Source organism: Microvirga massiliensis (assembly GCF_001006805.1).
In the GTDB taxonomy this organism is placed as follows: Bacteria; Pseudomonadota; Alphaproteobacteria; order Rhizobiales; family Beijerinckiaceae; genus Microvirga; species Microvirga massiliensis.
Window position 1 is genome coordinate 386,723 of sequence record NZ_LN811353.1, and the last position, 57,671, is coordinate 444,393.

Here is a 57,671-nt window from a genome sequence, read left to right on the forward strand (position 1 = left end):
GACGATCTCATGCGCATCTTTGGTTCGGAGCGCATGGACGGAATGCTCTCGAAGCTCGGCCTGAAGGAGGACGAGGCGATCGTCCATCCGTGGATCAACAAGGCGATCGAGCGGGCGCAGGCGAAAGTCGAGGCGCGCAACTTCGATACGCGCAAGAACATCCTCAAATACGACAACGTCATGAACGACCAGCGCAAGGTCGTGTTCGAGCAGCGCCGCGAGTTCATGGCCGAGGAGACCGTTCGCGATACGATCGACGAGATGCGCCAGGGCGTGATCGACGACATGGTTGCCCGTGCGATTCCCGAGAATGCCTACCCGGAGCAGTGGAACACGGCCGGCCTCAAGGAGGATGTTGCACGCCTCCTGAATCTCGATCTTCCCGTCGACGAATGGGCCCAGGAGGAAGGGATCGCGGACGAGGAGATCCGCGAGCGGCTCCGGAAGGCCGCGGACGAGGCCTATGCACAGCGTATCGAGCGGAACACGCCCGAGGTGATGAACTATGTCGAGAAGCAGGTGCTGCTCCAGAGCCTCGACCATCTCTGGCGCGAGCACCTCGTCACGCTCGACCATCTCCGTCAGGTGATCGGATGGCGCGGCTATGCGCAGCGCGATCCCCTCAACGAGTACAAGTCCGAGGCCTTCGATCTCTTCAACCATCTCGTGGGCCATCTGCGCGAGCAGGTCACTGGGCAGCTCATGCGGATCGAGGTGGTGTTCCAGCAGCCTGAGCCGGAGCTGCCGCCGATGTTCGCGCAGCACCTCGATCCGGCGACCGGTGAGAACGAGTTCGAGAACGCGCAGGGCACCATGTTCGGCGCCGGGCCGGCAGCGAGCTTCGCCGCGGCATCGGACGGTGGAGTTGCCGTCGCGGAGCGGGATCCAGCTGATCCGTCGAGCTGGGGTCGGGTCGGGCGCAACGAGCCCTGCCCCTGCGGCTCCGGCAAGAAATACAAGCACTGCCACGGCCGCCTCGCCTGAGCGCAGGACTGAGGTAAAAAAAGCAATGGGCGCTGCTCCGCGAGCAGCGCCCATTTTCGTGTCAGGACAACAGTGCCGAGCAGCGAGGACCGGGGGCGAAGGTTGCGGCGACGATGCCCAAGGTCATGATGGGGATTCAATCATGGTCTCCGACACGGACCAATGCACCCACATCCGACCTTCCCACGCGACCTGCCCGCATCAGATTCACACGCTGACCCTATACGGTAGCCACGTGCTGGCTGGCCCGAAAGGACATCCTCTTGGAAATCATTCAGTTCCTGCTCGACTTCATCCTGCATGTGGACAAGTACCTAGAAGCCTTCGTCGGAGCCTACGGAGTCTGGGTGTATGCGCTGCTGTTCATCATTGTGTTCGTGGAAACCGGTGTGGTGGTCATGCCGTTCCTGCCGGGGGACTCGCTGCTGTTCATCGTAGGTGCACTCAGCGGCGCAGGCATGATGGACTTTTCGCTGGCCTGCACCGTGCTGCTGGCCGCGGCCGTACTTGGCGACCAGTGCAATTACCGAATCGGGCGTGCGATCGGTCCCAAGGTATTCCAGTGGGAGGATTCGCGCTGGTTCAACCGCCGCGCCTTCGACCAAGCCCATGCGTTCTACGAGCGCTGTGGCGGCATTACCATCGTGGTGGCGCGCTTCATGCCTTTCATCCGCACCTTCGCGCCGTTCGTGGCGGGCGTCGCGCACATGAGCCGCACCAAGTTTACGCTGTTCAATGTGGGCGGAGCCGTTCTGTGGGTGCTGGGCATTGCGACGGCGGGCTTCTTCTTCGGCAATCTTGCCTGGGTACGCGAGCACCTGGACAAGATCATCTGGGGCCTGATCCTGGTGCCGGGGCTGATCGCCATCTTCGGCGCGTGGCGCGCGGGCCAGACTGACCGCGTCCGCTCAGCCGGCTGAGCGAATCCGGCGCGGACCGTGGGGCAGGCAGATGAACTCTGCTCAGTTCCGGGTCGAGGGTGAACTCGACGACCAGAGCGTGGTCAGGCCGGACAGCATCCGCTCATACAGGGGCTTATCCGATTCAGGCGATGCCGACGTAGCTGCAGCAGCCATCTGAGGCGGCGCAGCGAGGGCCGGAGCGTTCGGTGCCACGCGAGGCGATACCGCCCTCGGAGTCTGTGGGATCGGGGAGGCCGCAGGGGCGGGGGCTGCGAAGGCGAGCGCGGAAGAAGGCGGCTCCTTCGGCCGGCCGTTCACATCCAGCACGATTTCATGCGGGCCGGCAGCCAGAGCCTCCGGCCGGCTGACATCGCCCAGGCGGCGGCTCCTGGTCTGGCTGTCGACGGCGAACGCGCCATCCGCAGAGGCAAAGTTCTGGCGGAAGCTCTGATGCTGGCCGCCATCCTGATAGACGAGCTTGATGGGCTCGACTCCCTTGGCCACGAGTGCCGCGACTTCCTGCTCGTCGCGCGTCTGTTTCACCGCGACGGCCGGCTCGAGGGCCGGCGAGCAATTGCCCTGCGCGACGTCGGCTCCGCCGAAGACGTAGCGCTTGCCGCAGACGGCGACCTTCGGCTCCTGGCCGACGGCCTCGAAGTAGTCCGAGCCTTCCTTCAGGTTCTTCCAGAACGGCATGTTCTGGTCGAGCCGGTGCTGCGCGATGTTCTTGGGCGTCATCCGGAACGGATAGGACTGAAACTGGAAGGTGCGCTGGCCTCCGGCGAAAGACTCGCGGGCAATGGCGTAGACTTCGGCGATCACCTCGTCGGTCATCGCAAAGCAGCCGCGCGAAGAGCAGGAACCGTGCACCATGAGATGCGATCCCGTGCGCCCATGCGCACGGTCGAAGGCATTTGGGTAGCCGGTATCGAAGGACAGATAGTAGCTGGAATTCGGGTTCATCTGCGCGGGCGTGATCGCGTAGAAGCCCTCGGGAGCCTGCCGGTCCCCCTCCCGGACCTTCGGTCCGAGCTGGCCGGACCAGCGGCAGATCGGGTAGGTCTTCAACAGGGCGAAGCGGCCGTCCGAGCCCCGCTTCCAGACCTCGAGCTCCGACTCCTTCTTGTAGGAGCGAATCACGATCGGATCGTTTTTTGACATCCCCTTGCTCGCCATGAGGGCAAGGGTCGACGGCGGAATGGGCGAGAGGTGACGCGAACTGCGCTGAAAGCCGTCGTCCTGGCAGGCCGCCAACGCAAGCACGAGCGCGGCAGCCGCTCCGAAACGCTTCATCATGGGGAACCCCGCGAACCTGACGAGCCGGGCTTGAACGCCCGATCTCTCCCCAACTGCCTAATTGGTTAGCCTTAACTTGCTGTTACCGCAAGCGCACAAGGTTCGCGTCTCCCTTGTCTTCCACCGTCTGGTTAACTCAACGTAAACCCAGGCGCCCGCCTCGCGAGGATCAGAGCTGCCGCCCGATGGCCAGGAATTTCGCGGCGCGGTGATCGCGCAGCTCGGAAGGCCCCATGTTGCCGAGCTCCGTCAGGGCGCTCTCGATGGCTTCGCCGGCCGCCTGAATGGCCGCTTCGGGTGAACGATGCGCGCCGCCGGTCGGCTCCGCGATGATCCCGTCGATCACGCCGAGCCGCAGAAGATCCTGGGCGGTGATCTTCATGTTGGTGGCGGCGTCCTGTGCCCGGGAGGGATCGCGCCAGAGGATAGAGGCGGCGCCCTCGGGAGAGATTACGCTGTAGATCGCGTGCTCCAGCATGAGCACCTTGTTCGCCGTTGCGATCGCGATAGCGCCCCCGGAGCCGCCCTCGCCGATGACCACGGATACGTTGGGAACTCCCAGGGACAGTTGCATCTCGGTCGAGCGGGCGATGGCCTCGGCCTGGCCGCGCTCTTCGGCCTCGATTCCGGGATAGGCGCCTGCCGTGTCCACAAAGGCGATGACTGGCAGCCCGAAGCGGTCCGCGAGCTCCATGAGGCGCACCGCCTTGCGATAGCCCTCCGGCCGCGCCATGCCGAAATTGTGGCGTATGCGCGTTTCCGTGGTCGAGCCCTTTTCCTGGCCGATGACGCAGACCGGCTGGCCCCGGAAACGCCCGAAGCCGCCGACCACCGCCTCGTCCTCGGCGAACTTGCGGTCCCCGGCCAGGGGCGTGAACTCGGTGATCAAGCCCCCGCAATAGTCCAGAAAATGAGGGCGTTGCGGATGTCGCGCGACGAGCGTCTTCTGCCACGGCGTGAGCGCGGCATAGAGATCCTTCAGGGCTCCGGCGGCCTTTGCTTCGAGGCGCGCGATATCGTCCGTAATCGAGACGGCATCGCCCTTCTCGCCGAGAGCCTTGAGTTCTTCGACCTTGGCCTCGAGTTCGGCCACGGGCTTTTCGAAGTCGAGATAGCTGCGCATCAGGTTCCGGTTGGAGACGCCAGCGGGCCGGCCGCCGGAAAGCGGCGGACACTGGCCATTCGCTGCGGCCAAGTCAAGGCAAGGCGGATTTGCCGTTCCCCTGAGCTTTTCCCTGAGAGGCACGGGATATCCTCGCTCTGCTTCGTCACGAGCAGGGCGTCCTGACCGCTCTGCGGCGCGTGCGATTTTTCGGTTCAGCCTTGTGCGTCGCGCCGTGCTGCGGCAGCTGGGGTGAAGACCGGCGACAGGCGATAAACGCGCCGCACGGGACGAACGGTGATCGCCCGATAGAGCTGCTTCGTCGCCTCGACGACATGAAGGCCGGCAAAGGGCAGGGAGAAGCCCGACCCGACGCGCTCCCAGATCTGGGCCGTCCGGAGCAGGAAGCGGCTGCGCAAGGGTGGAACGTACAGAGTCTCGGCCCACCGCTCCGGCGAAAAGAGGGTCTGGCGCATCAGGGCCTTCAACTGCGTCCGGCTGTAAGGCTGCCCATAACCGAACGGCGTCGTGTCCATCCGGGCCCACAGACCCCGGCGGTTCGGTGCCACCAGGATCAGGCGGCCGCCCGGCGTCAGGACACGCCAGATTTCATGAAGGAGCTCGTTCGGGTTCTCGACGATCTCCAAACCGTGTACGACGAGAACCCGGTCGATCGAGGCATCGGGAAGCGGCATCATCGTGAGATCGACGAGAGCCGTTGCGGAGGCGCCGCTGGCCGGCCAGTTCACGACGCCCTGGCTCGCAGGCATGAAAGCGAGCGTCCGCTCGGCATCCGACCGCACCGGCACGAGATACGGGACGGCATAGCCGAGACCCAGTACGCGAAGGCCGACGAGCGGCCCCCAGAACTGGCCGATCGAACGGCCGACGAGGCGCTGGGTCACGCGCCCCAGCGCACTCCCGTAGAACGCTCGCAGATCGGTGACGTCGACGCCCATACCGCAATGCCCCACCCGAAGCCTTCATGGGGGCTTCGGGAGGCCCATGCAAGCACAGAGCCGTAGGCTGGGAAGATCGGCTCGATCTTTCGCTGGGGAGTGCGCCATGGACCTGTTCTTGGAGTGCCGGCGTTCCATGATAGACAACACGAAAGACGGGAGAGATCATGCCAGCCGAAATCCATGTTTTCAGATGCCTCGAGGACAATATCGGGGTGCTGGTTCGGGATGCCACGACGGGCGCATGCGCGTCGATCGATGTGCCCGAGGCGCGCGCCGTGTTGCGCGCCCTCGAAGAGCACAATTGGCGGCTTACGGATATCCTGGTGACGCATCGGCACGGCGACCACGTCCAGGGCATACCCGAGGTCAAGAGCAAGACCGGCTGCCGGGTGGTGGGCCCCGCCAAGGCTGCAGGACAGGTCCGGACGCTCGATGAGACCGTGCGGGAAGGCGACAGAGTTGCGGTCGGCGACCTCACGCTGGAAGTCTGGGAGACCCCCGGACATTGCGCGGATCACGTCTCCTACTGGTGTCCCTCGGAATCCGTGCTCTTCTGCGGCGACACCCTGTTCACGATGGGCTGCGGGCGGGTGTTGGAAGGGAGTCCGGCGGATCTCTGGAAATCCCTCGAGCGGATCGCAAGCCTGCCTGCCGACACGACCATTTATTGCGGGCACGATTACACGCTGTCGAATGCGCGTTTCGCCCGGGCGGCGGACCCGAACAATCCCGAAGTGGCGCGGCGCCTCGAGGAGGCCGAGGAGGCCCGCCGGACCGGGCGCCTGCTCGTTCCGACGACTCTCGCGGCAGAACAGGCGACCAATCCATTCCTGCGCGCACGAGAGCCGGCCCTCGCCCGCGCCGTGGGGCTCGAGGAAGCCGAGCCCGTCGAGGTGTTCCGGGCACTTCGGGAGTGGAAGAACCGGTTCTAGAGCCGTTTCCCTGCCGGGGATTCGGCACACGGTCCGTGATCTCACGCGTTTCTGTGCGGATGGGAGTCGCGTCGCAGGAACGTTCGAAGGGAACGCAGGATGGCGATCGACGAATTGAGTCAGGATGAGGTCATCCGGCTCCTCGGTCTCGAGCCGCACCCCGAGGGCGGCTATTTCCGCGAGACGTTTCGCGACGCTTCCATGGCATCGTCGGGGCGTGCCGCCTCGACTGCGATCTATTATCTCCTCGGCCTCGGTGACGTGTCGGAATGGCACCGCGTCGATGCCGCGGAGGTCTGGCACCATTATGCTGGCGCCCCGCTCGTCATCACCGTTTCGGAGAATGGCCATGATGCTTCAGCGCATCGCGTCGGGCCCAATCTCTTGCAGGGAGAGCGCCCGCAATTCGTGGTGCCGGCAGGCTGGTGGCAGACGGCGACCAGCCTCGGCGCGTGGACGCTCGTAGGATGCACCGTTGCGCCCGGATTCGATTTTGCAGGATTCGAACTTGCACCGCCCGGATGGAAGCCAATCCCGCGAACGCTCGATCGGAGCTGACATGAGCAACGACGACCTCATCCTTGCTCTGGAATGCCGCCTGATCAACGCCTGGCCTTCCTTCGATTACCAGCTCTACGACGGCTGGCTGCTGCGGCTTGCGAAGGGCTACTCGAAGCGGGCCAACTCGGCGACGCCGCTCAGCCGCGGGGCCAGCCTGGATGAAGGGCTCCTCGCCCACATGATCGAGCACTTTCTCGCAGAAAACGTGCGGCCGACCTTCCGCCTGAACTCTCTCGAGGACGATGGCGTCGATGCATTCCTCGCCGGGCAGGGATTCCAGGTCATCGAGCCGACCAGCGTGCTGGCGCGCGTCCTCCCCGACGATTGCATGCTCGATCCGGCGATGACCATCGAGCCCCAGGCAACCCTGCGCTGGGTTCGCGAAACGGCGCGAGCCTATGGCGGAGACAAGGCGAACGACGAGATCCTCTGGAAGATCGTGATGCGGATCCGCCAGAAGGCGGCCTTCGCGACTCTCAATCTCGACGAGCGGCCGGTTGCCTGGGGACTCGCCGTTCTCGAGCGAGGCTGGGTCGGCCTCTATGATATCGTCGTCGAGCCGGAACTGCGCGGCATCGGGCTCGGCCGCCGGATGGTGTCGAGCCTGTTGGCGTGGGGGGCGGAGCAGGGCGCCTCGCACGTGTACCTGCAGGTGCGGGACGACAATTCCGTTGCGCAGGGCCTCTATCGCTCCCTCGACCTCGAACGGGTCTACGGCTACACGCACCGGGTGATGAGCGGGCCGTAATTGGTCTTTGCACCCGTCGTCATTGTGAGCCGCAGGCGAAGCAGCCCATTCCGAGGCCGTGACCTCTGGATCGCCTCGCCCAAATCACGATAGTACAGAGGGGCGGGTTCAGGCGCGTACTCTGCGCCCCGCAGCGGTGGCAAGGAGGGCGCCTGACACGATGAGGGTGCAGGCGAGGGCGAGTGAGGCCGTGGGCTCGGCATATCCGGCGAGGACGAGCACGAGCGTCGACAGGACAGGCGCTGCGTAGGACGCGACGCCGAGCAGGCGAATGTCGCCGCGCTTCATCCCGATATCCCATGCATAGAAGGCGGCGCCGACCGGGCCGATTCCGAGGGCCAGGATGGCGAGCCATTCCGTGCTTCGAGATGGCCAGAGCGTCGTCTCGAAGAGCAGATGACAGACGAAACTGAGAAGGCTCGTCGCGAGGCAGAAGCCGGCCACGGCGTCCGTGGGGACCTGGCCGAAGCGGCGTGAGAGCACGGAATAGCCAGCCCACACGAAAGCGGCCGCACCGGCGCAGAGATAACCGAACGCGTATTCCGCTCTGATGTCGATCGCTCCACGCCCGGAGACCAGCACGATGACGCCGAGGAAGCCGAGAATTGCCCCCGCCACCGTCAGGCCATGGAGGCGTTCGCCCGGGAGGAGGCTCGAGAAGAGCACGATGAGGAGCGGCCACAGATAGCAGATGAGACCCGCGTCGGCAGGAGGCGCCATCCGGAGCGCGGCGAAGTAGAGCGCGTGATAGCCGAAGAGCCCTCCGACACCGAGTAACCACACCACAGCGGGCTGGCTCAGGACGCCGGCGCGCGTTCCTCTCACGAGGAGCACCGCGGTACCACACAATCCTCCGATCAGAAATGTGATCGCGGCGAGCTGGAATGGCGGCATGAGGCCCGATGCCGCCGTGAACAGCGCGAGCAGCGACCAGAGGAGAATGGCGGTGAACCCAATGGTGTTGGCGGAGCGCGAAGTCATACGCCGCGATAGCCGAAACCTTTCGCCGGCGCGAGTGACCGATGCCGCGCCTTTCAAGGAGCGCATCGCGCAAATGGACAACCGCTTGGCCGAAAAATGCAAGCGGGACTCCGATACAGGAATCCCGCTCGGGACCGTCGCGTCGACCCTGCCTTCGCGGGCCGAAAGAGCAGGCGGGGCTCGTTCACCGGAGCCCCGCGGCCGTAGTATCAGGCCATGTACTGGCCGCCGTTGACGCTCAGGGTCGAGCCGGTGATGAAACCGCCCTCGTCCGCAGCCAGGAACAGGACCGTCCGCGCGATTTCCTCGGCCTCGCCGAGCCGGCCGACGGGGATCAGGGGAAGGATTTTGGTCTTGAGGACTTCCTCGGGGACGGCCTGCACCATCTCGGTTGCAATGTAGCCCGGTGCGATCACGTTGACCGTGACGCCCTTATTGGCATTTTCCTGCGCGAGCGCCTTCGCGAAGCCGATCACTCCCGCTTTTGCGGCAGAGTAGTTCGCCTGACCCATCTGGCCTTTCTGGCCGTTGATCGACGAGATGATGATGACGCGGCCGAAGCCGCGATTGCGCATTCCGTCGATGACCGGGCGCGTGCAGGTGAACATCGAGTCGAGGTTGGTCCGGATCACGGCGGACCACTGGTCGTAGGTCATGCGGTGAAACATGCCATCCCGGGTAATGCCCGCATTGTTCACGAGGATTTCGACCGGGCCGAGTTCCGATTCCACCGCGCGGATGCCCGACTCGCACGCTGCCGGATCGGAGACATCGAACTTGTGGACCGGGATGCCCGTCTCGGCCTTGAATTTCTGCGCGGCTTCGTCGTTGCCGCCGTAATTCGCAGCGACCTTGTATCCGGCGTCTTTCAACGCCTTCGAGATTGCGGCCCCGATACCCCGGGTTCCGCCGGTGACCAATGCGACTCGCGCCATGTGATGCTCCCTTGCTGGCATTCCGTCCCGAGTGGATCTCTCGAGGATCCACTCAATACTCCCGAGCGTCTTCGGGCATCAGGAACGATGCCCGAAGACGCTGCAGGAGTCGTCTCATTCTCGCGAGGGCTTTCGACCTTCAGACGAAGGTCGAAAGCCTGCCGAACGCGCTCGACCGATACTCGTGTGAAAACTCTGACCGCGGAAGTGCCGCATCCTGGCGATGCGGCCGGACTCGCCCGTCGACTGACGCACACGTCGAGAAATAGAGGCCGGTTTCCGGAGGCCAATCCTGACGCAACATTCGAGGGCGGGAGCAATCCGATGCGAATGCTCCCGCTCATCGCACAGATTCGAGCCTCAGCGCTCCAGGCACATGGCGATGCCCATGCCGCCGCCGATGCAGAGCGTGGCGAGGCCCTTCTTGGCTCCCCGCTTCTGCATCTCGTAGAGCAGCGTGCTGAGAACCCGGGCCCCGGAGGCGCCGATCGGATGTCCGATCGCAATCGCGCCGCCGTTCACGTTCACGATCTCGGGGTTCCAGCCCATGTCCTTGTTCACCGCCAGCGCCTGGGCCGCGAACGCCTCGTTCGCCTCGACGAGCTCGAGGTCCTGGACCTTCCAGCCTGCCTTCTCGAGGGCCTTGCGGGAGGCCGGGATCGGGCCGGTGCCCATGATGGCCGGGTCGACGCCCGCGGTTGCCCAGGACGCGATCCGGGCCAGCGGCGTCAGCCCACGTCGCTCGGCCTCCGCGGCGGTCATCAGCACGGCAGCTGCCGCGCCGTCATTGATGCCCGATGCGTTTCCGGCCGTGACAGTCCCCTCCTTCGAGAAGGCCGGCCGCAGCTTCGCGACGGCATCCATCGTCGTTCCCGGGCGGATGTATTCGTCCTGGTCGACGACGGTGTCGCCCTTGCGACCCTTGATCGTCACCGGGACGATCTCGTCCTTGAACCGGCCGGCCTTCTGCGCAGCCTCGGCCTTGTTCTGCGAGGAGACCGCGAACTGATCCTGCTCCTCGCGGGTGAGCTGCCAGCGCTGGGCGACGTTCTCGGCCGTGTTGCCCATATGGTAGCCGTGGAACGCATCCATCAGTCCGTCGCGCAGCATGGTGTCGACGAGCTTGAAGTCGCCCATCTTGGTGCCGGCGCGCATATGCGCGGCATGCGGCGCCTGGGACATGGATTCCTGACCGCCTGCCACGATGATCGACGCATCGCCGTTGGCGATCTGCTGCATTCCGATGGCGACGGCGCGCAGCCCTGACCCGCATAGCTGGTTCAGGCCCCAGGCTGTCTTTTCCTGCGGGATGCCGGCTGCCATGGCGGCCTGCCGGGCGGGATTCTGGCCCTGACCTGCCGTGAGGATCTGTCCGAGAATGACCTCGTCGACCTCCGAGGCGTCGACCTTCGCACGTTCGAGCGCAGACTTGATCGCTATGGCGCCGAGGTCGTGAGCCGGGGTGTTTGCAAAGGCTCCATTGAACGACCCGACAGGCGTGCGCGCTGCGCCAACGATGACGATGTCTGCTGTGGCCATGTGCTTCTCCTATTGTGCAGGCGGGTCCTGCGGACCGACGCCGTCTCGTCGATGAAAAGCCCGGGCAGTGGGAAGTCAAGGCTGCTCGGGCGAGGGTCAGGCGTGCATTTTACACACCTCCTGAGCGACATCCGTTTGCGATGGGAACGGAAATGCCTAAAGTCTCCTCTCAGCGGCCTCCGATCCTGCCACCGGAGGATCCGGGTCGCCACGGTGAACGGTACAGCATGGCGACGGAAAAGCAGCCTACGGTCATCAAGAAATACGCCAACCGGCGCCTCTATCACACGGGAACCTCCGCCTACGTGACCCTCGAGGACCTCGCGAAGATGGTCCGCAATGGCGAGGATTTCGTGGTCTATGACGCGAAATCCGGAGAGGACATCACGCGGTCGGTCCTGACGCAGATCATCTTCGAGCAGGAGAGCAAGGAAGGTCAGAGCCTCCTGCCCGTGACGGTGCTGCGCCAGCTGATCGGCTTTTACGGGGACAGTCTCCAGGCCCTCGTTCCGCGCTATCTCGAGCTCTCGATGGAAAACCTCTCCCGGGAGCAGCAGAAGCTTCGGGAACAGATGGCTCACGCATTCGGGCCCGGCGCCTTCCAGGCCATGGAAGACCAAGTGCGCTCGAACATGAAGTTCTTCACGGAAGCGATGCGGATCTTCTCACCCTTCCCGAAGCGCGCGGACGAAGCCAAGGATGGCGCCGCCCCAGCGGACGACATCGAGGCCCTCAGGCGTCAGATGAAGGAGATGCAGGAGAAGCTCGATTCCCTGACGCACAAGTAATGCGCTGGCTGTCGGCCGTTGCGGGCCGACGACAGGAGATCAGCCGCGGGCGGTGAGCCTCTGACGGCCTTCCATCGGCGATACTGCGGGGAAGAGCGGACCCTCGAGATAATCGATGCCCGCAAGGGTGAGCGCCCGGGCCAGGGAAGGATCATCCACCCACTCGGCGCAGGTCGCGCCGCCGAGCCGCTGGGCCTGTTCGATCGGACGTCTCACCCTTTCGCCGTCCTCAGGCGACCGTCGGAAGGACTGGGCGAGCCTGCCGTCGATGGCGAGGATATCGACCGACAGAGTGCGCAGGGCACGCTCGGAAACGGACGTCGGCCCGATTCCGACTCCGCGGAGCACCGTTCCGACACCCAGAGCCTTCAGGGCCGCGAGCCGGCCCCCGATGGTGCGGTGACGCGAGAGGCCTCGCACCGAGGTCTCGATTAGAAGGCGCGATCCGATCCCGGGTCTTGCCCCGATGTGAGCCGCGACGATCGTGAGCCACTCGCGATTGGCGAGTGTCGACGCGGCGACCGGCAATGCGATGCGCAGGCCCGGATTGGCGATGAGGATGTCCGCGACGAGCTCGAGGAGGCGGGACTCGAGAAGCAAGGAGAGTCCCGCCTGTTCGGCGGCCTGCCGGATCTCGGGAGCCGCACGCGGGCCGGCTTGGGACGGGAGGGCCGCAACCGCGACATGAAAGGTTGCCTGCCGGTTCGCCGCGTCGACCACAGGCCGAAGCAGAAGGTTGAGCGACCGGCCGTTCAGGGCGTCCAGAACGTTCGCGGCAGGATTCGCCTCGAGAACTGCCGCCAGATGCGCGGGTCTCAGCTCTCGCTCGAGGGCCCTGAGGGTCTGACCCGGATCGAGGGCCCCACCGGTGAGGTCGCCCGCCGCGAGCCGGAAGGACGGTTCTCCGGAACATCCATCGCGCAGGAGGTGCTCCAGCCGGACGAGAGCCGCCGGTGCCTCCTCGCTCGGACAGGAGGGAAGGAGCAGCACGAAGGAATTTTCGCCGAGCGGCATCAGGCGGTCGCCCTGGCGCAGAAGGGACCGCGCAAGACGCGCCGCACGGGAAAATCCTCCTTCCGGATCGGCAGTGTCGGGCTCGATCGTGCCGACGACGAGCGTTCCGGTGCGATTCGATCGTCCGGCCCGGCTCGCGGCCTCGGCGATCGCCGTCAGTGCCGCGAAGCGGTCTCCGGACGGGCTGCCCGCCTGTCCCGGAGCCGCATTGTCCTCGAGACGGAGCATGGACTCGGCCCGGAAAGGGCGTCCGTCGGCCATCAGGAAACAGCGCCCGGTCTCCTCGACGGTGATGAGGCGATTGCGCGACAGCCAGAGAGAGTATCGGCCCCGAAAGGGAGCGCTGCCGGGCTCGTCCTGCACGGCGTGCAGGATCATGTCGCGGCGATCCGTGTCGCCTCGAGCATCGACGAGATCGGCGAAGTCGGTGCCGGTCACGACCGCGGATCCGTGCGGCGACTCGAGCGTGAGCCGGTCGCTCGTGAGATCCCAGGTCATGGCGACGGAGGCCCCGACGGCGAGAATGGCCGAGATGCTGCCGGCCGGTTCACCCGGTGCATTCCACCCGATAGCCGCCCGGAGTCTCCCGATCCGGCTTCGCCGCGCCATGACGTGATCCTTCCGCAATCCGGGATAGGCGAATGACAATGGGCTGCCGGTTCGCGGCAAAGACCAGCCTTGCACCAGCAGCACGGGTGGGGGCGGAAACCATGAAAGGAAAACCGGCCGCATCGGCCGGTGGAACCCTGGATTCCACCTCGTCAAGATGCAAATGTCGAGCTTAACGGCAGGTAAATACGAGCCCGGAATGGCGCGAGCCGAACGCGTCCGGGCAGACGGAGAGACCGGGAAGATGCGAGCCTCGGAGATCCGGGCGAAGCCCGCCCTTGACGACCAATCCGTGCCGTCACCGGAGGCGCCTGCCGGTTCCGTCTCCGAGACGGATCCACGGGACCAGGGACGTTCGCTTACCAGGCTCGATGGCGACGAGACGAGGCGGGCACCGGTCGCACGGCCGGACGTGGGTTTCCTGACGCAGCTCCTGGCCTGTCGCGAAGGAGTGCCCCAGATGCGCGCTCGCCGCCGCGCGGGACCGGGACAGGCCGTGCGCTCCTATCGGGGACCGGCTGCGGATAGCCTGGGGCGTTTGTCGAAGCGAGTCTGATACAGGGTGCGGGGCACTCCTGTGGCGCAGACCTCCCGGCATGAAAAAGGCCGGCGCTCGGGCCGGCCTCTTCGGAACGTGATGCGGAGGCGATCAGGCCTCGGTCTTCACCTTCAGGATCTGGCGACCGCGATACATGCCGGTCTTCAGATCGATGTGGTGCGGGCGACGCAGTTCGCCCGAATCCTTGTCCTCGACATAGGTCGGGGCCTTGAGGGCATCGGCAGAGCGACGCATACCGCGCCGCGACGGCGATGTTTTCCGCTTCGGAACGGCCATCGGAATCTCCAGTCAACAACGAGCCGCCCGGTGAGACGGGTCACGCTCGCACACGAATATCGGTGAGGTCGCGCCTTATACAGAGGTCGCTGCGGTTTGACCAGCGCAAAAACCGGAAAACCGGCCGCCGCCCAGCTCGACCTCATGCACGCGGGGCTCGTAGACCAGATCCCGGCGAAAGGCAATCGGCCGGCGTTCCGTTCATGCGCTGGAGCACCCGCGCGGCAAGCGCCCGATGTTGGGCGCTCGGCCGCGCCGGGTTGCGGGCCAGTGGATTCGGGAGCGCGGTCGCGAGGAGGGCCGCCTCGCGGCGGGTCAGCTGCGTGGCGCTCTTTCTGAAGTAGGTCCGGGCCGCGGCCTCGGCGCCGAAAATACCCTCTCCCCACTCGGCGATGTTCAGATAGACCTCGATGACCCGCTGCTTCGGCCAGACGAGGTCGAGGTACAGGGCGATGGGGAGCTCGAGCCCTTTCCGGACATAGGATCGGCTCGGCCACAGGAAGAGGTTCTTGGCGGTCTGCATCGCGATCGTCGAGGCGCCGCGGGAAGGGCCATTCCCGTCCGCGGCCTCGATGACGGACCACAGGGCATCCCAGTCGACGCCCTCGTGCAGGCAGAAGCGGCCGTCTTCGGAAGCGATCACGGCGAGCGGCAGCTGGCGTGAAATGCCCTTCAGGTCGGTCCAGTCGCGCCTCACCTCGGCCCCGGTGAGCCACCGGCCGGCCATCAGGGTCGAGACCGGGGGAACGACGCGATAGGCGAGGCCTAGCAAAAGAACCGCAAGGCCCCATAAGAGGGCGATCCCCAGGATCAGGCGGACGACCCGGCGAAGGATTCGAGCGAAGCTCATCGGCTGCCTGCCACCGACACCCGCGCCGGCCGGCGCCTGTTCCGTTTCCGCGACGGCCTGGAGGGCCGCGCCATTTCGTGGACCGACTCCGAACATGTCACAGTTTCCTGCCACCTCCACGAGCCAGACCTTCCGGGATCGCCTTGCCGCGACGGCCGGCGAGGTCGAAGCGATTCTCGAAGAGCTTCTGTCGGACGACATCAGGGGCGGCGAGATCGCGCGTCCGGAACGGCTCACGGCCGCGATGCGGCATGCGGTGCTGGCAGGCGGAAAGCGGCTGCGGCCATGCCTCGTCGTCGAGGTGGCCCGAATTTTCGGCGTCGAAACCAAGGCGGCGCTTCGTGCCGCATCCGGAATCGAGCTTCTGCACTGCTACTCCCTCGTGCACGACGATCTCCCCGCGATGGACGACGATGACCTCCGGCGGGGCCGGCCGACCGTCCACAAAGCCTATGACGAGGCCACGGCGATCCTCGTCGGAGATGCCCTCCAGACCCTTGCCTTCGAAATCCTGGCGGATCCCCGAACCGATCCTGATCCCGAGATTCGCGCAACCCTCGTGCTGGGGCTCGCGCGTGCTGCCGGCCTTGGCGGCATGGTGGGCGGGCAGATGCTCGATCTCGCCGCGGAAGGCCGTTATGGCGAGGCCGCCCTCGATCTCGAACAGGTGCGTCGCCTGCAAGCCATGAAGACCGGTGCGCTCCTCGCCTTCAGCGCCGAGGCGGGGGCAATCCTGGGCCGCGCCGAGCCCCGGCAGCGAGAGGCGCTGAAGCGCTTCGGCACAGCGCTCGGCGCGGCCTTCCAGGTCGCCGACGACATTCTCGACCGGGAGGCCACGGCCGAGTCGCTCGGCAAGCGGACCGGAAAGGATCGCGACCGCGGGAAGGCCACCCTCGTCGATCTTCTCGGCCTCGACGCAGCGCGGGCCGAATGCCGGCGCCTCGTCGAGGAGGCGCACCGGTCCCTGCAGGATTTCGGGCCGGAGGCCGACATTCTCCGGGACGCGGCGCGGTTTGCCGCCGAACGGCGCGTCTGAGCCGAATCCAGGGAACTCGACCCGAAGACCGTTCGGTTCCCCACGATAGGGCGCGGAGATCGGATCGTCGTGGTGCCGCCCCGGATGCAGCGGAGGCCGGCTCAGACGGTCACCTGCGTGCCGACCTCGACCACCCGACCGGTCGGGATCTGGAAGAAGTCTGTCGCGTCGCTCGCCGATTTCGCCAGCCCGATGAAGAGCTTGTCCTGCCAGAGCGGCATCCCGGATTGTGCTGCGGGACGGATCGACCGGCGGCTGAGGAAGAACGAGGTCGCCATGATGTCGAACTTGAACCCCTGCTTGCGCAGGATCGCGAGAGCGCGAGGGATGTTCGGCGTTTCCACGTAGCCATAGGTCATCTCGACCTTCCAGAACGAGTCGCCGAGGTGCTCGACCCTGACCCGGTCCTCGTCCTCGACACGGGGAATGTCGAGGGTCCGGACGGTGAGGATGACGTTCTTCTCGTGCAGGACCTTGTTGTGCTTCAGATTATGCAGGAGCGCAGCCGGCGAGGTGTCAGGATCGCTCGTGAGGAACACCGCAGTCCCCTTGACTCGATGGGGCGGGCTCTTCTGCAGCATGCCGATCAGTTCCTGGAGCGGGACATCCGTCCGCCGTGTCTTCTCGAACAGGATCCCCGTGCCCTTCACCCAGGTCCACATGACCAGGATGAGCGCTCCGGCCAGGAACACCGGCACGTAGCCTCCCGTGAGGACTTTCGTCAGGTTCGCTCCGAAGAAGGCGAAGTCGATCACGAGGAACGGCAGCATGATCAGGAGAGAGAGCCAGAGCGAGAAGCGCCACCCTTTCCAGATCACGATCACCGCGAGAATGGCGTCGATCGACATCGCGCCGAACACCGAAAGTCCGTACGCGTGCGCGAGGTTGCTCGATGTCTGGAAGGCGAGGACGAGAACGATCACGCCGACGAGGAGCAGCGAGTTCACCCGCGGAAGATAGATCTGCCCCTGGTGGGATTCGGACGTGAAGCGGATCTCGAGCCGCGGCAGGAGGCCGAGCTGCACGGCCTGGCGCGTCAGCGAGAACGCGCCGGTGATGACGGCCTGGCTCGCGATGATCGTCGCGACCGTCGCTAGGAACACCATCGGCAGAAGCCCCCATTCCGGCACGAGGCGGTAGAGCGGATGCTCCGCCGCCGCGGGGTCCGAGAGGACGAGGGCGCCTTGGCCGAAATAATTGATCACGAGGGCCGGGAACACGAAGCCGAGCCATGCGGCGCGGATCGGCCCGCGTCCGAAATGCCCAAGATCGGCATAGAGCGCTTCCGCTCCCGAGACCGACAGGCAGGCCGTGCCGAGCACGGCCAGTGAAATTCCCGGATGCTCATAGAAGAAGATGAAGCTGTTGAACGGGTTGATGGCGCGCAGGACGGTCGGATCGTCCGCGATGTGAATAGCCCCGGTCACCGCGAGAGTCGCGAACCAGAGCACCATGATGGGGCCGAAAAGGGCTGCGACGCGTCCCGTTCCATGGCTCTGTACCGCAAAAAGGGCGACCAGGATCGCAAGGGTGATCGGAACCACATAGGCTTCGAGACCGGGCGTGGCGAGCTTCAATCCTTCCACGGCCGACAGCACCGAGATCGCCGGCGCGATGACCGCGTCGCCATAGAACAGGCCGGCCCCCGTAATGCCGAGCAACAGGATCGCGATTCGACGTCCGCCGAGGGCGCGCTGGGCCAGGGCCACGAGAGTCAGCGTCCCGCCTTCTCCCTTGTTGTCGGCCCGCAGGAGGATCAGGACGTATTTGATCGTCACGACCAGGATGAGGGACCACAGGATGATCGAGAGGACGCCGATGACGATATCCTCGGTCGCGCTGGTGCCCTGGGACGCGGCAGCGATCGATTCCCGAAACGCATAGAGTGGGCTCGTTCCGATGTCGCCGTAAACGACGCCGAGCGATCCGAGCGTCAGCGTCCAGAAGCTGGCCTGCGAGTGACCTTCAGCGGCACCGTGAGAAGGCTCGCGCTGCACGTCGGGAGGCGCGGAAGCGGCGGCTTGGATGTCGGGCATGAATGATCTGCTGGCTGCGAGCCGCATTGGCGACCCTGGAGGGGGTTCCATCCCCTGGCGGCCATTCCTTTCCGGACATGGCAGCCGTCTCCTCGAAGAGGCGGCTCTCTAGCATAGCCTTCACGACGGCAAAACAGCCATTCCAGAGTGGCGCCCATAACCTCGAATCCCCTGCGGAGAATGCAGCCGCAGGTGCCGAGTTCCTGTGATCCGAAGAAGATGGTCCGACGGGGAGCGGCCGGACCGAGCCGGCCCAGGCGGGTAATCCCCTGCTATTCGGCTGCGACCGAGCCCTTCCGGGTGCCGAAGCGCTTCTCGATATAGTCCCGGACGATTTCCTGGAAATCGCGCGCAAGGGTTGGGCCGCGCAGCGTCACGGCCTTGCGGCCGTCGATGAAGACCGGCGCAGTGGGCTGCTCTCCCGTGCCCGGAAGCGAAATCCCGATATGGGCATGCTTCGACTCGCCGGGCCCGTTCACGATGCAGCCCATGACCGCCACATTAAGGGCCTCGACGCCTGGATACTGGCGGCGCCACTCCGGCATCGACTCGGAAATCCAAGTCTGGATATCCCGCGCCAGCTCCTGGAACACGGTCGAAGTCGTGCGGCCGCAGCCCGGACAGGCCGCCACGAGCGGCACGAAGCTCCGGAAGCCCATCGTCTGCAGAAGCTCCTGGGTGGCCTTCACCTCGAGCGTGCGATCGCCGCCCGGCTCCGGTGTCAGGGAATAGCGGATCGTGTCCCCGATCCCCTCCTGGAGGAGGATGCCCATGGCGGCGGACGAGGCGACGAGGCCTTTCGATCCCATCCCGGCCTCGGTCAGGCCGAGATGGATCGCGTAGTCGGACCGTTGCGCGAGATCCCGATAGACGGCGATCAGGTCCTGGACCGCGGACACCTTGGCGGAGAGGATGATGCGATTGCGCGGAAGACCGATCTCCTCCGCCCTGGCGGCGGACAAGAGCGCCGACTGCACCATGGCTTCGCGGGTGATTGCGCGCGCGCTGACCGGGCGTTCCGCCTTGGCGTTCGCGTCCATCAGGCTGGTCAGGAGTTCCTGGTCCAGCGAGCCCCAGTTCGCTCCGATGCGGATGGCCTTTCCGTGCCGGAGGGCCGTCTCGACGATGGCGCCGAACTGGCGCTCCTTCTTCTCCTTGAAGCCGACATTGCCGGGATTGATCCGGTATTTGTCGAGAGCCTCCGCGGCTGCGGGGTGATCCTCCAGGAGCTTGTGACCGATGTAATGGAAGTCGCCCACGAGGGGGACGCCGACGCCAAGCCGATCCAGACGCTCACGGATCTTCGGAACTGCGGTGGCGGCCTCGTCCCGATCGACCGTGATGCGGACGATCTCGGACCCTGCCCGGGCGAGGGCTGCCACCTGGGCGACCGTCGCGTCGACATCCGCCGTGTCGGTGTTCGTCATGGATTGCACGACGATCGGGGCGCCGCCGCCGACCGTGACCGAACCGACCTGGACGGCAACCGTCCGGTGCCGGGCAGCCGGTCCTGCTTCCGGCGGAGTATCGATGTGGGCAGCACGCGCGGCGGGAGAAAGCGGCATCGGTAATCCGGTTCCGTGTGTGGAGCATATCCGGGCCGGAGAGGTCTCACCGGTCCCGGCCGCGATTCGAACCAGGAGGCTTGGCGCTCGGTTGCCGACCGGATCGCTCCGACCCTAGCTGATGCGTCATAGCGGTTCAGTCAAGCATCGCGGGAAGGCTGCCTCGTCGCACGAGAGCGCAGCCGACTCCTGGCAAGCCTTCGGGTCGTGACGGTGCGTGTCAGAACCCGTTAGACAAGTCGCTGATTGTCCCCGTTAGAGATGTCACCTTCAAGGCTTTCACCCGAGATATCAGCGGCGCGGGAGGCCTTGGCGCCGAGCAGCGCGGCGGAGCTGATCAAGTTGCGCAGCCGCGCTGCGGTCGATCTCCAGACGACGCATCGCGATCACCGTCATAGGACCCGAGCTCCCCGTTATCCGCACTCGGGGAGGTGACATCTCTAACGAGCAGCCGGGTGACGTCTCTAACGGTGCTCTACAGTGCGCGTGCCGCTTCGGAGCGCGTCAGAGCGATCGTGCAACGGCGCTGCCGTCGCCACAATGCGCGCAGGCGCCGGTGATTTCGATGGTCGTCGTGCGGGACTGGAAACCCTCGCCGGACAGGAGCTCCGAGAGCGCCTCTGCGAGCGCCGGCTGCTCGATCTCGTCGACGCCGCCGCAGGCCTCGCAGATCAGGAAGGCGACCGGCTTGCCGTCGCTATGCGCATGAGGGCAGGCCACATAGGCATTCAGGCTGACCAGCCGGTGAACGAGGTGCTGTTCGATCAAGAAATCGAGCGCGCGGTAAACGGTGATCGGAGCGAGGCGCCGTCCCTTAGGGGCGAGCTGCTCCGCGAGGTCGTAAGCCCCAAGGGGGCGATGCGTTCCGTAGAGGGTTGCGAGGACCTGGCGCCGGATGGGCGTGAGGCGCACGCCCTGCGCGTGGCACTTGGCCTCTGCTGCGGCGAGGGCCGCTTCGGCCCGCGTAGATTGCTCGATCGCATGCGCGCAGGAGGCGGCGGTCGTTCCCGGGAGTGCGGATGCTGATAAATCCGACACAGCTCCTCCGGCTGACCCATTCCCCGGCGACACATTAATCTCTTGTTCATGTGAAATCCACTGGGCGCCCTCGGATCGACTCCGGTCGCCGGGATGAAATCTGCTGCGGATTTGGGCGCCTGAGCTACGATGACTGGCTCGCAGGGTGACTTTTGCACTGCACCATTCTACCTCAGGCCCAGGCTTACTGGAGACCGGCCATGTTCCTGAAATCGAAAGCTGCTGTCGTCACGGGGTCCACGAGCGGGATCGGACTCGCGATCGCCCGAGCGCTCGCGAAGGAGGGCGCGGATGTTGTCCTCAACGGCTTCGGCGCGCCGGAGGAGATCGAGAGGGCGCGGGCCGGCATCGAGGCCGAGTTCGAGGTCAGGGCGATTTATTCGCCTGGCGATATGTTGAAGCCCGACGAGATCACCGCGATGATCCTGAAGGCGGAGAAGGAGTTCGGGGCCGTCGACATCCTCGTGAACAATGCCGGAATCCAGCATGTCTCCCCGATCGAGGAGTTCCCGGTCGACAAGTGGGATGCGATCATCGCGATCAATCTCTCCTCGGCCTTTCATGCCATCCGCGCGGTGGTGCCCGGCATGAAGCAGCGCGGCTGGGGGCGCATCATCAACACGGCCTCCGCGCATTCCCTCGTCGCCTCTCCCTTCAAGTCCGCCTATGTGGCCGCCAAGCACGGCATCGCCGGTCTCACGAAGACCGTCGCTCTCGAGCTCGCGACCCATAAGATCACGGTGAACTGCATCAGCCCCGGCTATGTCTGGACCCCGCTCGTCGAGCGCCAGATTCCCGACACCATGAAGGCGCGCAATCTCACCAAGGAGCAGGTGATCAACGACGTGCTGCTGCAGGCGCAACCTACGAAGCAGTTCGTCACGGTCGAGCAGGTCGCTGCGATGGCCGTCTTCCTGACCTCGGATGCCGCGAGTCAGATCACGGGCGCCAATATCTCCATGGACGGCGGCTGGACCGCGCAATGACGGCCGCGGCGCGGCGCGCGCCGTACGCCGATCCGGCATTCGCGGACCCGGCGCCGAGAAGACCGTATCGCTCGCGCTTCAGGGCGGCGGCGCCCACGGCGCCTTCACCTGGGGCGTACTGGACGCACTCCTGGAGGACGGGCGGCTCGCCTTCGAGGCCTTCACGGGCGCAAGCGCAGGCGCGATGAATGCGATCGTGCTCATCGAAGGCTGGCACGAGGGCGGCGTCGACGGCGCGAGAGCGCAACTCGAGCAGTTCTGGCGGCGGGTAAGCTACACCGGACGGCTTTCGGGGCTTCAGCAAGATCTCTTCGGCCGCCTCTTCGCGGCCTGGAGCCCGCACAATTGGGGCCACTTCGTCGCGCCGAGCCTCAGCCCCTACGAATTCAATCCGCTCGACATCAATCCGCTGCGGGACGCCATCGCCGAATTGATCGATTTCGATCGCGTTCGTGATTGCCGTGAGGTGTCGGTGTTCGTTTCGGCGACGAATGTCTGGACCGGCAAGATCAAGGTGTTCAGCCGCGAGGAGCTCACCGCCGACCACCTCATGGCCTCGGCCTGCCTGCCGACCGTGTTCCGTGCCGTCGAGATCGACGGCGTTCCCTATTGGGACGGCGGCTATATGGGCAATCCGGCGCTCTTCCCGCTCTTCTACGACACTTGGTCGGACGATGTTCTCCTCGTGCAGATCAATCCGGTCGAGCGACGCGAGACGCCGCGGACCGCGAGCGAGATCCAGAATCGTCTCAACGAGATCACCTTCAACGGCAATCTTCTGCGCGAACTCCGCGCCATCGAATTCGTCACGCGGCTCATCGATGACGGAAAGCTCTCGCGGAAGGACTACAAACGCGTTCTCATGCACCGCATCGACGGCAGCGGGGTGCTCGACGATCACGAGGCGTCGTCACGCATGAATGCAGATTGGTCGTTCTTTCTGGAATTGAAGGAGGCTGGCCGCGCGGTGGCACAGAGGTGGCTCGCGAAGAATTACGACGCGATTGGCCGCCGCGGAACGCTCGATCTAAAAGAAGTCGTATCCTGACCAGCGGCGCTGGCTGCCCGAAAGCGACTCAATCGGGAAGAAATTGCCAGACCGAGCTGCGCTTGATCTCGCTGTCCTCGAGCGCACGGGTCACGGGGACCTCGTAGGTCGCGATTGTCGTCAGCTGCGTGCGCGGCAGGTAGCTGCGTCCGGGATCGCCGATCAGCACGTTCGCGCCGCGACGCGCGAGCGCATGGAGCCATTTCGTCACCGCTTCGGCGAGATCACGCTCGTAGCAGATGTCGCCGGCCAGGACGACGTCCCAGCCTTCGTCGCGCCCTAGGACGCTCTCCGCGCGCACGCGGATCGCAACATTGTTGGCTTCCGCATTGAGCCGCATCGCCTCCACGGCAAAGGGATCGATATCGCTGGCTTCGACCGACTCGGCGCCGCTCATCGCTGCGGCGATCGCGACCAGCCCGGATCCGGATGCGAAGTCGAGAACGTGCCGACCACGCGTGATGGACGGATGGTCGAGGATGTAGCGGGCGAGCGCCTGACCTCCGGCCCAGGCGAAGGCCCAGAAGGGCGGCGGCAGGCCCAGCGCGCCGAGTTCCTCCTCCGTCTTCAGCCAGAGTTCCGTCGCCTCGTCGGCCACGTGGAGGCTGATCTCGGGCGCGTGCGGGACGGGGCGCAGCCGCGTCTGCGAGCGGATGAGCGCGGCCCGTTCTCCGATCATGTCGTGAGGATCCGCCTGTAGAGATCCTGTACCGAATTCATGACGGCCCGTTCCGTGAAGCCGTCGAGCACTCTGCTACGCGCATGGGCACCCAGCCGGCGAACGGCGTCGGGGTCGCGGGCCAGCTCGACGAGGATGGCTGCGAGGCGACCGGCATCGTTCGGCGGAAAGAGCCGGCCCTCGCAGCCGTCCCGGACGAAGGCGCGGCATCCCGGGACGTCGCTCGTCAGGATGCCGCGGCCGCAGGCGGCCGCTTCCAGAATGGTCCTCGGAAGACCCTCGCCGCCACGCGACGGCAGGCAGGCGAGATGATGGTCCCGCCAGACGCCCGCAACGTCTCGGGTGCGGCCCTTCCAGCGGATTCCCTCCTCCTCGCTCCAGGCGCGCAGGGTCGCTTCCGGGATTGCCCGCCGGTTCGACGGGTCCGGCGCGCCGTAGAGCGAGAGTTCCACGGGGGCTCCCATCGCGCGGGCCTGCCGCACGGCCTCGACCGCGATGTCAACTCCCTTCGACCACAGCATCCGGGCGACGACCGCAAGGCGCAGAGGAGGCTGGTCCGGCATCGGCTGCGGCGCGTAGAAATCCGGATCGACCCCCGCTCCGCCAACGATCGTGACGCGCGGATCGGTGGCGGAGAGTCCGAGGCGTTCGGGATCGTCGGGGTTCTCGACGAGGAGATGGCTCTGCGGGGTGAGGAGGGCCCGGATCACGGTGCGCAGGAAACCGCCGGCGAGCCGTCCGACCGGATCACGGCGTGCGCCGAGGAGGCCGAGGCCCGTCAACGCGAAAACCCGGCGCGGAATCCCCGCGAGGACGGCCGCAAACCCTCCGACGAGGATTCCCCGAAGGGCGATGCAATGCACGATCTCCGCGCGCTCTGCCTTGAGGATGGCTGCGAGCTGCCCGGCGGCATAGCCGGCGGCCATCGGATTGAGGCTACTGCGTTCGGATTCGAGCGCGACGACCCGGGCTCCCGTTGCCTCGATGACATCCTTGTGCTCGCGGACCCGGGTTACGACCTTGACGGAAAGGCCGAGTTCCCGTGCCGCGCGCGCCATCGGGAGAAAGTGGGATGCGAAAAACCAGTCCTCCGTGACCACGAAGACGAGTTTTCGGCCGGCAAGCGGAGGAGTGGAATCGAGCATCTGACCTTTGGGACGACTGCGCCGATCGGGCGCGACGTCCTTCTAGTCGCCTCCTGCCCGGCATGGAACCTCATCCGGAATGCGCTGTTGCCACGTGGCCTTTCGCATCAGACCGAGGTGCCGCGTTGGAGAACATGCTGCCCACGCTTCTCGGAACCGCCGCCGGAATCCTGTCCACGGCGAGCTTCGTGCCGCAGGTGATCAAGGCCTGGCGGGAGGGAAAGACCGAGGCGATCTCGAAGCGTATGTATCTCGTGACCGTCTCCGCCTTCTCGTTGTGGATCGTCTACGGTTTCCTGCTGGGAAGCCTTCCTCTGATCGTCTTTAATTCCCTCAGCCTCATCCTGAGCGGGACGATCCTGGTGCTCAAGCTTCGCCAGCCGAGGCGCCGCGAGCCCGAACCGCAGCCGCAGCCCGCCCGCCCGGGATGAGACCTCGTCCTTTGAAGGCGTGCATCGTCCGGCGCTGCGACCTCGAGGGCCCGGAACTCGATCTCCCGTGACCCTGTTGACGTCCTGCTCTGCCGGACTGGAACGGTCATGCTGCTCGATACAGGTTCAACAGAAGACTCGGTCGTCGATCCTCGCGATGCCGCGCATTCCGCGGGTTTGCGCTATGTCTCGGACGAGGAGCCCGGAATTCGCCGCCGGAAAGCCGGCAAGGGATTTTCCTATCAAGGGCCGGGCGGAACGCGCGTCGAGGAGAAGGATACTCTGGCGCGGATTCGGGCGCTCGCCATTCCCCCGGCCTGGACCGATGTGTGGATCTGCCCGCGCGCGGACGGCCACATCCAGGCTACGGGACGGGACGCCAAGGGGCGCAAGCAGTACCGCTACCACTCGGCCTTCAGGGAGATTCGCGAGAGCACCAAGTACGAGCACATGGTGGCCTTCGCGAAGGCGCTGCCCGCTCTGCGCGAGACCATACGGCAGCACATGGCGCTGCCCGGCCTGCCGCGGGAGAAGGTCCTCGCGACCATCGTGCATCTCCTCGAGACGACCCTGATCCGCGTCGGCAATTCGGATTACGCCAAGCAGAACGGCAGTTACGGCCTGACGACCCTGAAGGATCCGCATGTCGCCGTCGGCCGATCGGAGCTGAAGTTCCGATTCAAGGGCAAGAGCGGGCGCATCTGGCAGCTCCAGGTCAAGGACCGGCGCGTCGCGAAAATCGTGAAGGCCTGTCAGGATCTGCCGGGCCAACATCTCTTCCAGTATCTCGACGAGGCCGGCGAACAGCAGACCGTGACATCCTCCGACGTCAACGCCTACCTGAAGGAGATCACCGGCAGCGAGATCACGGCCAAGGATTTTCGCACCTGGGCGGGAACGGTGCTCGCCGCGATGGCGCTGTCGGCGTTCGAGCAGTTCGACAGCCAGGCGCACGCCAAGAAGAACGTGCGCGCGGCGATCGAGCAGGTCGCAGCCCGGCTCGGGAACACACCCACCATCTGCCGCAAATGCTACATCCATCCCGAGGTGCTGAACGGCTATCTGCAGGGTGACCTGCTCCTCGAAATCCGTGACCAAGTCGAGGCCGAGCTGCGCGACAGCCTTGCGGAGTTGAAGCCCGAGGAGGCGGCAGTACTGACCTTTCTCGAAGCCCGGCTCACCAGTGCAGCCGGGGCCGGGACCAAGAAGAAGCGCAAGCGCACACGCACGGCGCACCGGCCGGAATCTCACGAAGCGCGGGCCTGATCCGCGACTCTGGATCGGCTGCGGGATCCGGATCCCGCGGCGGACGTTGCCCCGGAACCGAGGCGATCGGACCGCGCTGATCAGCTCTCGGCACGATCATCCAGTTCGGAGTGCCCGACATGCATGTCCATCATCTCAATTGTGGTTGCATGTGTCCATGGGGAGGTCGTCTTTGGGATGGTGCGAGCTCCGGTCTGATGGGGCGGCTCATCTGCCATTGCCTGCTCGTCGAGACGAACCAAGGTCTTGTTCTGATCGACACGGGCTTCGGGACTCGCGATGTTGCAGCCCCCTACGAGCGCCTGAGCCCGCTTTTCGTGCACATGAATCGGATCCAGCTCGATTGGCGATTCACGGCTCTCGCGGAAGTCGAGGCCAGAGGATTCTCGGCGCGCGACATTCGCCATATCGTGCTCACACATCTCGATTTCGACCATGCCGGCGGGCTCGAGGATTTTCCCGAGGCCACGATCCATGTCATGCAGAACGAGGTGGATGCCGCTCGCTCACGGGACGGTTTCATCGCCCGCCGCCGTTACCGGCCGGAGCAATGGGATGATGTCCGTCACTGGCATTTTCATTCGGCCGGTGGGGAACGCTGGTTCGGTTTCGAGGCCGTCCGGGATCTCCCGGGACTTCCGCCGGAAATTCTGATGATTCCGCTGCCCGGACATACGGCAGGACATGCGGGCGTCGCGATCGAGACACCGCAGGGCTGGCTTCTCAATGCCGGCGACGCCTATTTCCACCGGTACGAGATGAATCGCCACCCGCATTGCACACCCGGCCTCGCCGCCTATCAGCGCCTGATGGAGGTCGACCGGGAGGAACGGCTGTACAACCAGGACCGGCTGCGCGAGCTTGCCAACCGGCGACGCGGCGTACGGATCTTCTGCAGCCATGATCCGATCGAATACGAAGCCCTCGTGCAACTGAGTGCGCCGGCTCGGGAGGAGTCGGCGGCAGTGCCTGCCTCACGCAGGCACGAGGCAGGATATGCGGCGCACGTTTCGTGAGACGAGGTTCCTGTAGGACTTATCCTGCTCTGATTCCCTCCTCGTCATTGCGAACGAAGTGAAGCAATCCAGACGGCGCCGCGGTTGAAGGGCTGGATGGATTCGCCTGCGGCTCGCCATGACAGGTATGGCGTCGTCTCAGGTCGGATGACTGCGGCGCTCTATGACGGAGTGAGTGCGGCAGATTACCTGTCCAATCCTGCACAGCTCTCTGGGTCAGTACGGCTCAGCCATATTTCCGAAGCCGGACCAACTCGAACCGTAAGGGAAGAAGTAGCGTTGTGAAGGTGCGACGCCTGAGCTGATCCGATGCTCGACCCTGTTGAACACCTCCCACGACCGGTGGAGCCCCCGCCTGTTCGGGGCACGATCAGCTCTCCGCGGCTCGAGATCGCAACACAGATCCTCGCCGGGCTGACTCTGCTGGCGGTCTTGCATTTTGGCCTGCTCTCGTCGTTGCTCGCCGGACTACTGGTCTATGAGCTTGTGCATATGCTTGCGCCGAGTCCCGCCAGCACCTTCGTCCATCGCCGCACGGGAAAGTTCATCATCGTGGCCCTCCTGGCCACCATCGTCATTATCGCAATCGGAGCCGGAATCCTCGGCATCATCTCTCTGTTGTCCAGCGGATCCGAGAACTTGCCCGGCCTGCTTCAGAAAATGGCTGAGGTGATCGAGACCGCTCGTTCCCATCTCCCTGTCTGGGCGCTCGATTCCTTCCCGGCAGACCCGAGTGAGCTCAAGAGTGCGGCTGCAGCCTGGCTGCGCGAGCATGCAGGGCAGTTACGCACACTTGGCGAGGATGTCTGGCGGGCTCTGATTCACATCCTGTTCGGCCTAGTGATCGGCGGCATGATCGCCGTGAGCCGTGAGATCGCGGACACCGATCCTGCTCCCCTGGTTCGCGCGCTGACCGACAGGGCGCGCCTGCTCGGGAAGGCCTTTCGCAGCGTGGTGTTCGCACAGGTTCGGATTTCGGCGCTGAACACCGTTCTGACGGGCTTCTATCTGCTCATGATCGTGTCCTGGATGGGCATCCAGCTCCCTCTCGCAAAGACCATGGTGGTCGTGACCTTCATCACCGGGCTTCTCCCCGTCATCGGCAATCTGATCTCGAATACCGTGATCGTAATCATGAGCCTGAGCGTCTCGCCCATGCTGGCGGCCAGCTCCCTGCTCTTTCTCGTTCTCATTCACAAGCTGGAGTATTTCGTGAACGCGCGCGTCATGGGAGGTCAGATCCGTGCAGGAGCGTGGGAAATTCTGCTCGCGATGCTCGTCATGGACGCGATCTTCGGCATCCCCGGCGTGATCGCTGCCCCGATCTACTACGCGTATCTCAAGAACGAGCTCTCGATCTGGAAGCTGATCTGATAAGGCTCCGTCCAGGCATGACGAGTGCGAGCTGCAAGGGTCGTATATTGGAGTCCGTTTCCGATTCCGGCAATGCTCTTCCCGCACCTCCGCCGTCGTTGCGAGCCGGAGGCGAGGCGAACCACCCGTCGACGGGTAGATTGCTTCACTGCGTTCGCAATGACGAAGTGGGTTTGAGGGAGGGAGGAGCAGGGCCGGAACCGGAGTAGCGCCGGACCCACTGCCGTCATTGTGGTCTGGCGTCGTCAGCCTGCCGCGAACCCACTGCTGTCATTGCGCGCCGCAGGCCGTACGCACAACCCATCCCACCGCACTTCGTCCTTGCGAGCCGGAGGCGAAGCAATCTACCCGTCGACGGATGCGCTCCTGGATCACTTCAGTCTGTTCGCAATGACGGTTAAGCGACGCGACGGACTGCGCGTTGAGCCTACGGCTCGCAACGATGATGTAGATGCAACGATAGACCCTTCCTGATCCGAAACCACTCTCGGGATCGGCGCGCGCCGCTCTACGAGCGGCATGCGGTAATGTCGACTGCCAGCGCCATGTCGTTGCAAGAGCGCTCCGGCCTCTCGATCCACCGCACATGTTCGCGTATGCAACGCAGCCCGGCTCAGGGCAGGGACGGTTACTTCGGCGGGATCGGATCCGGCACCTTATTCTTCACGGCGGGAATCTGTCGGAGATAGGCGAAGACGGCCTTCAGGTCGTCATCGGTCATCTTTCCTATCCATGGCCACGGCATCGGTGGGAGAATTCGCCGCCCCTGACCTTGGTGTCGGCCCGTGCGCATTGTCTGAATGAACTGCTGTTCGGTGAAGTCGCGCAGAACGCCCGTTTCCGGATCGGGGGTGAGATTGGCCGTGAAACTCACGCCCCACGGCCCCGACCAGGTCGTCAGGGTTGGTGACATGGCACCCGTCCACGGCTCGGGCACGATAGCCGGGGCCTTGACCACGATCTCTTGCGGATGGCCCGACAGCGCCCGCTTCATGTCGGGTGCCGGACCATCAGGACCTTGGATCAGGGGGGTGTGACAGTCATGGCAGAGGCCTGTCGTGACGAGATATTCGCCACGCTTCACTTGCGCGCTGGTCGTGGTGTCTTGAGCGAGAGTCGTGGCGGGTGCCAACAGGGCAGCGGCCAACATGAACGAGAATGCATGGTTCATTTCTGTCCTCCTTTCTCTTGCAATCGGGCCCCTCGGCGGAACACGTCCGTCTCTGCGATCCAGCGCCGGAGTAGTTCTGCCGCCTCGCCATCCACCACTTCGGTTCCGAGCGGCGGCATCTGCAGCGCGGGGTAGCGCGAGGCGACGCGCTGCAGGAGCCCGCTTTGATCCGGATGCCCTGGTTCGATGCGCAGCACGGCATCGGGAGATTGACCGGGCGCTGGTGTCTTAACGGGCTGGCCGATGGTGCTTGCGAGCGCGGGTTGGTCGTTGGCCTCCGAGACGTGCCGCAGGAAGAGCCCCAGGTTCTTCAAGGACCCCTGCTCGTTGTGGCAGTGCCCGCAATTGCCGTGCAGGTAACCGAGCGCGGCCCGTTCCGTGGCGGATCCCGCCGCGATGCGTGGCGGGTTTTCCTGCAGTGACCTCGGGAGCCCGACGAGGAGCCCCTTCTCGACGAGCGAGTTGAGGTCGACGCCCGGATCGGGGCGAGCCTCGGTATGCAGCGCACCGGGATCTCGCTCCGGTGACAACTGGAGAGCGCTGAATCCCAGAACCTCGCTGCGGCCACCCTGATGACACACCTTGCAGTCGCTGACGCCCGGGATGGCGTGCGATCGCCCTCCTGCTAGAGGATAGGCAGCGCTCCTGCCTCGTTCAGAAACCAGCTGCGCCTCACGACCATCGGAACTCCATGCATAGGCGGCATAGAGCCACTGCCCATCAGCCTGACGTTCCAGATAGCGTGTTTCGATGCGTTGACCGTTGAAGGAGAACTCCTTCCAAAGCCGCGTGCCGACCGGAAAATTCCAGGCGTCCGGATCGGACCCGTCGATCGCAGTGCCCGGTGGCAGCGAAATCCAGCGGCGCTTGATGGCCCCATCGGTCCAGAGCGGGTATTGCGGCGCGAATGCAAGGTGCTTCGGGTCGACCCGAAGGCTCTCGAAGTCCGCATAGAGCCCCGTGTCCTGTAGATTTTGCGGCGGCCTCGCCGGAGCCGTCTGCGGAATTGCCTCCGCGCTCTTGAGGAGCGCAAGAGCGAGGATCAGCATTGCTCCAGTGCCGGCCAAGCGACGCCGCCGGGCGGCTCGGAAACCTTTTGTGGTCGCGATACTCCTCATGAGATCGCCTTTCCCGCCTGGGCGGAAGGTGTTCCGCGCGGTGGCCTCTTTGGCTCAGCGTGCAGGTACGTCGAGCACTTTCAATGATCCGCCTCTAGCCTCTGCGCTGCTGAGAACCGTCAATTCGTCCCCACAGCGATGGCACCGTCCGAGCGCCGGGGTCCCGATCATCTGCGCCACGCGGCAAGCCCGGCAGCCGCACAGCGCGGGAACGAGCGTTCCATAGCCTTGTCGCGCGGTCAGTTGCATGGCCTGGCTGACATTGACAGCGTGCTCGAACATTTCCCTACACCTCGCTGAGGTACATTCCGGTGGAAGGCAGGGCTGACGTTAGAACTGTCATGTTCCTGGAAGATTGCGCCGAGTGTTTCGTCCTATGGCTGTTGATTACATGGATTCCTTTGTATGCAGGACGTCCACTCTCCAGAAATGACGATAGGCCGGTGATCACCCGCAATCCGTTTGCTTTCGCATTTTCTTCTCGACTAGGACTTGTGCCTGCAGATCACCATCGTGACGGCTAGTTCCTCCATCGAGATGTTGTCTGCAGCTCTTTCTCGGTTTCGCCGAGCGGCTTTCCGGAGATACGACTTCCGGAGAGGAGGAGCGGTGAGGATTCATCAGGTGTCGTCGACGCGAACGATGAAGAGCTGTCTCGCGCCGGGAGAGCATCGCGCGAGTGATCGGGAGAGTGGGCAAAACCGGTCTCGAGGCCAGCAGATTTGTCGCGTTTGGAGGTTGTGATGCCTTCTAAACCACGTCGATGTTCACAATCGTCGGGGCACCCGATGAGCAGCGAGTCGCGCGTCCTCCCGTGCGCGACGCGGATTACCCTTGAGTCTTGCGATAACGTTCCGGCGGCTGCGGGTTGTTTGCGGGGTTCGTATCATGCCGTGACAAGCGCGTGATCGATTGACCGTCCACCAAGGGCTGCAGATCCGCCTCGAGGGCGTCCGCCTCCTCCTTCGAATAGACCTCTCTCCCTTTGACGTGGAGAGCGAAAGATCTGATGTGCTTTGCCTTCTTCACGGGGTCTTCGATCGTGGCTTTGGTCCATGCATAAAGCGGATAGCCATCGACCCCGTGCCCTTCAGCTTCCGCAACATAGTCGGCGAAGGCGTCGAATTGACACTTCATGGTGGCGCCATGCTTCTCAAGGACACCTGGAAGTGCTCCGAGCGCCGGGTCGCTTGGATTGCGCCGTGCGATTTCAGAAAGCTCATCAGTGAAATAGAGCCGCACTTGGTATTGCCACTGATTTCCCATGCTTCAGCTCCCTATGGCCCTTCGGATCAACCGCAATGGAGCGGTTTCCGGAGAGGATAGTGCATGCCATGGATCTCGACTGTCTACGCGACGACATGCTCCGAGAACGCATTCTCGCCCAAAAGGATCTCCCGCAGCTTCGGAGGACTGCCAGAAAACGCGGCGGTCTCGGCAGGCCTGGGAACACAGGACCGCCATCGTGCTCGAAGTGCGGTGCCTTTCACGACGACCGGAGCCCAGTGAGCTCCGGCACACGACCAGCGATCTGGAGGTCAGAGGCGGTCGAGCGAGGGATTTTCCCCACCGAACCAGTTCTTCTTCACGAGCGCCTTCGCTTCCTCGGCAGCCTGTGCATCGCCGCGCGCTTTGGCGGCTTCAAGCAGACCGGCGGCGGCCCAGCCATTATTCGGAGACCGTTGAAGCGCAGTGCGGAAGGCCGCCTCGGCCTCGTCGGCTTTTCCTTGCTGCAGCAATGCGGCGCCGAGCGACTGGTGCACCGGGTAATACCAGAAGGGCGGCTCCATATAGGGCAGCCGGTCCTGGATCTCCGTGGCCTGTGCGAACTGCACGGCAGCCTGCGCGTGGTCGCCCTTGGCCTGTGCGATCCGCGCCTCAATCACCTTTGCGGCGATGGCGAGCACGTCCGGGCCCGGCACGCCGGCATCGGGCAATGCGCTGATCTCGGGTGTTCGCACCAGGGCCTCAATGGCTGAAACCTCGGCCCGTGCCTCGTCGTCTCGCCCGAGCCGCGCCAGCGCAACTCCGCGGGCGTAGTGCCATGCGGCGCTCACAAAAGGGAAGCTCGCGTCCGGTGCAGGCAGGGCCAACACTTTGTCCGGTGCGGAGAATCGCGCATGGGTCGTGTAGGCCGCCGCTGCGATGGGCTGCGTCCAGGGGACCTCGCGCTTGGTGCGATCCGAGACAATCCCGGCGAGCTTCTCGGCTGCCGCGATGGCGGTCTCCCCATCCCCGCCCATGAGGGCCGAAGCCATCACGAAGTGGACGTTGTGAGCATAGTAGCCTTCCGAGTAGAGCAGGCTCGCTCCCCCTTGCTTGAGCAGCGTCTCGTCAACGACGGTGGCCTGCACGTTTGCGTCCAGGCTCTCGCGCCAACGGCCGAGGCGATACCAGATGTGGCTCGGCATATGGACCAGATGCCCGGCTCCGGGCATCAGGGCGGCCAGTCGGGCCGCATGCGCTGCCGCACGCTCCGGCCGGTCCGAGGACTCGACGGCATGGATGTAGAGGTGAATCGCCCCCGGGTGATCCGGGTTGGCCTCGAGTGAGCCTACCTTCCGGTCACCGAGCACGCCCTCGATGAGCTCGATCATCCGTGCAGTTTTGCCCTTCGGGGTTCGTCCTTCATCCGCCCAGTAATCCCAGGGGCTGAGATTCATGAGAGCGTCGGCGGTCAGGAGGGCAACGTGCGGATTCTCCGGAAAGCGCGCCTGCACGGCTTCCATGGCGTCCGCGTAAGCCTGATCCAGCGCCTTGCGGTCCGCCTTCGGATCCGGAGAATGCCGCCGCGAGAGTGCGTCGATGAGAGCAGCCTGCAACTCACCGGCAGGAGCAAGACGCCTGGCCTGTTCGAGCACGACGAGCGCACGGGCATTCGCATCCGCGTCCATCGGGTAGTTGATGTGCGGTCCGAGCACCCATGCCTCACCCCACAGGCACATGGCGCAGCTCGGGTCGAGTTCCTGTGCCGCCCGGAATGCGCGAGCCGCTTCGGCGTGGTTGAAGCCCCAGCCGAGGCGATAACCCTGATCGAAATAGGCGCGTGCATCTGGTTTGGCAGGGCCTATGGCGGCCCACGTGAACTGACCGAGGTTGTCGTAGATCGGCGGACGATCTTCCGCTCTCGGGGCCGCGGCCCCTTTCGGCAGATCGCGGCTGTAGGCGCCGAGCTCATTGCGGGCCGGCGGCTGAGAATGAGACTGGTGCTGTGCCTGCGCGGTCTTCACATGCTTGGTTACGTCAGGTTGCGTGGCCTGCGTCAGCCGGTGAAGAAGTTGCACTCTCGGGCTGTCGTGACTGCCGAGAGGACAGGCCGCAGCGGGAGTCGCAATGGCAAGGGCCGTGGCTGCCGTAGCCATGAAACGGATGCGCACAAAGGAGCGCGAACGCTGCGCGGTTTGGGTCGTCATGAGAAGCCTCTCAGGTTCGGCTGATCGGAGGGCAGGCAAGGCGATCCGAAAGCCTGCGGGAGTCCATCGTTGTCACTCGCCGTCGTCTCCTGGTCGGCGCGGGATTCTCGGCCTCCCTTGTGGCGACCAGCTCCACGAGTAATTCAGCACAGGGCTGATCGGCGAAGCACCGCGAACCAGCCGCTGGTACAGGCGGAGGTTCGCCACGTTCGTCACGAAACTTCCCCTGCTGGAGAATGGCTTCAACGTGACCTCGCAGCAAACGAGTGTCTGTGACCTTTGTCACAGTTTCAGAGTGTTCCGGGGCAAGCGCATCGGAGCGGTAGCGCGGGAGTCGACTGGGCGATGTTCTCTGACGGAATGTCCGGTTCGAGTCTTGGCCTTGTCAAAGGCGCTTTGACGGGGAAGGCACAGTTCGTCGCGAGATGAAGCATTAAGCGTCATCATTGGGCGCCGCTTTGGCACGTTTCGCGAACTGCTCATCAAGCCGGACCTGATCCGGGTTCGGCGGCCACCCCGTCCTAACGAGAGCGCTGTAACCATGCTCGGTGGCCCGAAGCCTTCCCTGGCCGGGTATTCACCCTAGGTCAGGGCAAGGCATCGCCGACAGGGGAGACCGCGATGGAATTCGATGCGCTGCTTCTGTCCCGCATCCAGTTCGCGTTCACGATGTCCTTCCACATCATTTTCCCGGCCTTCACGATCGGCCTCGCGAGCTGGCTCGTGGCGCTCGAGTTCCAGTGGCTGCGCACGGACAACCCCCTCTACCGAAACCTCTTCCTGTTCTGGTCGAAGGTCTTCGCGGTGTCGTTCGGACTCGGGGTCGTGTCCGGAATCGTGATGAGCTTCCAGCTCGGCACCAACTGGTCGCGCTATGCCGAATTCGGCGGGAACATTCTCGGTCCGCTCATCCAGTACGAGGTCATCACGGCTTTTTTCCTTGAGGCCGCGTTCCTGGGCATCATGCTGTTTGGCTGGGATCGCGTCGGGAACCAGCTCCACTTCTTTGCAACCTGCATGGTGGCGCTCGGCACGCTCATCTCGGCGTTCTGGATTCTGTCCGCGAATTCCTGGATGCAGACGCCCGCCGGCTTCCGCGTCGAAAACGGCGTCGCGGTTCCTGAAGACTGGTTCGCGATCATCTTCAATCCGTCGTTCCCGTTCCGATACGCCCACATGGTCATGGGCTGTTATCTCACGACGGCTTTCGCGGTCTCGGGCATGTCGGCCTGGATGATCCTGCGCCGCCGGGAGGAGCCGGCGGAGAAGCTGCGCGGCGCCCAGCGCTCGATGTCCATGGCTTTGTGGTTCGCCGCGATCTGTGCGCCGATCCAGATCGTGATCGGAGATCTCCACGGCCTCGGGGTCCTGGAATATCAGCCGACCAAGCTCGCGGCGATCGAGGGTAACTGGGAGCGCCAAGGCCACATGCCGCTGCGCCTTTTCGCCATTCCGGACGAGGAGGCGGAGATGAACCACTACGAGATTGGGATTCCCGAGATCGGGAGCTGGATCCTAACCCACGCCTATCACGGCGTGGTCCCGGGTCTGAAGGATGTGCCCCGCGAGGAGCGTCCGCCCGTCTGGCCGGTGTTCTTCGCCTTCCGCGGCATGGTCGCGATCGGCTTCGCGATGCTGGCTCTGGGGATCTGGAGCCTCGTCATGCGCTGGAAGGGGACATTGTTCACGAATCCCTGGTTCCTGCGCGCCACCGTCCTGATGACGCCCGCGGGCTTCGGCGCCGTTCTGTTGGGGTGGTTCACTGCAGAGATCGGTCGGCAGCCCTACATCATCTACGGGCACCTCAAGACCGCGGATGCGGTATCGCCCGTGACGGCCGGCGCGGTCACGACCTCGCTAACGGCCTTCGTGATCGTCTACACGTTCCTCTTCGGCTTCGGGAGCTACTACCTCGCAAAAATCCTCAGGAGGGGGCCGGAACCAGTCGAGGAGGCGCTTCGCGGCGGCGATGCGGAGCGCCCGGATCGCATGCCGAAGCGTCCTCTTTCGGGTTCCAACGAAGCCCTCGAGGGGCAGCCGGGCCAGCGGGCCCATCCAGCAATGTGAGGGGAGCCATGGCTGATTTCATCGCCACTTTCGCACCGGCTGGACTCGAGGGGCAGGCCTTGTGGCTGCCCCTGATCTGGGCGGTGCTCCTAGCCGTCGCGGTCGTGATGTATGTCGTGGCCGACGGATTCGATCTCGGAATCGGGATCTTGTTCAAGGCCGCGGCGAACGAGAACTGGCGCGATCGGATGATGCTGTCGGTGGCGCCGATCTGGGACGGCAACGAGACTTGGCTCATTCTCGGCGGAGGCGGATTGTTCGCCGTTTTTTATCTTGCCTACGCGATCCTCCTTCCGGCCCTCTATCTGCCGCTCTTCACCATGCTGATCGCGCTGATCTTTCGGGGCGTGGCATTCGAGTTCCGGTTCAAGGCCGACACGTCGAAGCGGGTCTGGGACAACGCGTTCCATTACGGCTCGCTGGTGGCCACCTTCGCGCAGGGCGTCGTGCTCGGGGCATTCGTGCAGGGCTTCGAGACCAATGGCCGGCAGTTCACAGGCGGCATGTTCGACTGGCTCACCCCGTTCAGCATCGCCACCGGCCTCGGCCTCGTCGCGGGCTATGCGCTGCTCGGCGCGACTTGGTGCGTGATGAAGACCACGGGTGAGCTGGAGATCTGGGCCCGCCGCATGGCGGTGCGCGCTCTCGTCGCGACGATCGTCATGATGGCCATCATCAGCGCCTGGGTGCCCTTTCTCGGAGTAGAGATCGAGCAACGCTGGTTCACCTGGCCCAACATTCTTCTCCTCGCCCCGGTCCCGCTCCTCACCGCTTTCACGAGCTATCGTCTGTGGCGCGCCCTCGAGGACGGCCATCACGTGCAGCCATTCATCCTCGCGATCGTATTATTCCTCCTGGGTTTCCTCGGATTGATCGTGAGCCTCTTCCCCTATGCCGTGCCGCCGCGCCTCACGATCTGGAACGTCGCGAATGCGCCCGCGACGCAATTGTTTGCGCTCGTCGGCTATGCCGTCGTGATGCCGCTCACATTCATCTACACGGCTTATGCCTATTATGTGTTCCGTGGAAAAGTTGCGCTGGACGTCCAGGAGAGCGGATACCATTGAGCGCGGAGCCGCCGCGCCGAAGCTCGCGTCTGTCGCGGCTCGGCTGGTTCATCCTGATCTACGTCGCGAGCGCAGCGGTGTTCGCGGCCTTCGTCTATGGCCTGCGCGCGCTGATCCCGCGGTAACCGCGGGATCTCATGCGAAGAGGGTTGGGCGGATCGACATCCGATCCGCCCGCTTCGTAACGACGATCCGGTCAGCGTGCGGTCGTGATCAGGCCGCGGTTGGTGACGACGACCCAGCGCTTGGCGCGCCGCTCGATTGCCTCGACCCGCCCGGCGCCGGGAATGACGTCGCCACGCCCGACCTCGAAGAGCTGGCCGCGCCGACCCTCGATGAGCGCGAGCCCGCCATAGACCTCGTGCAGCAGCCAGCCCTCGATCGGAGCATCGCGATCGGCCGGCTTCGACGCTGGGACCGAATCGGCCGGTTTCGGGGCTGGGATCGACGCAGTCTGCAAGGGCTCTGGTGCAGCCGCGGGCGCCGTTTTCACATCGGACGACGCGGCGAGCGTTTTTTCGAGCCGATCGAAGCGCTCCCTCAGCAAGCGGGCGGTCTCGTCGGGCTGTAGCGCCGCCTTCTCGATGCCCGCCTCGATCCGCTGCATCTGTTCGGTCAACCGAGCGAACTGGGCACCGAGATCGCGCGCTCCTTGTTCCGCGCGCTCCAGGAGGCGGGCCTGTGTCGCCGTGCTTTCGCCGCGCGTCGTCTCGAGGTTCTCTCGCAATGCCTCGACGGCCATCTTCAGCGTCCTGACCTCGCCGCCGAGGCGCAGGATATCCTCCTGACCGCGGCGAAGATCATCGGTCACGGTGGCGAGCGGCGCCAGCGCGGCGGCCGTCTCTCCGCGCGAGACCATGTGCGCGCCGAACCATCCGGAGCCTGCAACGAGCGCCACGATGGCGACCTGTGCGAGGCGGGATGCCAGGGCCCTGCGTGTGGCACCGGTCGAGGGCCGGGTCTCCGCGGAATCCCGGGCGGATGCCGCGCCCTCGGCCTTTTCGAGCATTGCCTTGCCGTCGGCGGCCGCGAGGGTCGCGCCGGCATCGGGTCCGGGCTGGGCGACGCCTTTGTCCGCCTCGGAGTCCGTTTCTCCGGTTTCCGGTCGGATGGCGGGTGTCTTCTCTTCGGTCATGGTGGCGATCCCCGTGGTGAGAGATCACCAGACCTTAACCATGATTGTTTACCAGCTGGTTACTCGCCGGCCGGGCGCCTCGCCGAGGTCGCCCCTGGAGCGGGCCGGCGATTTTCGGAGGAGGCGCATCTCGTGACTGCCATCCATGCGTCCGCGCATCGAGGATTCCTCCATAGTAACCCGGATGTAACCATGCCTTTTCGTTGACATATTTAGTCCCGATAGGACTAGATCAGGGTCGCCGAAACGTATTTCGAAGGCGCGATCCGCTTTGGGGCAGTCACCTCCCGTGCAAAGATATGGCCTGCTGCATTTGCGGCGGTTCCCTTGCGCGTGCGCGTGCCCTATTGCCGGTCATCCGGCGTCCAGATGTTCGGCACTGCCGGGCGACCCGAATTGTAAAGGCGAACGGGATCGACCGTTCCGCCGATGGGACGGATCATGAAGCGCACTGCGTCGGCGAACGCTCAGAGCCCCGAATTGAAAGAGGCCCTCGCGGCCTGCCGCCCCGCCTTCATGGGGGTGGCCGTGTTCTCGGCCTTCATCAATGTTCTGATGCTGACCGGCTCCGTCTACATGCTCCAGATCTACGATCGGGTGCTGGCGAGTCGGAGCGTGTCGACGCTGATCGGCCTCTCGCTCATCGTGCTCGCCGCCTATCTCCTGCAAGGCGGGCTCGATTCGATCCGGTCCAAGATGCTGGCGCGGATCGGCGCCCGCTTCGACGAGATGCTGTCCGGGCGGATCTTCGACCTCGTCGCAAGCCTGCCGCTCCGGGGGGCGAGGCAGGCGGATAGTCTTCAGCCCATTCACGACCTCGACAAGATTCGGGGCTTCCTGTCGGGCCTTGGGCCAACAGCCCTGTTCGACATGCCCTTCATGCCGATATTTTTCCTCGGCTGTTTTATCATCCATCCCTGGCTCGGCATCTTGGCCGTCCTGGGCGGCCTCGTGATCGTGTCGCTCACGCTCCTGACCGACAGGCGAAGCCGCGGCCCGATGGCCGATCTCACGAAGAGCATGGGTGAGCGTCAGGGCCTGGCGGAAACCAGCCGCCGCAATGCGGAGGCGGTCCGCGCGCTCGGGATGCACGGCTTCCTTTCGGAACGCTTCGCGACGGCCAACGAGCGGCACGTTCAGGACGCGCTCCGGGCCAGCGACGCAGCGGCCGGGATTGGCGCCTTTGCGAAGATTTTCCGCATGATTCTGCAATCGGGGGCGCTCGGCCTCGGCGCCTTTCTCGTGATCCGCAATGAGATGTCGGCGGGCGCCATGATCGCCGCTTCGATCCTTCTGTCGCGCGCGCTCGCGCCGATCGAGATCGCCGTTGCGAACTGGCGCGGCTTCGTGGCGGCCCGCCAGGGCTTTGCCCGGCTTCAGAACATTCTCGCCCTCGTGCCCAAGCAGGCCGAGCGGCACGCCTTGCCGGCACCGCACAGGACCCTGACCGTCCAGGACCTCTTCGTGGGCCCGCCGGGCTCGACATCTCCGGTCGTGCAGGCGGCCACGTTCCAGCTGAAGGCCGGCCAGGGGCTCGGCCTCATCGGCCCCTCCGCTTCGGGAAAGTCCACCCTCGCGCGCGGGATCGTCGGAGTATGGTCGTCGCTCCGGGGAGAGGTTCGGCTCGACGGCGCGACACTCGACCAGTGGGAGCCCGATTCCCTCGGCGAGCACACCGGATACCTTCCGCAGGACGTGGAGCTGTTTGCCGGCACCATTGCTGAGAACATCGCGCGATTCCGCCCGAATGCGCCACCCGAGGCCGTGATCGCTGCGGCCGAAACGGCCGGCGCTCACGAAATGATCCTGCAGCTCCCGGACGGCTACAATACGCAGATCGGGGAGGGTGGCACGGCTCTCTCGGGAGGTCAGCGCCAGCGCATCGCGCTCGCCCGGGCTCTCTACGGTGAACCCTTCCTTGTCGTCCTGGATGAGCCGAATTCGAGCCTCGACGGGGCCGGTGACGAAGCCCTCAACCGGGCGATCCTGTCGGTTCGCCAGCGCGGCGGCGTCGTGGTCGTGATTACCCACCGTCCTGCCGCCCTCGGCAATGTCGATCTCGTCGCGATCATGGAAGGCGGGCGCATTAGGCAGTTCGGGGCACGGGACGAAGTATTGCAATCCGTTATGAAGCGGCCTGTCCCCGGGCCGGTCGCGGCGCCGGCCCGGCCTGCAGCCGTGAGCGGCCCCGCGGGCGCGGCGCCGACGAATCTGAGGGAGGTCGGATAAATGACCGGACCAACAACATCCCGCCATCAGCGGGCGCTCCGTCGCTCCGCCCTGACCGGGTTTTCGCTCATCGCGTTATTTGGTGGCACGATCGGCCTCTGGGCCGCGACGTCCACGCTCTCCGGAGCGGTCGTCGCCGGCGGGCAGTTCGTCGTCGACACGAACGTCAAGAAGGTGCAGCACCCCACGGGGGGCATCGTAGGCGAGCTGCATGTCCGCGATGGCGACAAGGTCCAGGAAGGCGAGCTGCTGATCCGGCTCGACGAAACGATCACGCGCGCCAATCTCCAGATCGTCCTGGGCCAGATCGACGAGCTCGTCGCGCGCCAGGCGCGGCTCGAGGCGGAGCGGGATGGGGCGAGCGATCTGACCGTGCCGGCAAGCCTGCAGAGCCGCATGAGCGATCCAGCGGTTGCGAAGCTGATCGGCTCCGAGCGCACCCTGTTCGAGGCGCGGCGCAGCGCGCGCGAGGGCCAGAAAAGCCAGCTCCAGCGCCGCATTGCGCAGCTGCACGACGAGATCACCGGTCTCAAGGCCCAGCAGAATGCCAAGGTCCGCGAGGCGGAACTCATTGCGAACGAGCTCAGCGGCGTTCGGGAGCTCTACCAAAAGAACCTGATTCAGCTCACGAGGCTCATTTCTCTCGAACGGGAAGCCGCGAGCCTCGAAGGCCAGCGTGGTCAGCTCATCGCCGGCGTGGCGCAGGCCGAAGGCAAGATTGCGGAGACGTCGCTCCAGATCATCCAGGTCGACGAGGAGATGCGCGCCGAGGTCATGCGGGAAATGCGTGAGCTTCAGGGAAAGCTCTCGGAACTCTCCGAACGGCGAGTCGCCGCCGAGGACCAGTTGAAGCGTGTCGAGATCCGCGCCCCCAGCTCCGGATTCGTGCACCAGCTTGCGGTGCATACGGTGGGTGGCGTCATCTCCCCGGCGGAGCCTGCCATGCTGATCGTTCCGGTCGACGAGAATCTCGGGCTCGAAGCCCGCGTGATGCCGCACGACATCGACCAGGTGGTGCCTGGCCACACGGCGACCATTCGGGTCAGTGCCTCCAACCAGCGCACGACGCCCGAGATCTTCGGGACTGTGACGCGCGTTTCAGCAGACGTTTCGAAGGATCAGCAGACGGGTGTTCCCTTCTATACCATCCGCGTTGGCGTCACGCCTGATGAACTCGCCCGTCTCGGTAATCTGCGCATCGTCGCCGGCATGCAGGCGGAGGTCTTCATCCAGACGAACGAGCGCACGCCGCTGCAGTATTTCATCAAGCCGCTGAAGGACCAGTTCGCGCGGGCCTTTAGGGAAAGCTGAGGCACTTCTCTCGGCTTGAAGGGGGGATCACTTTCACCGTCAGTCTGAACCACGGACGAAGCAATTCATCCTGAGATGGGTAGATTGCTTCACTTCGTTCGCAATGACGATGAGGGTCTGAGGGCGGGAGGTGCAGGGCCGGAACCGGAGCAGCGCCGGACCCACTGCCGTCATGGCGAGCCGAAGGCGTGATGCTCTGCCCTTTACACCGCACTGCCGTCCTGCGAGCCGCCGCAGTCATCCAGCCCGTCACGGATCCACACCCGTCATTGCGAGCCGGAGGCGAAGCAATCTACCCCTCGACGGATGCGCCGCTGGCTTGTTTCACACGACCCGAAAAGCGGTGCAGCCAGCACCGACAGTGAGCAACCAAATGCCGGCCAGCGGGTTCTCGGCTTGAGCACGGACACGTGGGCGACTACGCCTGCATTTGTTCAAGCAGTCGAGCCGGGATGACCAAGCAGCATGATGCGGGCGGCACGCCCATACACCTTCCGGAAACGATCGCTCTGTTTCTGGATTTCGACGGCACGCTCGTCGACATTGCAGAGCGACCCGAATCTATCGTGGTAGAGCCGATGGTCCCGGGTGCTCTGGCGCGCTTGCGTGATCGACTCGAGGGCGCACTTGCCGTGATCAGCGGCCGTCCGCTCGCCTTTCTCGATGAGCGGCTCGGGCCGCAGCACTTCGATGCTGCCGGGATGCACGGGCTCGAATATCGCCTGCGCGGAGAGGCCAGGCCGTGTCGGCCCGAGGAGTACCCGGCCTTGCGCCGTGCCGTGGGCGATCTTGAGAAAGCGATCCAGCCGATCGGCGCTCTTCTCGAAGACAAGGGCTGCTCCGTTGCCGTCCATTGGCGGCTCGTCCCGGAGCGTGCGGACGAAGCCAGGCGCATCGCGCAAGCGGTGGCGACCGAGCTCGGCCCGGATTATCGCATCCAGTGGGGCAAGGCGGTCGCCGAAATTCTCCCGGCTGCTGCCGGGAAAGGGCGCGTGATCGAACGCTTTCTCGAAGAGCCGCCGTTCCGCGGGCGCATGCCGGTTTTCGTGGGAGATGACCTCACCGACGAGGATGGATTCCGGACCGTGAATGCCCGAGGCGGGGTCTCGGTGCGGGTCGGGGAGGGGGCGACAGTCGCTCGGGCTCGGATCGGAACGCCTGCGCGGCTGAGGCATTGCCTGTCAGCCTGGGCGGACGGCGCCCCGTTCTCTCTGGACCGGACCACGACCGGATGAGTTCGTTTCGCCCGATTCGTCAGTGAGAGGAGACTGTCTGAGCGCTCATGTTCCCGTTCCCCGTCCTCATCGGTGACATCGGCGGCACCAACGCCCGCTTCGCGGTGCTCGCGGAGCCGGATGGCCCGATCGAACTCCTCCCCCGTGCGCGGACGGCCGCGGCTCCCGATCCCGCCGAGGCGATCCGCACGGCGCTCGCAAGCTCGCGCTGCGCGCCACCGAGGGCCGCGATGATCGCCGTGGCGACGCGTGTGGACAGCCTCGCCATCCGGATGACGAACGCGCCCTGGATCATCGACGCCGCCGCGATCGGAACCGCTCTCGGATTGTCGCGGGTCGATCTCGTGAATGATTACACGCCCGTCGCCGCGAGCCTCATCGCCCTCGATGCCGAACGTGGCGATCTCGTGCCGCTTGGCGGTACCCCGCAGCAGGACGGCGCGCGGCTCGCGCTCGGGCCCGGAACGGGCTTTGGGGGATCGGTTCTCGTGCCGGTCGAGGACCGGTTCGCGATCCTCGCCACGGAGGCAGGGCACATGGAGTTCGGTCCCGCCTACCCGGACGAGTGGGCGATCTGGCCTCATCTCGAGCAGGTCCTCGGGCGCGTGACCGCCGAAGCCGTGATGTCGGGCCCTGGGCTGCTTCGCCTGGCCAGCGCTCTCGCTGCGAGCCGGGGGCAGAAGACGCCGTTCTCGAGGCCGAACGAGATCCTCGAAGCGGATCGGTCCGGAGATCCGCTCGCCCGCGAGGTGCTTCGTCTCTTTGCCCGGGCGCTCGGCCGCTTCGCCGGCGACCTTGCTCTCGCCTTCGATGCGGAAGGCGGTGTCTTCATCGCCGGGGGCATTGCGCCCCGCATGATCGACATTCTCCAGGAAGGCTCGTGCCGGGCGGCGTTCGACCACAAGGCGCCGCAGGATACCTGGACACAGAGGGTGCCGTTCTTCGTCATCACGCATCCGGAGCCGGCCCTGCTCGGACTTTCGGTTCTCGTCGCGCGGCCGGAGCGCTTCGTGTACCGCTCACAATCCTGGCGCCGCTGAGGCGCTTTATGCAGGCCGGACATGCGAACGGCCGCCCAAGGGCGACCGTTCCATTGTCAGCGGGGTCCTGAAGCTGGACCTGCGGCGATCAGGCGCCGCTCCTCTCGCGAGAGGCGAGATTCCAGGTCTTGCAGCCCGCAGGCCCTGCGAAACGACAATGAGACACTGGATCACCTCCTTTCGGTTGTTGACGACGACACCATATCTGGTGTGTGTGACCCGTATTGAACAGGGTTCGTGCTGCGACCCCTCGTCCACTTCGGTCTGATTTCTCCAAATTCGATCCTGTCCATGACGCCACTCCCGGATGCCGTCGAGCGCCGCCGCACTTTTGCGATCATTTCACACCCCGACGCGGGAAAGACCACGCTGACCGAGAAGCTTCTCCTGTTCGGGGGAGCGATTCAGCTCGCCGGCGAGGTTAAGGCCAAGCGCAACCGGATCTCGACCCGCTCCGACTGGATGGGGATCGAGAAGGAACGCGGGATCTCGGTCGTCACCTCCGTGATGACGTTCGAATACGGGGGCTGTGTCTTCAATCTCCTCGACACGCCGGGGCACGAGGACTTCTCTGAGGACACCTATCGCACGCTCACGGCGGTAGATTCCGCCGTGATGGTGATCGACGCCGCGAAGGGCATCGAGGCGCGCACCCGCAAGCTCTTCGAGGTATGCCGCCTGCGCGATATCCCGATCGTCACCTTCATCAACAAGCTCGACCGCGAGACGCGCGATCCGTTCGAGCTTCTCGACGAGATCGAGAAAACCCTTGCCCTCGATACGGCTCCCATCAACTGGCCGATCGGACGCGGCCGGAGCTTCGCGGGAACTTATGATCTCGCGAAGAACCACGTGCGCCGCATCGACACCGACGAGGCGCCGGTCGCGGTCTCGGGGCCGGATGACCCGATGCTCGCGGACCTGCTGCCGGATGGAGAACTCTCGACCTGGCAGGACGAGGTGGAGTTGGCACGCGAAGGCTGCCGCCCCTTCGATCTCGAGGCCTTCCGGGAAGGGCATCTGACGCCGGTCTTCTTCGGCAGCGCTCTGCGCAATTTCGGCGTACGCGACCTGATCGACGCGCTGGCATCCTACGCGCCGCCGCCGCGCGGGCAGGAGGCGGATCGCCGGACCGTCGAGGCAGGCGAGCCCAAGATGACCGGCTTCGTATTCAAGATCCAAGCGAACATGGATCCGAACCATCGCGACCGGATGGCCTTCATGCGGATCTGCTCGGGGCGGCTCGCCCGCGGCATGAAGGCGAAGCTCGTGCGCACCGGCAAGCCGATCAGTCTGTCGGCGCCGCAATTCTTCTTCGCCCAGGATCGCTCGATCGCCGACGAAGCCTATGCGGGTGACGTCGTCGGCATCCCGAATCACGGAACGCTGCGCATCGGCGACACGCTCACCGAGGGCGAAGACATCGTCTTCCGGGGAGTTCCGAGCTTCGCACCGGAACTCCTGCGCCGGATCAAGCTCACGGATGCCATGAAGGCCAAGAAGCTCCGGGAGGCCCTGCAGCAGATGGCCGAGGAGGGCGTCGTCCAGCTGTTCCTGCCGATGGACGGTTCGGGCGCCATCGTCGGCGTCGTCGGCGCGCTGCAGCTCGACGTTCTGAAGGAGCGTCTCCAGGTGGAGTACGGGTTGCCGATCGACTACGAGACGACGCGATTCACGCTCTGCCGCTGGATTTCCGCGGACAGCTCCGTGGAACTCGACCGGTTCATCGAGGCGCATCTGTCCGGCATGGCCAGCGACCTCGACGGCGCGCCGGTTTTCCTGGCGTCGAACGCGTTCTCGCTTCAATATGAGCAGGATCGCTGGAAGGCCGTGCGCTTCACGGACGTGAAGGACTATCAGCGCCAGGCGGAAGCGGCCTGATCGTTCAATAGGTCATCCGGCCGGGATGATGGGTAGCGAGCCGGCGCATCGAGAGATGCCCGGCTTTTCACGTCATGGGGAATGGCTTGCGAACTCCGCTTCGATCTGGACCGGCGGTTTACCGATCAATCCGCGATTAAATTAACTTTTCGTAAAAAAGTTATTTGGCTATGTCGAATGGCCGATTGCGATCCAAACATGTCTGCACCAAATTGCCGGCTAATTGCCTCGATTTTGATCGTCTGTTTGGGGAGACAGAATGGCGAAAGCAGCAATTGCGCTTGTAAATCAGCAGCCACTTCTTCTGAGAGGAGTATCGGCGTTTTTCGACACGAGGGAAGATTTCACGATTGTCGCGAATAGCATGTCTATTGCTGATGCGGTAACAATAACGGCGAAATACAACCCCAATGTAATCCTCTTCGACCTGGATGGCTCCGGCAAGGCCATCAAGGCGATATCCGAAATCGCGCAGCAAGGCCGGACCAGAATCGTCATCTTTACTCCGGTCACGAATGTCGAAGCCGCCGTTCGAGCCTTGGAGGCGGGCGCGGCGGCTTACGTATCGTCCTGGAACGCGCCCGACGAGCTGATGAGTGCCATCGAATGTGTCCTGAGAGGACAGACGTTCATTAGTCCGGCCATCGCTTCGAAGGTGATTGCCTCGCTGCGGGCGGCGTCACAAAAGAAATCTGCCATGAACTCGAAACGGCTTACCGTTCGCGAGGACCAGATCATATCCCTGCTGCTGAAGGGCAAGACCAACAGGGAAATCGCATCCCAACTCGGGTTGAGCGAGAGGACCATAAAGCACTACATGGGCCTGCTCATGCAGAAGCTCGACGCAAGAAACAGGCTCGAGCTCGCCCTCGCCGCAAAGACCTTCCAACCACAACACGCGCCCGTGTTCAATTAGGGGGGCCGGTCTGCCTCCAAATGGATGAGCCAGACCAGGATTGTGAGCCGTTTTCACGAGAGTGAAAACGGCTCTGAAGTTTTGCAGGGTCGCGACAGGATATGATCCCGTTGAGAGTTTCGTTGTCTCGTACCTATTGACATTCCAGCGTTTCCTCTCGTTGACCGATTTCCCAGAGCGGTTACGCGGCAGACCCACACCGTTGTTGCGAGCCGCAGGCGAGGAGAACCATCCTGAGACGGGTAGATTGCTTCACTTCGTTCGCAATGACGGAGTGGGCGTGAATACGCGAGGTGCACAGCCGGGAATGGAAATGGACGCCGGACCCACTGTGCAGTCTTTGCGAGCCGTCGGCACAGTGCACGCACAGCCCTTTCCGCCGCCTCCACCGTCATTGCGAACGAAGTGAAGCAATCTACCCATCGCCGCACGCGCTCCTGGATGGCTTCACTGCGTTAAAAATGAAAGGCAAAGTGGAAAAGGCATTCGCCGCATCCGCAGTGCTGTCACCTCGGGATAGGTGTTATCTCCGGTGACAGCGCATTCGATATCAGGAACGGCGCTGGGTCGAGCAGACCGAGGCGGCCTATACACGGTTCGTGGCGGGCTGGACGCCACGCGGCCACCGATCCGGACAGGTGCGCACGGGTGCTCCAACGGAGGAGCGACGATAGAGGCTGCGCGGCAGGAATTGCACCTCAAGCCCTGCTCTTTGCCATGGAGTCACCCGCGCGCCAGAGAAGAATACACCCGCTTCACGCAAAAAGCTCTTGTCAATTCACATCGGTCGTGAACCCGTGATCAACGGTGTGCCCATGGCGCACGCGGTCGAAAGCATGGCCTCTGATCCGAGGCCGACCTGTTGCTCATCGCGTCCATTCCGCCGGAAGCCCGGCTGCCATTAGCAGGCCTTCCGGGATCACTCCTCCCGGAAGGCCTTGGCGAACTGATCGGTCAGAGGCTTCGTCAGGTAGGTGATCGCGGTCCGCTCCCGCGTCGTCACGAACACCTCGACCGGCATGCCCGGCCTGAGCGGCTGCTCGCCAAGCTTCTCGAGCTCGTCCGGGGCAACCTGGAGGTCGGCCAGGTAGTGGACCGTGTTCGTCGCCGGATCGCGCGTGGTCGCGGCCGAGATATACACGACCTCGCCCTTCAGTTCGGGCGTGGTGCGCTGGTTGAACGCCGAGAACCGGAGCCTGGCGGGCTGGCCGACGTGGACCTGATCCACGTCCACCGGCGAGAGCTTCGCCTCGATCTTGAGCCTGGCCTTCTCCGGCACGATGGTTGCGAGGGTCTCCGCGGGGGTGATGACGCCGCCGACGGTGTGGACTGACAGCTCGTTCACGGTCCCGGAGATGGGCGCCCGGATGTCCGTCCGCGAGAGCCGGTCCTCGAGCGCGGTGCGGCGGTCGTTGAGCTCGGAGATCCGGGTTCCCACCGCGCTGAGTTCCTTCTGAGCCTCGGTCCGGGCATTCTCGTCGATCGAGATGATCTGCAATTTGACGCTGCTCGTCCGGGCACGGGCGCGGGCGATGCTTGCCTCGATCTCGCCGACCTTGCCCGTGAGACGGGCGAGGTCGCGGGTGATTCCGTAGAGCCGGGATGTCTCGATCAGCCGCTTCTCGGCGAGGCCCTTGAGCTTGTCGTGCTCCGCCCGGACCAAGTCGCGCTCGAGACCCTTCGCGGACTGCTGGGCCTGAAGGCCTTTGATCTCCTGCTCGAGCTGGAGGATCTCGGAGCGGAGTTGCTCCTTCTGGCTCTCGCGGTGCGTCCGGTTGCCCTCGAACAGCCTCGCCTCCCCATAGGCGACGAGATCGGCCTGCGTCACCGGGATGGCCTCGGCCGGCGACAGCGAAATGGCATCGAGCCCGTCGCGCTCCGCGACCAGCCTTGCCCGCCTGGCGGCGAGCTCGGAAAGCTGGGAGCGGACGATCGAGAGCTCGGCCCGGGTCTGCACGTCGTCGAGGCGCAGCATCACCTGCCCGGCCTCGACGAAGTCTCCTTCCCGGACCGCGATCTCGCTGACGATGCCCCCGTCCCGGTGCTGCACCAGCTTCAGGTTCCGGTCGACCTTGACGGTTCCCTGGGCAATCACTGAGCCGTTGATCTGGGCGATCGCCGCCCAGCCGCCGCACCCGACGACCAGCATTGCCCCCAGAAGGATTCCCGCGGTGACCCGGCCCCCCAGGCGAAAATCATCGCTGCCGTCCTCTTCGCGCCTGCTCATGTCCTCAACTCCCCAAATACCGTGGATTGCGGCAACAGGTGTTGCCGCGCCTATGCGTGCTCGACGATCACCAGGGCCTGCCGCCCTTCCAGGTGGATCGAGATCTCGTAGATGCCGTCGCGGTCGAGGTCGGCCTCGATCACCGTCCGGTCGATCGCCTCGGACTTCTCGTGCCGGAAGCGGATCCGTGCATCGTCCTCGTCGACCTTCTTGCCGTAGACGGCCTCGAACTGGTTCTCGAGCTTGTCGAAGACCTTCTCGAAGATGTCGAACTTCGACATCCTGATCCGGTCGCCGGCCTTGAAGTCGACGATCTCGTGGATGACCGGCGCGGGCGCACTCGCCTGGGGCGGGGTGGTGAACTCGAACAGGTCGTCACCCTCGCCGCCTTCGAGCACCACCGCGTCGGACCCGACGATGAAGTGATCGTCGCCCGATCCGCCGATCACGGTCTCGAAGCCGCTGATCGTGTCGTTGCCGATGTCGATGCCGCTGGCCGTCCCGGCGGCCAGGTCGACGACGATCCCCGCCTCGAAGGCCGAGTAGTCGAGGGTGTCGCAACCCTCGCCCCCGTCGTAGACGTCGTCTTCGCCGTCAGCCGCGGCACGGACGATGTCGTTCCCGGCCCCTCCCGACACGACGTCCTGCCCGGCGCCGTCATGCAGGCAATCGTCCCCGGCCCCGCCGTCCAGCGTGTCGTCGCCCGCGCCGCCGTCCAGCGAGTCGTTCCCACTCCCTCCGTCCAGCAGGTCATCGCCGCCGCGGCCGAGAATCCAGTCGTCGCCTGCGCTGCCCAGAAGGGTCTCGCTCCCTTCGCTCCCGGCGATCGTGTCGTCGCCCGATCCGCCGATCACCCGCTCGAAGCCCTCGATCGTGTCGTTGCCGATCTCGATCCCGCTCGCCGTCCCGGCCACGAGATCCACCTCGGCCCCGCACTCCGTGGCCGACAGGTCGAGCGTGTCGGTCCCGGCGCCGCCGTCGAAGACGTCGTCCTCCCGATCGAGGGTGACGACGACGTGGTCGTCCCCCTCGCCGCCCGAGACCGTGTCCCGTCCGGCTCCGTCGACGAGCACGTCCGCCCCGGCCCCGCCGTCGATCAGGTCGTTGCCGTCGCCGCCGATGATCAGGTCGTCGCCGTCGCCGCCGTACAGGACGTCATTGCCCTCGTTGCCCTCGATCAGGTCGTCGCCGGCATCGCCGTGGATGACGTCGTCGCCCGCCCCGCCGAACAGGCTGTCGTTCCCGTTGCCGCCGTGGATCTGGTCGTTGCCGGCGTCCCCGAAGATGACGTCGTCGCCGTCGTCCCCGAACAGCCGGTCGTCGCCGTTCCCGCCGGAGATCCAATCGTTCCCGGCCCCGCCGATAATGATGTCGTTGCCGTCCCCGCCGTGCAGGACATCGTCGCCCGCCCCGCCGACGATGTGATCGTCGCCGGCCCCGCCGTCGATCAGGTCGTTCCCGCCACGCCCGTAGATCAGGTCGTCCCCGGCCCCTCCCGCGATCTCGTCGGCGCATTCGGTCCCGACGAGGATATCATCGCCCTCCGTCCCGGCGATCGGTGGGTTCGCGACCACCGAGAAGTAGGCGTGCTGAACGACCGAGGCCTTCCCGTCCGTGACCTCGTAGGTGACGGTGACCGGGCCGAGGCCGTTCGGATCGAAGAGCCAGCCCGTTTCGCCCCAGGTGATGCTGCCGGACGAGACCGTCAGGTTGCGGACCGACAGGGCATCCCCGTCGGGATCCCAGGCATTCGCCAGGAGGTCCGAAAGGCCGATGAGCACGACCGCGCAGCCGAACGCATCGTGGAGATAGACGGGGCCGCTCGTCCGCGGCGCCCGGTTGACGGGATGCCGGGGATCCCCGTCGTCTCCGTCGTCTTCGCCGGGAGTGCCGTCCCCCGGGACTCCCCCGTCCTCGTCCGGGCGGGCATCAACGGGGTCTCCCGTGTCACGACCGGGATGGCCGTCAGACGGCTGTCCACCCGCCGGCCCCAGCCCCCCGGCTCCCGCATGGCCGCCCCGTCCGCCCCCTCCCGGGGCCACGTTGTCGTTCGCCACCGCCAGCGTGCCCAGGAACCGCGCGAGCCCGCTCACGTCGATGGGCTGGGAGAATCCCCGGGTGAAAGGCTCAGGGATATGGAGCGGCGGCGAGTCCACCAGCATGAACTCCGCCGACGGGAGGCGCTCGTCGAAGAACGTGCTGGAGCCGATCCGGCGCGGCTGACCCTCCGCGCCCGACAGGGCGGCGGTCCGGTTGACCGGGTCCGGCGCCGCCATGGCCATCCCGGTGTCGATGAGCCTCAGGCGCGGCGCCCCGTCCTCCTCCGGCTGGCCGGGCGCCGGATCCTCGGGGGGAACCCGGGTCCAGCCCGGAAGCGCGCTCTTCAGGTAGGCCGCGAGGCCGAACAGCAGGGCGCCGACCGCCAGGGGCGTCCGCGAGGGCTTGTCCTCCTTGAGCAGGTAACGCTCGCGGGAGGCGACCTCGCCCTTGCCGTCGTCGGTTCTCGTTCCCTTGACGTCGATAATCATGCCGGAACCCTCTCGGTTGCGATCGGCCTCGCACGGGGCACGGAGGCCGACGCGACCTCACCCGGCGGCGCGCGCCGCACGGTGCCCCCGATGATCTCCTCCTTCGACCCGAAGGCCGTCATGCGCCCGTTCTGGATCACCGCGACGAGATCGACCGCCACCAGGGCGCTCGGGCGATGCGCGATGACGAGGGCGATGCCGCCCCGGGCCCGGATGGCCTGGATGGCCTCCGTCAGCGCGGTCTCGCCCTCGGCGTCGAGGTTGGAGTTGGGCTCGTCCATGACCACCAGGAACGGATCCCGGTAGAGCGCGCGCGCGAGGCCGATGCGCTGCCGCTGCCCGGCCGAGAGCGCAGCCCCCTGCGGGCCGAGGCGGGTCCGGTAGCCTTCCGGCAGGCGCACGATCATCTCGTGGATGCCGGCGGCCTGCGCCGCCGCCACGATCGCCCGGGGATCGGCCGATGGGTCGAAGCGGGAGATGTTCTCCTCGACCGTCCCGTTGAGGAGCGACACGTCCTGCGGCAGGTAGCCGACGTGGCCCCCGAGCTCCTCCTCGTCCCACTGGGTGAGTTCGGCCCCATCCAGGCGGACGCTGCCCCGGAGCACCGGCCAGATCCCGATGAGCGCCCGCACCAGGGTGGTCTTGCCGCCGCCGCTCGGGCCGATGATGCCGAGCGCCTGCCCGGCCCTGAGGTCGAAGCCGACCTCACTGAGCAGCACCCGGCCGGAATCCGGGGCCGCGACCGTGATGCCCTCGACCTTGAGCGAGCGGTGCGGGGCGGGCAGCGGCATGGGCCGCTCGAGATCCGCGAGGGCGATCACCGTCTCCTTGAGGCGCCGGAACGAGTCGCGCGCGGCGACCGTGGCCTTCCAGTTGCCGATCGCGAGGTCCACGGGCGCAAGGGCCCGGGCGGAGGCCACGGAGGCCGCGATGATCGCGCCCGCCGAGAGCTCGCCCTGGATCGTCAGGTAAGCGCCGAGGCCGAGCACTGCCGATTGCAGGATCATCCGCAGCACGCGCGAGATCGCCCCGAAGCTGCCGCTGATATCGTTAGTGCGCGTCTGGAGCTTCAGGTGCTCGGCATTGGCGCGGTCGAACCGCCCGACGGCGCGGCGCGCCATGCCCATGGCCTTGAGGATCTCGGCGTTGCGGGCGTTCGAATCCGCGATCGCGTTGCGCTCGATCACCGCCTGGTGGGTCGCTCCGCTCCACCGCCGGGTCATGATCTCGGTGGTGATCGTGAGCAGCGTTAGGACGAAGGCGCCCCCGAGGGTCAGGGCGCCGAGCAGCGGGTGCAGGAGGTAGACGAAGACGAGGTAGAGGGGCATCCAGGGCAGGTCGAACAGGGCCACCGGGCCCTGGCTGCCGAGAAAGCCCCGCACCGTGTCGACGTCGCGGCCGCGCTCGAGGGCTTCGGCAGTCGAGAAGCCGAAGCGCGGCATGTCGATCGCGACCTGGTGGGCGAGCGGCGCGAGGCGCTTGTCGAGCCGCGCCCCGACCCGCACGAGCACCTGGGAGCGGATCACGTCGAACAGGCCCTGGAACAGGTAGAGGCCGATCGCCAGGGCCGAGAGGGCGACCAGCGTCGGGATGCTGCCGCTCGACAGCGCCCGGTCGTAGATCTGGAGCATGTAGAACGAGCCGGTCAGCGCCAGGACGTTGACGATGCCCGAGACCGAGAACAGGAAGACGACGATGCCCCGCAGGCCCTGCGTCATCCTCTCGGCCGCCTTCCGCTTCTGGGCCGACGTGAAGTTGCTGCCGCGCATCCGATCCCCCGTGCCGCCGTTCCGTGTGTCGATTGGTATTGGTGTTGAAGTTGGTGGCGGACGGGCCGGGTGGCCCGTCCGCGGTGGCGCCTCGGCGAGGCGCGGGTCTTACGAGAGGACGAAGTCGGACGTCTGGAGGTCGTGGTTGCCCTTGATGCTGATCCGGAACTCGGCCGCATCGGGTCCGCCCGTGTTGCCGCTCACGACCGTGTAGTCGCCGTCCGCCCGGCTCTCGTGGGTGATCGCGAGCTGGGCCGGGCCGGAGGCCGCGCCGTTCACTAGCGTGAAGGACTGCTTGCCGGCCGCGCAGCCATTGGCATCGATCGCGCTGAGGTCGATCCGGTCGCCCGGCTGGAAGCCGAGGATCGTATCGCCGTCGGCATCGGCCGCCGAGAGGAACCGGAAGGTGTCGTTGCCGGCCCCGCCGTCGATCACGTTGACGGCCCGGCTGGCCGTGATCACGTCGTCGCCGGATCCGGTGACGATGTTCTCGATCCCCCAGAGCGTGTCGGAGCCGGTCTGGGCGCTCGTCACCGTGCCCCGGCCCAGGAAGCCGGTGCCGAGATCGGCCGTGATGGCGGCGGTGATCGCCGCCATGTCGAGCGTGTCGATCCCGGTGCCGCCGTCCAGGTCATCGCCGTAGTAGGTGTCGTTGCCGTCGCCCACCGCGGCCACGAAGACGTCATCGCCCGCCCCGCCGTAGACCGTGTCGTTGCCCCACCCGGCATCGATCAGGTCGTTGCCGTCGCCCCCGAAGATACGGTCGTGGCCCGCATCGCCGTAGAGCATGTCGGCCCCGTCCCCGCCGAGGATGTCGTCGTTGCCATCCCCGCCGAAGATGATGTCCCGGCCACCCTCGCCGCTCAGGAAGTCGTTGCCGCCGCCGCCGTGGATGACGTCCGCGCCGTCGCCGCCGATCACGCTGTCGTTGCCGTCGAGGGCCAGGATCGTCCCGCCTCGCGCGGTGGCGACCAGCACGTCATGGCCGTTCGTTCCGACGATCGTGCCGCCGGCGGAGGAACCGGGCTGCGGTGCGGGCGTGCCCGTCCCGTCGCCATCGCCGCACGAAGCATCGTCATCCCCCGAGCCGACATCGTCATCGTCGTCATCGCCGGAGCCGACATCATCGTCATCGTCGTCATCGCCCGGCTCCGCGATGTCGTCGTCATCGTTGCCGCCGATCACGTCGTCATCACCGTCCGAGCCGCCGATCCCACCATCCTCGTCGTGCACCTTGAAGATGTGCTCCGGCAGGTTGGTGAGGCCGTTGTTGCGCGCGACGATGTCCGCGAACTCCTGGCCGTCGATGAACGCCTCGTAGAAGTCGAACGCCTCGAGCCGATCCTTGTAGTAGAAGCGGTCGGCCTCCTGGAGACGGTCGAACTGCTCGTGGAGCACCACCCAGAAGGTTTGGCCCACCATGCCGCCGTTGATGTGCTTCTCGGCGAGGCCGCCCACCCACAGGTCGACGCGGTCGATGCCCTTGACGATCTTGGCGCCGTTCTCCCCGTCCAGGAGCTGGATGTCGGGATTGACCGCCACGAAGGCCGCGATCTTCTCCGGCGTGTCGAGCACCAGGTCCAGATAGGCCTGCTTGAACTGGGCGATCACCGCGTCGCTCAGGCCGTTGCGGGCCTGGAAGTCCTCCCAGGACGCATAGGCCGACAGGTTGCCCGCATAGCCCACGGCCTCCTTGACGTAGGAGTTCTGCGACGCCACGAGGTCCATGCGCACCTGGTTGAGGGTGCCGAGCCCCACGTCGCGGCCACGGGCGAGGTTGAACGAGAACAGGTCGGCATGGATGCGCACGAGATCGTTGCGCACCGCGTCGACGATGTTGAAGTCGACCTCCTCCGCCGGCTGCGTGATGATGCCGCCGAGGATCGAGTCGACCCCGAGTTGCTCGTAGCCAGGCTGCGGCGTGTAGCCCGGCGGCAGAGCCTGCGGGAAGGCCTCCGCGTCGTTCGTCGGGTTCAGGAACGCGTCGAACAGCGCGACCTGCTTCGGGTTCCCGTTCTCATCCAGCACCGTCAGGGTCTGGCCGATCAGCGAGTGCCCGAAGCGGTACACGGCCGCCGCGAACTCATGCGAGATGCCGGGATCCGCATCGGGGTTGTAGCCGCCGTGACCGTGGTCGCCGCGGCCGCGGATGCCGCCGAGCAACATGCCGGCGAACTCGTCGAACACCACCCGCTGGTACTCGGCCTCGTTGACCGCCTTGGCGGCCTCGAAGAGTTCCTTCTCGGTGCCTTGGAAACCCGCGGCCTTGAGCTGCTCCACATGATAGTTGTGGTTGCGAGCCCAGATCGTGTGCATCGAGGTCAGGGCGTAGTTCTCGTTGGCGCGCCCGTCCCCGGCCACGTAGTGGTCGAGCAGGTTCACGAAGGGGTTGGTGTCGAGCAGCAGGGCGTGGCCGCTGTTCATGAAGTTCCCGGCCAGCTTCGCGTAGACCTGCGGGTCGAATCCGCCCTCCGCGTCGATCAGGCTTCCCGTCAAGCCCTCCGAGATGGGATAGTTGGTGTAGTAGTCCCGGAAGGAGATCGAGCCATTGGGCAGCGACGGGTCGGTGAAGACCGTGTTGTTGTCCCAGTGGTGCTGGATCGCCTCGCGCAGGGTCGGGAGCAGGGCCATCGAGGGGCTGGACGGGTCCGGGGCCCCCTTGAGCAGGTAGGATGTCAGCTCCCCGTTGCCGTCGCCCTGGCGCAGGAACTGGGCGACCAGGTTGTGCGACCCGTAGGCCTGGTTCTGGTCCACGAAGGCGGTCGTCTTGTTGAGGTGCAGCGGGATGCCGTTCTCGTCGAAGCCGTGGACCTCGCCGCGGGTCAGGTCGGCCGGGTTGTCGGAACCCGGCCTCCCGGTGCCGGGACCGCCGATCTCGATCGTGCCGTTGGTGGCGTTCTTCGGGATGAAGTCGAGGCCGTGGTCGAAGTACTGGCCGAACGCCATGAAGAAGATGCTGGCGTTCTTGGCGCTCTTCGCCAGGCCCTCCTCCTGCGCCCCGAGGATGTTGGAGATCGCCCGCGGGTCGAGCCCGTCGAAGATCGGGTTGAGGTCGCGGTTGTTCGTCGCCGCGTCGTACTCGCCGTAGCGGGCCTCGGTGAGGCGGATGAACGGCGTGTCGGACGCGCCCCACGAGCCGTTGCCGCCATTGTTCTCCGCACCCGAGATGGTGCGGGCACCCAGGGCATGGTCGGCATCGTCGTCGTCCGCGAACGGCCTCCGGCCGTTGATCAGCTTCTTGAGCCCGTCGAGGTCGCGCTGGGTGTAATCGAAGGAGCCTTGCGGCCGATCATCGTCGTCGCGGCCGGGACCGTGCCCGCCGGGAATTGCGTCCTCCCCGGCCACGATCTCCGGAGTGCCGGAGTTCGCGTAGGTGATGGAGTGCGTGCCGTTCGACAGGGTCGTCGTGCCGTTGCCGTTGTCGGTCGACGTGTAGTCACCCGGCTGGCTACCGTCCGGCAGCACGATCACGTCCTGCGGGCGCAGGGTGCCCACGATGGTGTCGTTGCCGCCGTTGGAGCGGAACACGATCCGGTGCGCCGACTGGAGGGAGGTGATGTCGACGGTGTCGTCGCCGTCCGAACCCTCGACCGTAATGGTGCTGTAGTTGAGGCTGGTGGAGCTGAAGTTGCCGATCACCTGGATCGTGTCGCCGCCACTCGGACCCTGGTTCAGCCCGCCACCGTCATTGGCTGTCACGTCGAGAGTGTTGACGACGATCTCCTCGATGTTGTCGAGTTCCGCGATCACAGACTCCACCCCCCGACCGTGCGGGTGATGACGATCTCGGTGTTGGCCGCGAAGGTGGTTCCCAATGCGGTCGCCAGTCCGGCATTCTGGCCGTTGGTCACGGCATAGATGCGGAAGGTCTCGGCTTCCTCATTTCCGTTGAGCCGATAGGTATCG

At 65.3% G+C, this 57,671-nt stretch carries 45 protein-coding genes and 1 pseudogene (2 of these 46 running past the window's edge); 23 read left to right on the forward strand and 23 right to left on the reverse strand.

Annotated elements, in window-relative coordinates; all coding sequences use genetic code 11:
• Positions 1-984 carry the 3' portion of a preprotein translocase subunit SecA gene (secA, locus tag BN1233_RS14410; protein WP_046864256.1) on the forward strand. Its footprint begins 1,824 nt before the window's first position, so the window shows 984 of its 2,808 coding nt (coding positions 1,825-2,808); its start codon lies off the left edge, out of view; its stop codon occupies positions 982-984.
• Positions 985-1,247: 263 nt separating this feature from the next.
• Positions 1,248-1,904: a DedA family protein gene (locus BN1233_RS14415; RefSeq protein WP_046864257.1), complete on the forward strand. Its 657-nt coding sequence runs from the start codon at positions 1,248-1,250 to the stop codon at positions 1,902-1,904.
• Positions 1,905-1,946: 42 nt separating this feature from the next.
• Here the strand turns inward: BN1233_RS14415 and BN1233_RS14420 are convergent, their stop codons facing one another.
• The 3 genes from BN1233_RS14420 to BN1233_RS14430 form a co-directional block, all read right to left on the reverse strand.
• Positions 1,947-3,182, reverse strand: a complete 1,236-nt coding sequence (locus tag BN1233_RS14420) for a L,D-transpeptidase family protein (protein ID WP_052763797.1) — start codon at positions 3,180-3,182, stop codon at positions 1,947-1,949.
• A 169-nt stretch (positions 3,183-3,351) separates the two neighbouring features.
• Complete coding sequence (locus BN1233_RS14425) at positions 3,352-4,305, reverse strand: acetyl-CoA carboxylase carboxyltransferase subunit alpha (RefSeq protein ID WP_046864571.1); 954 nt, start codon at positions 4,303-4,305, stop codon at positions 3,352-3,354.
• A 194-nt stretch (positions 4,306-4,499) separates the two neighbouring features.
• On the reverse strand, positions 4,500-5,243 hold the full coding sequence (locus BN1233_RS14430; protein ID WP_046864258.1) for a class I SAM-dependent methyltransferase: 744 nt from the start codon (positions 5,241-5,243) through the stop codon (positions 4,500-4,502).
• Positions 5,244-5,410: 167 nt separating this feature from the next.
• On the opposite strand from BN1233_RS14430, the gene gloB reads away from it, so the two are divergent.
• The 3 genes from gloB (at position 5,411) to BN1233_RS14445 (ending at position 7,487) form a co-directional block, all read left to right on the forward strand.
• On the forward strand, positions 5,411-6,178 hold the full coding sequence (gloB, locus tag BN1233_RS14435; protein ID WP_046864259.1) for a hydroxyacylglutathione hydrolase: 768 nt from the start codon (positions 5,411-5,413) through the stop codon (positions 6,176-6,178).
• 99 nt (positions 6,179-6,277) lie between these two features.
• The gene (locus tag BN1233_RS14440) at positions 6,278-6,736 is read left to right on the forward strand and encodes a cupin domain-containing protein (RefSeq protein ID WP_046864260.1); all 459 of its coding nucleotides are present in this window, start codon (positions 6,278-6,280) and stop codon (positions 6,734-6,736) included.
• Position 6,737: 1 nt separating this feature from the next.
• On the forward strand, positions 6,738-7,487 hold the full coding sequence (locus BN1233_RS14445; protein ID WP_046864261.1) for a GNAT family N-acetyltransferase: 750 nt from the start codon (positions 6,738-6,740) through the stop codon (positions 7,485-7,487).
• 108 nt (positions 7,488-7,595) lie between these two features.
• Here BN1233_RS14445 and yddG read toward each other — a convergent pair whose 3' ends face one another.
• From yddG to BN1233_RS14460, 3 genes are all read right to left on the reverse strand, one after another.
• Positions 7,596-8,468, reverse strand: a complete 873-nt coding sequence (gene yddG, locus BN1233_RS14450; protein ID WP_046864262.1) for an aromatic amino acid exporter YddG — start codon at positions 8,466-8,468, stop codon at positions 7,596-7,598.
• Between the two features lie 209 nt (positions 8,469-8,677).
• On the reverse strand, positions 8,678-9,403 hold the full coding sequence (gene phbB, locus BN1233_RS14455; protein ID WP_046864263.1) for an acetoacetyl-CoA reductase: 726 nt from the start codon (positions 9,401-9,403) through the stop codon (positions 8,678-8,680).
• 360 nt (positions 9,404-9,763) lie between these two features.
• A complete protein-coding gene (locus tag BN1233_RS14460; protein ID WP_046864264.1) occupies positions 9,764-10,942 on the reverse strand; it encodes an acetyl-CoA C-acetyltransferase in 1,179 nt (392 codons plus the stop codon).
• Between the two features lie 227 nt (positions 10,943-11,169).
• On the opposite strand from BN1233_RS14460, the gene phaR reads away from it, so the two are divergent.
• Entirely contained in the window at positions 11,170-11,730 is a 561-nt protein-coding gene (gene phaR, locus BN1233_RS14465) for a polyhydroxyalkanoate synthesis repressor PhaR (RefSeq protein WP_046864265.1), read from the forward strand.
• A 39-nt stretch (positions 11,731-11,769) separates the two neighbouring features.
• Here the strand turns inward: phaR and BN1233_RS14470 are convergent, their stop codons facing one another.
• Positions 11,770-13,353, reverse strand: a complete 1,584-nt coding sequence (locus tag BN1233_RS14470) for an EAL domain-containing protein (protein ID WP_046864266.1) — start codon at positions 13,351-13,353, stop codon at positions 11,770-11,772.
• 163 nt (positions 13,354-13,516) lie between these two features.
• On the opposite strand from BN1233_RS14470, the gene BN1233_RS14475 reads away from it, so the two are divergent.
• Entirely contained in the window at positions 13,517-13,909 is a 393-nt protein-coding gene (locus BN1233_RS14475) for a hypothetical protein (RefSeq protein WP_147707243.1), read from the forward strand.
• Positions 13,910-14,002: 93 nt separating this feature from the next.
• Here the strand turns inward: BN1233_RS14475 and rpmF are convergent, their stop codons facing one another.
• Both rpmF and mtgA read right to left on the reverse strand, forming a co-directional pair.
• Positions 14,003-14,188 carry a 50S ribosomal protein L32 gene (gene rpmF / locus BN1233_RS14480; protein WP_046864268.1) on the reverse strand — a complete coding sequence of 62 codons (186 nt, stop codon included), beginning with the start codon at positions 14,186-14,188 and terminating at the stop codon, positions 14,003-14,005.
• Positions 14,189-14,330: 142 nt separating this feature from the next.
• The gene (gene mtgA, locus BN1233_RS14485; RefSeq protein WP_046864269.1) at positions 14,331-15,134 is read right to left on the reverse strand and encodes a monofunctional biosynthetic peptidoglycan transglycosylase; all 804 of its coding nucleotides are present in this window, start codon (positions 15,132-15,134) and stop codon (positions 14,331-14,333) included.
• On the opposite strand from mtgA, the gene BN1233_RS14490 reads away from it, so the two are divergent.
• Positions 15,133-16,074: a polyprenyl synthetase family protein gene (locus tag BN1233_RS14490; protein WP_046864270.1), complete on the forward strand. Its 942-nt coding sequence runs from the start codon at positions 15,133-15,135 to the stop codon at positions 16,072-16,074. The genes mtgA and BN1233_RS14490 overlap by 2 nt on opposite strands.
• 101 nt (positions 16,075-16,175) lie before the next feature.
• Here BN1233_RS14490 and BN1233_RS14495 read toward each other — a convergent pair whose 3' ends face one another.
• The 3 genes from BN1233_RS14495 to BN1233_RS14505 form a co-directional block, all read right to left on the reverse strand.
• Entirely contained in the window at positions 16,176-18,110 is a 1,935-nt protein-coding gene (locus BN1233_RS14495; protein WP_197094597.1) for a potassium transporter Kup, read from the reverse strand.
• Between the two features lie 272 nt (positions 18,111-18,382).
• Positions 18,383-19,675, reverse strand: a complete 1,293-nt coding sequence (gene ispG / locus BN1233_RS14500) for a flavodoxin-dependent (E)-4-hydroxy-3-methylbut-2-enyl-diphosphate synthase (RefSeq protein WP_046864272.1) — start codon at positions 19,673-19,675, stop codon at positions 18,383-18,385.
• A 504-nt stretch (positions 19,676-20,179) separates the two neighbouring features.
• The gene (locus BN1233_RS14505; RefSeq protein ID WP_147707245.1) at positions 20,180-20,713 is read right to left on the reverse strand and encodes a Fur family transcriptional regulator; all 534 of its coding nucleotides are present in this window, start codon (positions 20,711-20,713) and stop codon (positions 20,180-20,182) included.
• 200 nt (positions 20,714-20,913) lie between these two features.
• Between BN1233_RS14505 and BN1233_RS14510 the strand changes: the two genes are divergently transcribed.
• A complete protein-coding gene (locus BN1233_RS14510; RefSeq protein ID WP_046864273.1) occupies positions 20,914-21,699 on the forward strand; it encodes a 3-hydroxybutyrate dehydrogenase in 786 nt (261 codons plus the stop codon).
• On the forward strand, positions 21,638-22,747 hold the full coding sequence (locus tag BN1233_RS14515) for a patatin-like phospholipase family protein (RefSeq protein WP_074078300.1): 1,110 nt from the start codon (positions 21,638-21,640) through the stop codon (positions 22,745-22,747). Before BN1233_RS14510 ends, BN1233_RS14515 begins: the two co-directional genes overlap by 62 nt.
• A 28-nt stretch (positions 22,748-22,775) precedes the next feature.
• Here the strand turns inward: BN1233_RS14515 and BN1233_RS14520 are convergent, their stop codons facing one another.
• Positions 22,776-23,426, reverse strand: coding sequence for a class I SAM-dependent methyltransferase (locus BN1233_RS14520; protein WP_046864274.1), 651 nt, complete (start codon positions 23,424-23,426; stop codon positions 22,776-22,778).
• Entirely contained in the window at positions 23,423-24,571 is a 1,149-nt protein-coding gene (locus tag BN1233_RS14525) for a glycosyltransferase family 4 protein (protein WP_046864275.1), read from the reverse strand. Before BN1233_RS14525 ends, BN1233_RS14520 begins: the two co-directional genes overlap by 4 nt.
• A gap of 134 nt (positions 24,572-24,705) precedes the next feature.
• Here BN1233_RS14525 and BN1233_RS14530 point away from each other — a divergent pair, with 134 nt between their 5' ends.
• The 4 genes from BN1233_RS14530 to BN1233_RS14545 all read left to right on the forward strand — a co-directional run bounded on the left by BN1233_RS14530 (position 24,706) and on the right by BN1233_RS14545 (position 28,658).
• A complete protein-coding gene (locus BN1233_RS14530; RefSeq protein WP_046864276.1) occupies positions 24,706-25,002 on the forward strand; it encodes a SemiSWEET family sugar transporter in 297 nt (98 codons plus the stop codon).
• A gap of 108 nt (positions 25,003-25,110) precedes the next feature.
• Complete coding sequence (locus BN1233_RS14535) at positions 25,111-26,268, forward strand: DNA topoisomerase IB (protein WP_046864277.1); 1,158 nt, start codon at positions 25,111-25,113, stop codon at positions 26,266-26,268.
• A gap of 197 nt (positions 26,269-26,465) precedes the next feature.
• Positions 26,466-27,284, forward strand: a complete 819-nt coding sequence (locus tag BN1233_RS14540) for an MBL fold metallo-hydrolase (RefSeq protein WP_244470911.1) — start codon at positions 26,466-26,468, stop codon at positions 27,282-27,284.
• A 309-nt stretch (positions 27,285-27,593) separates the two neighbouring features.
• Positions 27,594-28,658, forward strand: coding sequence for an AI-2E family transporter (locus BN1233_RS14545; RefSeq protein WP_046864279.1), 1,065 nt, complete (start codon positions 27,594-27,596; stop codon positions 28,656-28,658).
• A gap of 628 nt (positions 28,659-29,286) precedes the next feature.
• On the opposite strand, the gene BN1233_RS14550 is transcribed toward BN1233_RS14545, so the two are convergent.
• From BN1233_RS14550 to BN1233_RS14565, 4 genes are all read right to left on the reverse strand, one after another.
• A complete protein-coding gene (locus tag BN1233_RS14550; RefSeq protein ID WP_046864574.1) occupies positions 29,287-29,829 on the reverse strand; it encodes a c-type cytochrome in 543 nt (180 codons plus the stop codon).
• Positions 29,826-30,947 (reverse strand): hypothetical protein, encoded by a 1,122-nt coding sequence (locus BN1233_RS14555; protein ID WP_147707249.1) that lies wholly within the window; start codon positions 30,945-30,947, stop codon positions 29,826-29,828. Before BN1233_RS14555 ends, BN1233_RS14550 begins: the two co-directional genes overlap by 4 nt.
• A gap of 828 nt (positions 30,948-31,775) precedes the next feature.
• A complete protein-coding gene (locus BN1233_RS14560; protein WP_046864280.1) occupies positions 31,776-32,213 on the reverse strand; it encodes a hypothetical protein in 438 nt (145 codons plus the stop codon).
• A 272-nt stretch (positions 32,214-32,485) separates the two neighbouring features.
• Complete coding sequence (locus tag BN1233_RS14565; protein ID WP_046864281.1) at positions 32,486-34,360, reverse strand: tetratricopeptide repeat protein; 1,875 nt, start codon at positions 34,358-34,360, stop codon at positions 32,486-32,488.
• 621 nt (positions 34,361-34,981) lie between these two features.
• On the opposite strand from BN1233_RS14565, the gene BN1233_RS14570 reads away from it, so the two are divergent.
• Genes BN1233_RS14570 through BN1233_RS50535 form a run of 3 tightly spaced genes read left to right on the forward strand, consistent with a single transcriptional unit; the run spans position 34,982 to position 37,619 of the window.
• A complete protein-coding gene (locus tag BN1233_RS14570) occupies positions 34,982-36,427 on the forward strand; it encodes a cytochrome ubiquinol oxidase subunit I (protein ID WP_046864282.1) in 1,446 nt (481 codons plus the stop codon).
• An 8-nt stretch (positions 36,428-36,435) separates the two neighbouring features.
• Positions 36,436-37,494 carry a cytochrome d ubiquinol oxidase subunit II gene (gene cydB, locus BN1233_RS14575; protein WP_046864283.1) on the forward strand — a complete coding sequence of 353 codons (1,059 nt, stop codon included), beginning with the start codon at positions 36,436-36,438 and terminating at the stop codon, positions 37,492-37,494.
• Positions 37,491-37,619, forward strand: coding sequence for a hypothetical protein (locus BN1233_RS50535; RefSeq protein ID WP_280139453.1), 129 nt, complete (start codon positions 37,491-37,493; stop codon positions 37,617-37,619). Before cydB ends, BN1233_RS50535 begins: the two co-directional genes overlap by 4 nt.
• Before the next feature lie 71 nt (positions 37,620-37,690).
• Here the strand turns inward: BN1233_RS50535 and BN1233_RS42910 are convergent, their stop codons facing one another.
• The gene (locus BN1233_RS42910; RefSeq protein ID WP_048709191.1) at positions 37,691-38,629 is read right to left on the reverse strand and encodes a hypothetical protein; all 939 of its coding nucleotides are present in this window, start codon (positions 38,627-38,629) and stop codon (positions 37,691-37,693) included.
• A gap of 441 nt (positions 38,630-39,070) precedes the next feature.
• On the opposite strand from BN1233_RS42910, the gene BN1233_RS14585 reads away from it, so the two are divergent.
• From BN1233_RS14585 to BN1233_RS14610, 6 genes are all read left to right on the forward strand, one after another.
• Positions 39,071-40,858 (forward strand): type I secretion system permease/ATPase, encoded by a 1,788-nt coding sequence (locus tag BN1233_RS14585; protein ID WP_046864576.1) that lies wholly within the window; start codon positions 39,071-39,073, stop codon positions 40,856-40,858.
• Positions 40,859-42,169: an HlyD family type I secretion periplasmic adaptor subunit gene (locus BN1233_RS14590; protein ID WP_046864284.1), complete on the forward strand. Its 1,311-nt coding sequence runs from the start codon at positions 40,859-40,861 to the stop codon at positions 42,167-42,169.
• A gap of 452 nt (positions 42,170-42,621) precedes the next feature.
• Complete coding sequence (gene otsB, locus BN1233_RS14595; protein ID WP_046864285.1) at positions 42,622-43,404, forward strand: trehalose-phosphatase; 783 nt, start codon at positions 42,622-42,624, stop codon at positions 43,402-43,404.
• A 104-nt stretch (positions 43,405-43,508) separates the two neighbouring features.
• On the forward strand, positions 43,509-44,444 hold the full coding sequence (locus BN1233_RS14600) for a glucokinase (protein ID WP_425311717.1): 936 nt from the start codon (positions 43,509-43,511) through the stop codon (positions 44,442-44,444).
• A gap of 291 nt (positions 44,445-44,735) precedes the next feature.
• Entirely contained in the window at positions 44,736-46,325 is a 1,590-nt protein-coding gene (locus BN1233_RS14605; RefSeq protein WP_046864577.1) for a peptide chain release factor 3, read from the forward strand.
• A gap of 259 nt (positions 46,326-46,584) precedes the next feature.
• Entirely contained in the window at positions 46,585-47,241 is a 657-nt protein-coding gene (locus tag BN1233_RS14610) for a LuxR C-terminal-related transcriptional regulator (RefSeq protein ID WP_046864287.1), read from the forward strand.
• Positions 47,242-48,160: 919 nt separating this feature from the next.
• Here BN1233_RS14610 and BN1233_RS14615 read toward each other — a convergent pair.
• The 4 genes and pseudogenes from BN1233_RS14615 to BN1233_RS51085 all read right to left on the reverse strand — a co-directional run.
• The gene (locus BN1233_RS14615) at positions 48,161-49,468 is read right to left on the reverse strand and encodes an HlyD family type I secretion periplasmic adaptor subunit (RefSeq protein WP_046864288.1); all 1,308 of its coding nucleotides are present in this window, start codon (positions 49,466-49,468) and stop codon (positions 48,161-48,163) included.
• 50 nt (positions 49,469-49,518) lie between these two features.
• Positions 49,519-51,996, reverse strand: coding sequence for a calcium-binding protein (locus BN1233_RS14620; RefSeq protein ID WP_052763799.1), 2,478 nt, complete (start codon positions 51,994-51,996; stop codon positions 49,519-49,521).
• Complete coding sequence (locus BN1233_RS14625; protein WP_046864289.1) at positions 51,993-53,765, reverse strand: type I secretion system permease/ATPase; 1,773 nt, start codon at positions 53,763-53,765, stop codon at positions 51,993-51,995. Before BN1233_RS14625 ends, BN1233_RS14620 begins: the two co-directional genes overlap by 4 nt.
• A gap of 108 nt (positions 53,766-53,873) precedes the next feature.
• Positions 53,874-57,671, reverse strand: a pseudogene (locus BN1233_RS51085) (peroxidase family protein); it runs 4,727 nt beyond the window's last position.

Coding starts and splice junctions, on each gene's coding strand:
- BN1233_RS14420 (WP_052763797.1), bottom strand. CDS start 3,182: ATGATGAAGCGTTTCGGAGCGGCTGCCGCGCTCGTGCTTGCGTTGGCG.
- BN1233_RS14425 (WP_046864571.1), bottom strand. CDS start 4,305: ATGCGCAGCTATCTCGACTTCGAAAAGCCCGTGGCCGAACTCGAGGCC.
- BN1233_RS14430 (WP_046864258.1), bottom strand. CDS start 5,243: ATGGGCGTCGACGTCACCGATCTGCGAGCGTTCTACGGGAGTGCGCTG.
- gloB (WP_046864259.1), top strand. CDS start 5,411: ATGCCAGCCGAAATCCATGTTTTCAGATGCCTCGAGGACAATATCGGG.
- BN1233_RS14440 (WP_046864260.1), top strand. CDS start 6,278: ATGGCGATCGACGAATTGAGTCAGGATGAGGTCATCCGGCTCCTCGGT.
- BN1233_RS14445 (WP_046864261.1), top strand. CDS start 6,738: ATGAGCAACGACGACCTCATCCTTGCTCTGGAATGCCGCCTGATCAAC.
- yddG (WP_046864262.1), bottom strand. CDS start 8,468: ATGACTTCGCGCTCCGCCAACACCATTGGGTTCACCGCCATTCTCCTC.
- phbB (WP_046864263.1), bottom strand. CDS start 9,403: ATGGCGCGAGTCGCATTGGTCACCGGCGGAACCCGGGGTATCGGGGCC.
- BN1233_RS14460 (WP_046864264.1), bottom strand. CDS start 10,942: ATGGCCACAGCAGACATCGTCATCGTTGGCGCAGCGCGCACGCCTGTC.
- phaR (WP_046864265.1), top strand. CDS start 11,170: ATGGCGACGGAAAAGCAGCCTACGGTCATCAAGAAATACGCCAACCGG.
- BN1233_RS14470 (WP_046864266.1), bottom strand. CDS start 13,353: ATGGCGCGGCGAAGCCGGATCGGGAGACTCCGGGCGGCTATCGGGTGG.
- BN1233_RS14475 (WP_147707243.1), top strand. CDS start 13,517: ATGTCGAGCTTAACGGCAGGTAAATACGAGCCCGGAATGGCGCGAGCC.
- rpmF (WP_046864268.1), bottom strand. CDS start 14,188: ATGGCCGTTCCGAAGCGGAAAACATCGCCGTCGCGGCGCGGTATGCGT.
- BN1233_RS14490 (WP_046864270.1), top strand. CDS start 15,133: ATGTCACAGTTTCCTGCCACCTCCACGAGCCAGACCTTCCGGGATCGC.
- mtgA (WP_046864269.1), bottom strand. CDS start 15,134: ATGTTCGGAGTCGGTCCACGAAATGGCGCGGCCCTCCAGGCCGTCGCG.
- BN1233_RS14495 (WP_197094597.1), bottom strand. CDS start 18,110: ATGCCCGACATCCAAGCCGCCGCTTCCGCGCCTCCCGACGTGCAGCGC.
- ispG (WP_046864272.1), bottom strand. CDS start 19,675: ATGCCGCTTTCTCCCGCCGCGCGTGCTGCCCACATCGATACTCCGCCG.
- BN1233_RS14510 (WP_046864273.1), top strand. CDS start 20,914: ATGTTCCTGAAATCGAAAGCTGCTGTCGTCACGGGGTCCACGAGCGGG.
- BN1233_RS14515 (WP_074078300.1), top strand. CDS start 21,638: ATGCCGCGAGTCAGATCACGGGCGCCAATATCTCCATGGACGGCGGCT.
- BN1233_RS14520 (WP_046864274.1), bottom strand. CDS start 23,426: ATGATCGGAGAACGGGCCGCGCTCATCCGCTCGCAGACGCGGCTGCGC.
- BN1233_RS14525 (WP_046864275.1), bottom strand. CDS start 24,571: ATGCTCGATTCCACTCCTCCGCTTGCCGGCCGAAAACTCGTCTTCGTG.
- BN1233_RS14530 (WP_046864276.1), top strand. CDS start 24,706: ATGCTGCCCACGCTTCTCGGAACCGCCGCCGGAATCCTGTCCACGGCG.
- BN1233_RS14535 (WP_046864277.1), top strand. CDS start 25,111: ATGCTGCTCGATACAGGTTCAACAGAAGACTCGGTCGTCGATCCTCGC.
- BN1233_RS14540 (WP_244470911.1), top strand. CDS start 26,466: ATGGGGCGGCTCATCTGCCATTGCCTGCTCGTCGAGACGAACCAAGGT.
- BN1233_RS14545 (WP_046864279.1), top strand. CDS start 27,594: ATGCTCGACCCTGTTGAACACCTCCCACGACCGGTGGAGCCCCCGCCT.
- BN1233_RS14550 (WP_046864574.1), bottom strand. CDS start 29,829: ATGAACCATGCATTCTCGTTCATGTTGGCCGCTGCCCTGTTGGCACCC.
- BN1233_RS14555 (WP_147707249.1), bottom strand. CDS start 30,947: ATGAGGAGTATCGCGACCACAAAAGGTTTCCGAGCCGCCCGGCGGCGT.
- BN1233_RS14560 (WP_046864280.1), bottom strand. CDS start 32,213: ATGGGAAATCAGTGGCAATACCAAGTGCGGCTCTATTTCACTGATGAG.
- BN1233_RS14565 (WP_046864281.1), bottom strand. CDS start 34,360: ATGACGACCCAAACCGCGCAGCGTTCGCGCTCCTTTGTGCGCATCCGT.
- BN1233_RS14570 (WP_046864282.1), top strand. CDS start 34,982: ATGGAATTCGATGCGCTGCTTCTGTCCCGCATCCAGTTCGCGTTCACG.
- cydB (WP_046864283.1), top strand. CDS start 36,436: ATGGCTGATTTCATCGCCACTTTCGCACCGGCTGGACTCGAGGGGCAG.
- BN1233_RS42910 (WP_048709191.1), bottom strand. CDS start 38,629: ATGACCGAAGAGAAGACACCCGCCATCCGACCGGAAACCGGAGAAACG.
- BN1233_RS14585 (WP_046864576.1), top strand. CDS start 39,071: ATGAAGCGCACTGCGTCGGCGAACGCTCAGAGCCCCGAATTGAAAGAG.
- BN1233_RS14590 (WP_046864284.1), top strand. CDS start 40,859: ATGACCGGACCAACAACATCCCGCCATCAGCGGGCGCTCCGTCGCTCC.
- otsB (WP_046864285.1), top strand. CDS start 42,622: ATGACCAAGCAGCATGATGCGGGCGGCACGCCCATACACCTTCCGGAA.
- BN1233_RS14605 (WP_046864577.1), top strand. CDS start 44,736: ATGACGCCACTCCCGGATGCCGTCGAGCGCCGCCGCACTTTTGCGATC.
- BN1233_RS14610 (WP_046864287.1), top strand. CDS start 46,585: ATGGCGAAAGCAGCAATTGCGCTTGTAAATCAGCAGCCACTTCTTCTG.
- BN1233_RS14615 (WP_046864288.1), bottom strand. CDS start 49,468: ATGAGCAGGCGCGAAGAGGACGGCAGCGATGATTTTCGCCTGGGGGGC.
- BN1233_RS14620 (WP_052763799.1), bottom strand. CDS start 51,996: ATGATTATCGACGTCAAGGGAACGAGAACCGACGACGGCAAGGGCGAG.
- BN1233_RS14625 (WP_046864289.1), bottom strand. CDS start 53,765: ATGCGCGGCAGCAACTTCACGTCGGCCCAGAAGCGGAAGGCGGCCGAG.